Annotated in this window: 65 protein-coding genes, 4 tRNA genes, 1 other RNA gene, 1 pseudogene and 2 riboswitches (1 of these 73 running past the window's edge); of the genes and pseudogenes, 20 read left to right on the top strand and 51 right to left on the bottom strand. The window is 34.2% G+C overall.

The features are described 5' to 3' along the window. The 3 genes in view from gcvPB to gcvT are tightly spaced (at most 35 nt apart) and all read right to left on the bottom strand, a layout consistent with a single transcriptional unit that may run on beyond the window. Nucleotides 1-183, bottom strand: partial view of an aminomethyl-transferring glycine dehydrogenase subunit GcvPB gene (gcvPB, locus tag ACERII_RS19060; RefSeq protein ID WP_373644400.1) — the 5' portion only. It extends 1,284 nt beyond the left edge of the window; only the first 183 of its 1,467 coding nucleotides appear in the window; the start codon lies at nt 181-183; its stop codon lies off the left edge, out of view. Then, nucleotides 180-1,523 carry an aminomethyl-transferring glycine dehydrogenase subunit GcvPA gene (gene gcvPA, locus ACERII_RS19055; protein ID WP_373644399.1) on the bottom strand — a complete coding sequence of 448 codons (1,344 nt, stop codon included), beginning with the start codon at nt 1,521-1,523 and terminating at the stop codon, nt 180-182. Before gcvPA ends, gcvPB begins: the two co-directional genes overlap by 4 nt. Nucleotides 1,524-1,558: 35 nt before the next feature. Continuing rightward, the gene (gene gcvT, locus ACERII_RS19050; protein WP_373644398.1) at nt 1,559-2,656 is read right to left on the bottom strand and encodes a glycine cleavage system aminomethyltransferase GcvT; all 1,098 of its coding nucleotides are present in this window, start codon (nt 2,654-2,656) and stop codon (nt 1,559-1,561) included. A gap of 332 nt (nt 2,657-2,988) precedes the next feature. Further along, nucleotides 2,989-3,084, bottom strand: a riboswitch (glycine riboswitch). A 250-nt stretch (nt 3,085-3,334) separates the two neighbouring features. Here gcvT and ACERII_RS19045 point away from each other — a divergent pair. Both ACERII_RS19045 and ACERII_RS19040 read left to right on the top strand, forming a co-directional pair. Then, on the top strand, nt 3,335-4,975 hold the full coding sequence (locus ACERII_RS19045; protein ID WP_373644397.1) for a DEAD/DEAH box helicase: 1,641 nt from the start codon (nt 3,335-3,337) through the stop codon (nt 4,973-4,975). A gap of 16 nt (nt 4,976-4,991) precedes the next feature. After that, the gene (locus ACERII_RS19040; RefSeq protein WP_373644396.1) at nt 4,992-5,786 is read left to right on the top strand and encodes a YqhG family protein; all 795 of its coding nucleotides are present in this window, start codon (nt 4,992-4,994) and stop codon (nt 5,784-5,786) included. 106 nt (nt 5,787-5,892) lie between these two features. Here ACERII_RS19040 and ACERII_RS19035 read toward each other — a convergent pair whose 3' ends face one another. The 7 genes from ACERII_RS19035 to comGC are packed head-to-tail and all read right to left on the bottom strand — an operon-like array spanning nt 5,893 to nt 8,551. Further along, entirely contained in the window at nt 5,893-6,084 is a 192-nt protein-coding gene (locus ACERII_RS19035) for a YqzE family protein (RefSeq protein ID WP_373644395.1), read from the bottom strand. Nucleotides 6,085-6,143: 59 nt separating this feature from the next. Continuing rightward, nucleotides 6,144-6,647, bottom strand: a complete 504-nt coding sequence (locus ACERII_RS19030; RefSeq protein WP_373644394.1) for a shikimate kinase — start codon at nt 6,645-6,647, stop codon at nt 6,144-6,146. Next, nucleotides 6,644-7,042 carry a competence type IV pilus minor pilin ComGG gene (gene comGG, locus ACERII_RS19025; protein ID WP_373644393.1) on the bottom strand — a complete coding sequence of 133 codons (399 nt, stop codon included), beginning with the start codon at nt 7,040-7,042 and terminating at the stop codon, nt 6,644-6,646. The genes ACERII_RS19030 and comGG overlap by 4 nt, the downstream gene beginning before the upstream one ends. After that, a complete protein-coding gene (locus tag ACERII_RS19020) occupies nt 7,039-7,461 on the bottom strand; it encodes a ComGF family competence protein (protein WP_373644392.1) in 423 nt (140 codons plus the stop codon). Before ACERII_RS19020 ends, comGG begins: the two co-directional genes overlap by 4 nt. Before the next feature lie 7 nt (nt 7,462-7,468). Then, the gene (locus ACERII_RS19015; protein ID WP_373644391.1) at nt 7,469-7,801 is read right to left on the bottom strand and encodes a type II secretion system protein; all 333 of its coding nucleotides are present in this window, start codon (nt 7,799-7,801) and stop codon (nt 7,469-7,471) included. Further along, nucleotides 7,788-8,219 (bottom strand): competence type IV pilus minor pilin ComGD, encoded by a 432-nt coding sequence (comGD, locus tag ACERII_RS19010; RefSeq protein WP_373644390.1) that lies wholly within the window; start codon nt 8,217-8,219, stop codon nt 7,788-7,790. Before comGD ends, ACERII_RS19015 begins: the two co-directional genes overlap by 14 nt. Nucleotides 8,220-8,224: 5 nt before the next feature. After that, the gene (comGC, locus tag ACERII_RS19005; protein WP_373644389.1) at nt 8,225-8,551 is read right to left on the bottom strand and encodes a competence type IV pilus major pilin ComGC; all 327 of its coding nucleotides are present in this window, start codon (nt 8,549-8,551) and stop codon (nt 8,225-8,227) included. A 150-nt stretch (nt 8,552-8,701) separates the two neighbouring features. On the opposite strand from comGC, the gene ACERII_RS19000 reads away from it, so the two are divergent. Continuing rightward, nucleotides 8,702-8,848 (top strand): hypothetical protein, encoded by a 147-nt coding sequence (locus ACERII_RS19000; protein WP_373644388.1) that lies wholly within the window; start codon nt 8,702-8,704, stop codon nt 8,846-8,848. Between the two features lie 60 nt (nt 8,849-8,908). Here the strand turns inward: ACERII_RS19000 and comGB are convergent, their stop codons facing one another. Both comGB and comGA read right to left on the bottom strand, forming a co-directional pair. Continuing rightward, the gene (gene comGB, locus ACERII_RS18995) at nt 8,909-9,931 is read right to left on the bottom strand and encodes a competence type IV pilus assembly protein ComGB (protein WP_373644386.1); all 1,023 of its coding nucleotides are present in this window, start codon (nt 9,929-9,931) and stop codon (nt 8,909-8,911) included. Beyond that, nucleotides 9,928-11,007, bottom strand: coding sequence for a competence type IV pilus ATPase ComGA (gene comGA, locus ACERII_RS18990; RefSeq protein WP_373644384.1), 1,080 nt, complete (start codon nt 11,005-11,007; stop codon nt 9,928-9,930). Before comGA ends, comGB begins: the two co-directional genes overlap by 4 nt. A 146-nt stretch (nt 11,008-11,153) precedes the next feature. On the opposite strand from comGA, the gene ACERII_RS18985 reads away from it, so the two are divergent. Beyond that, nucleotides 11,154-11,228: transfer RNA gene (locus ACERII_RS18985), tRNA-Gln, on the top strand. A 103-nt stretch (nt 11,229-11,331) separates the two neighbouring features. On the opposite strand, the gene ACERII_RS18980 is transcribed toward ACERII_RS18985, so the two are convergent. After that, nucleotides 11,332-11,772: a YtxH domain-containing protein gene (locus ACERII_RS18980; protein ID WP_373644382.1), complete on the bottom strand. Its 441-nt coding sequence runs from the start codon at nt 11,770-11,772 to the stop codon at nt 11,332-11,334. 245 nt (nt 11,773-12,017) lie between these two features. Between ACERII_RS18980 and ACERII_RS18975 the strand changes: the two genes are divergently transcribed. Both ACERII_RS18975 and ACERII_RS18970 read left to right on the top strand, forming a co-directional pair. Next, nucleotides 12,018-12,731: a helix-turn-helix transcriptional regulator gene (locus tag ACERII_RS18975; RefSeq protein ID WP_373644380.1), complete on the top strand. Its 714-nt coding sequence runs from the start codon at nt 12,018-12,020 to the stop codon at nt 12,729-12,731. A gap of 123 nt (nt 12,732-12,854) precedes the next feature. Next, on the top strand, nt 12,855-13,100 hold the full coding sequence (locus ACERII_RS18970; RefSeq protein WP_373644378.1) for a DUF2626 domain-containing protein: 246 nt from the start codon (nt 12,855-12,857) through the stop codon (nt 13,098-13,100). A gap of 64 nt (nt 13,101-13,164) precedes the next feature. Here ACERII_RS18970 and ACERII_RS18965 read toward each other — a convergent pair whose 3' ends face one another. From ACERII_RS18965 to ACERII_RS18955, 3 genes are all read right to left on the bottom strand, one after another. After that, nucleotides 13,165-14,298, bottom strand: coding sequence for an SAM-dependent methyltransferase (locus ACERII_RS18965; RefSeq protein ID WP_373644377.1), 1,134 nt, complete (start codon nt 14,296-14,298; stop codon nt 13,165-13,167). 511 nt (nt 14,299-14,809) lie between these two features. After that, nucleotides 14,810-14,989 carry a hypothetical protein gene (locus ACERII_RS18960; RefSeq protein WP_373644375.1) on the bottom strand — a complete coding sequence of 60 codons (180 nt, stop codon included), beginning with the start codon at nt 14,987-14,989 and terminating at the stop codon, nt 14,810-14,812. Nucleotides 14,990-15,079: 90 nt separating this feature from the next. Beyond that, complete coding sequence (locus tag ACERII_RS18955; protein ID WP_373644373.1) at nt 15,080-15,721, bottom strand: MBL fold metallo-hydrolase; 642 nt, start codon at nt 15,719-15,721, stop codon at nt 15,080-15,082. 214 nt (nt 15,722-15,935) lie between these two features. Between ACERII_RS18955 and ACERII_RS18950 the strand changes: the two genes are divergently transcribed. Further along, on the top strand, nt 15,936-16,118 hold the full coding sequence (locus tag ACERII_RS18950; protein WP_373644372.1) for a DUF2759 domain-containing protein: 183 nt from the start codon (nt 15,936-15,938) through the stop codon (nt 16,116-16,118). A gap of 61 nt (nt 16,119-16,179) precedes the next feature. On the opposite strand, the gene ACERII_RS18945 is transcribed toward ACERII_RS18950, so the two are convergent. The 6 genes and pseudogenes from ACERII_RS18945 to ACERII_RS18920 form a co-directional block, all read right to left on the bottom strand. Next, nucleotides 16,180-16,494 carry an MTH1187 family thiamine-binding protein gene (locus tag ACERII_RS18945; RefSeq protein ID WP_373644431.1) on the bottom strand — a complete coding sequence of 105 codons (315 nt, stop codon included), beginning with the start codon at nt 16,492-16,494 and terminating at the stop codon, nt 16,180-16,182. A gap of 63 nt (nt 16,495-16,557) precedes the next feature. Beyond that, nucleotides 16,558-17,226: pseudogene (locus ACERII_RS18940) on the bottom strand (DUF1385 domain-containing protein); the annotation flags it as partial. 39 nt (nt 17,227-17,265) lie between these two features. Beyond that, nucleotides 17,266-17,859, bottom strand: a complete 594-nt coding sequence (locus ACERII_RS18935) for a hypothetical protein (RefSeq protein ID WP_373644370.1) — start codon at nt 17,857-17,859, stop codon at nt 17,266-17,268. Nucleotides 17,860-17,991: 132 nt separating this feature from the next. Continuing rightward, the gene (locus ACERII_RS18930) at nt 17,992-18,948 is read right to left on the bottom strand and encodes an ROK family glucokinase (protein ID WP_373644368.1); all 957 of its coding nucleotides are present in this window, start codon (nt 18,946-18,948) and stop codon (nt 17,992-17,994) included. 84 nt (nt 18,949-19,032) lie between these two features. After that, on the bottom strand, nt 19,033-19,233 hold the full coding sequence (locus ACERII_RS18925) for a YqgQ family protein (protein WP_373644366.1): 201 nt from the start codon (nt 19,231-19,233) through the stop codon (nt 19,033-19,035). Between the two features lie 36 nt (nt 19,234-19,269). Next, nucleotides 19,270-19,785 carry a hypothetical protein gene (locus ACERII_RS18920; RefSeq protein ID WP_373644364.1) on the bottom strand — a complete coding sequence of 172 codons (516 nt, stop codon included), beginning with the start codon at nt 19,783-19,785 and terminating at the stop codon, nt 19,270-19,272. 146 nt (nt 19,786-19,931) lie between these two features. Between ACERII_RS18920 and ACERII_RS18915 the strand changes: the two genes are divergently transcribed. Further along, nucleotides 19,932-20,333 (top strand): YueI family protein, encoded by a 402-nt coding sequence (locus ACERII_RS18915; RefSeq protein WP_373644363.1) that lies wholly within the window; start codon nt 19,932-19,934, stop codon nt 20,331-20,333. A 732-nt stretch (nt 20,334-21,065) separates the two neighbouring features. Here ACERII_RS18915 and ACERII_RS18910 read toward each other — a convergent pair. Continuing rightward, nucleotides 21,066-22,526, bottom strand: a complete 1,461-nt coding sequence (locus ACERII_RS18910; RefSeq protein WP_373644362.1) for a spore germination protein — start codon at nt 22,524-22,526, stop codon at nt 21,066-21,068. Between the two features lie 135 nt (nt 22,527-22,661). Between ACERII_RS18910 and ACERII_RS18905 the strand changes: the two genes are divergently transcribed. Then, nucleotides 22,662-23,552: a hypothetical protein gene (locus tag ACERII_RS18905; RefSeq protein ID WP_373644360.1), complete on the top strand. Its 891-nt coding sequence runs from the start codon at nt 22,662-22,664 to the stop codon at nt 23,550-23,552. A gap of 10 nt (nt 23,553-23,562) precedes the next feature. Here ACERII_RS18905 and ACERII_RS18900 read toward each other — a convergent pair whose 3' ends face one another. The 7 genes from ACERII_RS18900 to ACERII_RS18870 form a co-directional block, all read right to left on the bottom strand. Continuing rightward, the gene (locus ACERII_RS18900) at nt 23,563-25,140 is read right to left on the bottom strand and encodes a rhomboid family intramembrane serine protease (RefSeq protein WP_373644359.1); all 1,578 of its coding nucleotides are present in this window, start codon (nt 25,138-25,140) and stop codon (nt 23,563-23,565) included. Between the two features lie 43 nt (nt 25,141-25,183). Beyond that, the gene (locus ACERII_RS18895; RefSeq protein ID WP_373644358.1) at nt 25,184-25,918 is read right to left on the bottom strand and encodes an HAD family hydrolase; all 735 of its coding nucleotides are present in this window, start codon (nt 25,916-25,918) and stop codon (nt 25,184-25,186) included. A 62-nt stretch (nt 25,919-25,980) separates the two neighbouring features. Continuing rightward, nucleotides 25,981-26,157, bottom strand: coding sequence for a sodium:proton antiporter (locus ACERII_RS18890; RefSeq protein WP_373644357.1), 177 nt, complete (start codon nt 26,155-26,157; stop codon nt 25,981-25,983). A gap of 209 nt (nt 26,158-26,366) precedes the next feature. Continuing rightward, nucleotides 26,367-27,323, bottom strand: a complete 957-nt coding sequence (locus tag ACERII_RS18885; RefSeq protein WP_373644355.1) for an L-lactate dehydrogenase — start codon at nt 27,321-27,323, stop codon at nt 26,367-26,369. Nucleotides 27,324-27,434: 111 nt separating this feature from the next. Then, on the bottom strand, nt 27,435-27,995 hold the full coding sequence (locus ACERII_RS18880) for a 5-formyltetrahydrofolate cyclo-ligase (protein WP_373644353.1): 561 nt from the start codon (nt 27,993-27,995) through the stop codon (nt 27,435-27,437). Between the two features lie 236 nt (nt 27,996-28,231). Then, nucleotides 28,232-28,381 carry a 50S ribosomal protein L33 gene (gene rpmG, locus ACERII_RS18875; RefSeq protein ID WP_278284595.1) on the bottom strand — a complete coding sequence of 50 codons (150 nt, stop codon included), beginning with the start codon at nt 28,379-28,381 and terminating at the stop codon, nt 28,232-28,234. Nucleotides 28,382-28,471: 90 nt separating this feature from the next. Continuing rightward, a complete protein-coding gene (locus ACERII_RS18870) occupies nt 28,472-29,068 on the bottom strand; it encodes a hypothetical protein (RefSeq protein WP_373644352.1) in 597 nt (198 codons plus the stop codon). 383 nt (nt 29,069-29,451) lie between these two features. Between ACERII_RS18870 and ACERII_RS18865 the strand changes: the two genes are divergently transcribed. Beyond that, a complete protein-coding gene (locus tag ACERII_RS18865) occupies nt 29,452-29,796 on the top strand; it encodes a hypothetical protein (protein ID WP_373644351.1) in 345 nt (114 codons plus the stop codon). An 18-nt stretch (nt 29,797-29,814) separates the two neighbouring features. Continuing rightward, a complete protein-coding gene (locus tag ACERII_RS18860; RefSeq protein WP_373644350.1) occupies nt 29,815-30,354 on the top strand; it encodes a hypothetical protein in 540 nt (179 codons plus the stop codon). Nucleotides 30,355-30,415: 61 nt separating this feature from the next. Here ACERII_RS18860 and ACERII_RS18855 read toward each other — a convergent pair whose 3' ends face one another. From ACERII_RS18855 to ACERII_RS18815, 9 genes are all read right to left on the bottom strand, one after another. Then, nucleotides 30,416-32,491: a peptidoglycan D,D-transpeptidase FtsI family protein gene (locus ACERII_RS18855; RefSeq protein WP_373644349.1), complete on the bottom strand. Its 2,076-nt coding sequence runs from the start codon at nt 32,489-32,491 to the stop codon at nt 30,416-30,418. Between the two features lie 50 nt (nt 32,492-32,541). After that, a non-coding RNA gene (gene ssrS, locus ACERII_RS18850) (6S RNA) lies at nt 32,542-32,727 on the bottom strand. A gap of 120 nt (nt 32,728-32,847) precedes the next feature. Next, nucleotides 32,848-34,086, bottom strand: coding sequence for an MFS transporter (locus tag ACERII_RS18845; protein WP_373644347.1), 1,239 nt, complete (start codon nt 34,084-34,086; stop codon nt 32,848-32,850). 114 nt (nt 34,087-34,200) lie between these two features. Beyond that, nucleotides 34,201-34,806 (bottom strand): superoxide dismutase, encoded by a 606-nt coding sequence (locus ACERII_RS18840; RefSeq protein ID WP_373644346.1) that lies wholly within the window; start codon nt 34,804-34,806, stop codon nt 34,201-34,203. A gap of 195 nt (nt 34,807-35,001) precedes the next feature. Continuing rightward, entirely contained in the window at nt 35,002-35,334 is a 333-nt protein-coding gene (locus tag ACERII_RS18835) for an iron-sulfur cluster biosynthesis family protein (protein ID WP_373644345.1), read from the bottom strand. 117 nt (nt 35,335-35,451) lie between these two features. Beyond that, nucleotides 35,452-35,544, bottom strand: a tRNA-Ser gene (locus ACERII_RS18830). Between the two features lie 12 nt (nt 35,545-35,556). After that, nucleotides 35,557-35,633, bottom strand: a tRNA-Ile gene (locus tag ACERII_RS18825). A 14-nt stretch (nt 35,634-35,647) separates the two neighbouring features. Next, nucleotides 35,648-35,724: transfer RNA gene (locus ACERII_RS18820), tRNA-Met, on the bottom strand. Between the two features lie 376 nt (nt 35,725-36,100). Beyond that, a complete protein-coding gene (locus tag ACERII_RS18815; RefSeq protein WP_373644429.1) occupies nt 36,101-37,732 on the bottom strand; it encodes a Na/Pi cotransporter family protein in 1,632 nt (543 codons plus the stop codon). Nucleotides 37,733-37,989: 257 nt separating this feature from the next. Here ACERII_RS18815 and ACERII_RS18810 point away from each other — a divergent pair, with 257 nt between their 5' ends. From ACERII_RS18810 to ACERII_RS18800, 3 genes are all read left to right on the top strand, one after another. After that, complete coding sequence (locus ACERII_RS18810; protein ID WP_373644343.1) at nt 37,990-38,769, top strand: DUF1189 domain-containing protein; 780 nt, start codon at nt 37,990-37,992, stop codon at nt 38,767-38,769. A 330-nt stretch (nt 38,770-39,099) separates the two neighbouring features. Continuing rightward, entirely contained in the window at nt 39,100-39,432 is a 333-nt protein-coding gene (locus ACERII_RS18805) for a helix-turn-helix domain-containing protein (RefSeq protein WP_373644340.1), read from the top strand. Between the two features lie 338 nt (nt 39,433-39,770). Further along, entirely contained in the window at nt 39,771-39,998 is a 228-nt protein-coding gene (locus ACERII_RS18800; RefSeq protein ID WP_373644338.1) for a helix-turn-helix domain-containing protein, read from the top strand. Nucleotides 39,999-40,370: 372 nt separating this feature from the next. Here ACERII_RS18800 and ACERII_RS18795 read toward each other — a convergent pair whose 3' ends face one another. The 3 genes from ACERII_RS18795 to ACERII_RS18785 all read right to left on the bottom strand — a co-directional run bounded on the left by ACERII_RS18795 (nt 40,371) and on the right by ACERII_RS18785 (nt 42,394). Then, the gene (locus tag ACERII_RS18795) at nt 40,371-40,505 is read right to left on the bottom strand and encodes an anti-repressor SinI family protein (protein ID WP_373644336.1); all 135 of its coding nucleotides are present in this window, start codon (nt 40,503-40,505) and stop codon (nt 40,371-40,373) included. 31 nt (nt 40,506-40,536) lie between these two features. Next, nucleotides 40,537-40,636, bottom strand: a riboswitch (cyclic di-GMP riboswitch). Between the two features lie 490 nt (nt 40,637-41,126). Continuing rightward, nucleotides 41,127-41,756 (bottom strand): NfeD family protein, encoded by a 630-nt coding sequence (locus ACERII_RS18790; RefSeq protein WP_373644335.1) that lies wholly within the window; start codon nt 41,754-41,756, stop codon nt 41,127-41,129. Between the two features lie 98 nt (nt 41,757-41,854). Continuing rightward, complete coding sequence (locus ACERII_RS18785; RefSeq protein ID WP_373644333.1) at nt 41,855-42,394, bottom strand: DUF1002 domain-containing protein; 540 nt, start codon at nt 42,392-42,394, stop codon at nt 41,855-41,857. Nucleotides 42,395-42,546: 152 nt separating this feature from the next. Here ACERII_RS18785 and ACERII_RS18780 point away from each other — a divergent pair, with 152 nt between their 5' ends. Continuing rightward, nucleotides 42,547-42,897, top strand: a complete 351-nt coding sequence (locus tag ACERII_RS18780) for a hypothetical protein (protein ID WP_373644332.1) — start codon at nt 42,547-42,549, stop codon at nt 42,895-42,897. Between the two features lie 97 nt (nt 42,898-42,994). Continuing rightward, on the top strand, nt 42,995-44,092 hold the full coding sequence (ispG, locus tag ACERII_RS18775; RefSeq protein WP_373644331.1) for a flavodoxin-dependent (E)-4-hydroxy-3-methylbut-2-enyl-diphosphate synthase: 1,098 nt from the start codon (nt 42,995-42,997) through the stop codon (nt 44,090-44,092). A 95-nt stretch (nt 44,093-44,187) separates the two neighbouring features. Here the strand turns inward: ispG and ACERII_RS18770 are convergent, their stop codons facing one another. Then, complete coding sequence (locus ACERII_RS18770; protein ID WP_373644329.1) at nt 44,188-44,601, bottom strand: hypothetical protein; 414 nt, start codon at nt 44,599-44,601, stop codon at nt 44,188-44,190. A gap of 103 nt (nt 44,602-44,704) precedes the next feature. On the opposite strand from ACERII_RS18770, the gene ACERII_RS18765 reads away from it, so the two are divergent. Further along, complete coding sequence (locus tag ACERII_RS18765) at nt 44,705-45,277, top strand: 5' nucleotidase, NT5C type (RefSeq protein WP_373644327.1); 573 nt, start codon at nt 44,705-44,707, stop codon at nt 45,275-45,277. A 245-nt stretch (nt 45,278-45,522) separates the two neighbouring features. On the opposite strand, the gene ACERII_RS18760 is transcribed toward ACERII_RS18765, so the two are convergent. From ACERII_RS18760 to ACERII_RS18745, 4 genes are read right to left on the bottom strand one after another with little or no spacing between them, the layout of a single operon-like run. Then, nucleotides 45,523-45,936, bottom strand: coding sequence for a Fur family transcriptional regulator (locus tag ACERII_RS18760; protein WP_373644326.1), 414 nt, complete (start codon nt 45,934-45,936; stop codon nt 45,523-45,525). A gap of 14 nt (nt 45,937-45,950) precedes the next feature. After that, nucleotides 45,951-46,796, bottom strand: coding sequence for a metal ABC transporter permease (locus ACERII_RS18755; protein WP_373644325.1), 846 nt, complete (start codon nt 46,794-46,796; stop codon nt 45,951-45,953). Between the two features lie 15 nt (nt 46,797-46,811). Continuing rightward, nucleotides 46,812-47,639, bottom strand: coding sequence for a metal ABC transporter permease (locus ACERII_RS18750; protein WP_373644324.1), 828 nt, complete (start codon nt 47,637-47,639; stop codon nt 46,812-46,814). Next, the gene (locus ACERII_RS18745; RefSeq protein ID WP_373644323.1) at nt 47,632-48,456 is read right to left on the bottom strand and encodes a metal ABC transporter ATP-binding protein; all 825 of its coding nucleotides are present in this window, start codon (nt 48,454-48,456) and stop codon (nt 47,632-47,634) included. Before ACERII_RS18745 ends, ACERII_RS18750 begins: the two co-directional genes overlap by 8 nt. 292 nt (nt 48,457-48,748) lie before the next feature. On the opposite strand from ACERII_RS18745, the gene ACERII_RS18740 reads away from it, so the two are divergent. Continuing rightward, on the top strand, nt 48,749-50,278 hold the full coding sequence (locus ACERII_RS18740) for a Ppx/GppA phosphatase family protein (RefSeq protein ID WP_373644321.1): 1,530 nt from the start codon (nt 48,749-48,751) through the stop codon (nt 50,276-50,278). A 68-nt stretch (nt 50,279-50,346) separates the two neighbouring features. Beyond that, a complete protein-coding gene (locus ACERII_RS18735) occupies nt 50,347-52,473 on the top strand; it encodes an RNA degradosome polyphosphate kinase (protein ID WP_373644320.1) in 2,127 nt (708 codons plus the stop codon). 423 nt (nt 52,474-52,896) lie between these two features. Here the strand turns inward: ACERII_RS18735 and ACERII_RS18730 are convergent, their stop codons facing one another. From ACERII_RS18730 to ACERII_RS18715, 4 genes are all read right to left on the bottom strand, one after another. After that, nucleotides 52,897-53,622, bottom strand: a complete 726-nt coding sequence (locus tag ACERII_RS18730; RefSeq protein ID WP_373644319.1) for a transglycosylase SLT domain-containing protein — start codon at nt 53,620-53,622, stop codon at nt 52,897-52,899. 118 nt (nt 53,623-53,740) lie between these two features. Next, on the bottom strand, nt 53,741-54,580 hold the full coding sequence (locus ACERII_RS18725) for a metal ABC transporter permease (RefSeq protein WP_373644428.1): 840 nt from the start codon (nt 54,578-54,580) through the stop codon (nt 53,741-53,743). A gap of 14 nt (nt 54,581-54,594) precedes the next feature. Continuing rightward, nucleotides 54,595-55,380 (bottom strand): metal ABC transporter ATP-binding protein, encoded by a 786-nt coding sequence (locus ACERII_RS18720; RefSeq protein WP_373644426.1) that lies wholly within the window; start codon nt 55,378-55,380, stop codon nt 54,595-54,597. A 203-nt stretch (nt 55,381-55,583) separates the two neighbouring features. Then, on the bottom strand, nt 55,584-56,948 hold the full coding sequence (locus ACERII_RS18715; RefSeq protein WP_373644318.1) for a two-component system sensor histidine kinase NtrB: 1,365 nt from the start codon (nt 56,946-56,948) through the stop codon (nt 55,584-55,586). Nucleotides 56,949-57,117: 169 nt separating this feature from the next. Here ACERII_RS18715 and ACERII_RS18710 point away from each other — a divergent pair, with 169 nt between their 5' ends. Beyond that, entirely contained in the window at nt 57,118-57,393 is a 276-nt protein-coding gene (locus ACERII_RS18710) for a DUF2624 family protein (protein WP_373644317.1), read from the top strand. Nucleotides 57,394-57,671: the final 278 nt, after the last annotated feature.

Below are 57,671 nucleotides of genomic sequence, written 5' to 3'. Positions count from 1 at the left end.
ATAGTGACGAACAATTTGCAGTTCTGAAACTTCAGGAAGTTCTGCATCAATTTTACGTTGAAACTGTGATGGAACAAGTTCATTGATATCTATTTCTGGTATATCAAGTTCAGGCAAGCTGTACCCAACTCTTCCTTCTTTACTTATTTCGAAAATTAATGATTGATCTTGTTGTATATTCATTTGACTCCCCCCAATACTGATGCAAACTCATCAATTTCTTCTTTTGTACGTAATTCTGTTACGGCAACTAGCATCATATTTTCTTTATCAGAGTAATCACGAGAAAGATCATAACCACCTAAAATGTTTTTTGCTAATAATTCTTCATTTATTTCTTTAATTGGTCTTGATAGGCGGATTACAAATTCATTAAAAGTCGGTGCGCTATATACCACTTCTACACCATGTTTTCTTAATTCCTCTTTTGCATAGTGTGCTTTTTGAATATTTTGATTAGCAATATCTTTGACACCAGTTTTGCCTAATGCACTCATAGCAATGGATGCACCAAGTGCATTAAGTGCTTGATTAGAACAAATATTACTTGTAGCTTTTTCACGACGAATATGTTGCTCTCTTGCTTGTAACGTTAACACAAATCCACGTTTTCCTGTTTGATCTTTAGTTTGACCAACCAATCTACCTGGAACTTTACGCATTAGCTTGTTAGTTACTGCGAAATATCCACAGTGAGGACCACCTAATTGTGTAGGAATACCAAACGGTTGCACATCTCCAACAACTACATCTGCTCCAAATTTTCCTGGAGGTTGTAATAAGCCTAAGCTAAGTGGGTTAGAGGAAACTACGAATAACCCTTTTCCTTTATGTGCAATAGACTCAATTGCTGATAAATCTTCAATATTTCCAAAAAAGTTAGGATATTGAACAACAACACATGCAGTATCGTCACCATATTGTTCTGAAAGATGATCTAGATCGGTAACACCATCTTTTTCATCAATTTCTACAACAGTAAGGTTTTGCCCCTTTGCATTTGATTTTAACACTGCTCTAGATTCTGGATGTACTGTTTTTGATACAAGAATAGTTTTCTTTTTCGTATGCCCTGCACTCATCATCGCAGCTTCTGCAAGAGCTGTAGGTCCATCATACATAGATGAATTTGCAATATCCATCCCCGTTAATTCACTAATCATCGTTTGAAATTCAAAGATTGCTTGCAACTCACCTTGAGAAATTTCTGGTTGATATGGTGTATACGCAGTATAGAACTCAGAACGTAGTAACATATGATTAACAACAGTAGGAATATAGTGTTCATACACTCCAGCACCTAAAAAGGAAGTAACCTCTTTCAGATTGAGGTTTTTCCCAGCAAGACGTTGCATCTCTTTCACTAATCTTGTTTCGTCTAACGCTTCTTCTATGTTCAGATCTTCTTTAAAACGAACTTCTTTTGGAATATCCGCAAAAAGCTCATCAATATGGTCAATTCCAATTGTATCCATCATTTCTTTTTGATCTTGCTCCGTCATTGGCAAGTAACGAAATTTCACGATAATTCATCCCCTTTTTCTTGTTTTATAGCATGTTAATTGGAACGCTTATAAAATGGTGTAGCTACTACCTTTGCTTTTAAAAGACGCTTACGTACTTGTACCTCTACTTCTGTATCTAATGCAGTGAATTCCTTATTCAATATAGCTAACCCTATATTCTTCTTTAATGTAGGTGATTGAGTTCCAGTAGTAACAAAACCTATTTTTTCCCCATCCTTAAACACTTCATAATCCGTTCTAGGAATCCCTTTATCAATCATTTCAATTCCTACAAGCTTTCGAGATGGTCCACCTTCTTTTTGTTCTTTTAATACTTCTTTCCCTAAGAAGTCTTCTTCTTTATCCGTTTTTACCGCAAAACCAATCGCTGCTTCTATAGGAGTGATGTCTTTCGTTAGTTCTTGCCCATATAGCGGTAAGCGTGCTTCAAATCGAAGGGTATCCCTTGCTCCTAGCCCACAAGGTACAATTCCCTCGTCTTTTCCTGCATTCAATATGGAATTCCATAGAATTATCGCATCATCCGGATTACAATATATCTCAAATCCATCCTCCCCCGTGTATCCTGTTCGGGAAATGAGCACGCTCTTGTCCGCTAACAATACGCCCTCTTTAAACTTAAAGAATGTTATTTCAGATAAATTTGTTGATGTTAGTTTCTGAGTAATCTTCTCGGCTAATGGTCCTTGAACTGCTATCTGTGCATAACTATTTGAAACATTCGTAACTTCTACATTACTAGTAACATGACTTTTTAACCATTCAAAGTCTTTTCCTATATTAGAGGCGTTAACAACAAGTAAATAATCCTCTTGCCCACGTTTATACAAAACCAGATCATCTACTGTTCCACCATTTTCATAACACATCGCTGAATATTGACAAGCATTATCTTTCACTTTAGCGACATTATTTGTAAGGACTTTTTGAAGGAAAGCTAATGCATCTTTTCCTTTTACCTCAATCTCCCCCATATGAGATACATCAAATAATCCCGCTTTCGTACGGACAGCTTCATGCTCTTCTTTAATACTTGAAAATTGAACAGGAAGGTCCCATCCCCCAAAATCAATCGTTTTTCCATTATACTGTGCATAAACATCGTATAAAGGCGTTTTATAACCTGACAATTGTTCCACCTCCATAATAATAAGAACCAATAAAATGATAAAAGATGACAAATAGACAAGCGTATTCGAACCCGTGAATTACTCCTTTTACACAAAAATAGGCAAAAAAGACAGAGACATGCCTACAATGTAGTATAAGCATGTCTCTGTCTTTCTTACCTGAGAGTTTTTCCTTTTTTTATGTAGGCTAAATTTGATGATAGCAACTAATGATTGTATCGCGTGTCGCGATTTTCTAGTTTACTAAGATTAAACAGTACCTATTATCTCGTCTAGCCATAAAAAAGGTTGCCCCTTGGGTGGCCCGAGTAAACGAGCTCTTTCCAGAGGTGCGTCAAATAAGAGTCTTTTTGCCTGAGAGATTCATGGAATTCCACTTGCTCCTTCGGCGTCGTTCTATATAGAACGATCTCTCCCCTTAAAATCATTCGCAATATTAAGTAGTCCTTACATGTTTGTTAACAAATACGTCCATACTAAAAAAGATTATCATCCTCTATTTTACATGTTACCACTTTTCTTTTTTTCCTGGCAATACACTTTTTCTTTTTTCAAAGTTTCTGTTACTAAAAGGAACTCTTTTTAACGAAATTATATTGCATTCTTTCTTTTAGATTAACGAAAATATGACTACACTACAAGGATAAGGGCTTTTACTTCTGAAAGGAGGAAGTGGGAATGATACCTAGTATAAAGTTTGATGAGGACTGGACAGATCAATTTCTAGACTCTATTGAAAACAACCGAGGACTAGGGAATTGGTCAAAGTACAACATGGCTTTAACTGCAGGAAAAAAGAAGTTGATCGAAAATTTCCATGGACTAGTGGCAACAAAGCATCTACCCGACTTAACAATTTACCCTCACCAGTATGAAACTGCGCAAACAGTTATTGAAAAGATGAATGGTAAGGCTGTTTTAGCAGATGAAGTGGGTTTAGGAAAAACAATAGAAGCTGGACTAATATTAAAAGAATATATGATACGTGGTCTTGTAAAAAAAGTACTAATTTTAGTTCCGGCTTCTCTCGTTACCCAATGGTGCAGAGAATTAAATGAAAAATTCTTTATACCGGCAATAGAGCAACGAAAACGTCCTGCATGGGAGCATGTGGATATCACTGTAACATCAATTGATACAGCAAAACGAGAGCCACACGCTTCTGTTATTCAAGATATTGATTACGACTTTATCATCGTGGATGAAGCTCATAAATTAAAAAACAAAAACACAAAAAATTATCAATTTGTTCGAAGTTTAAAGAAGAAATTTTGTCTTCTTTTAACTGCTACCCCTGTACAAAACCGATTAAGTGAAGTGTTCCATTTAATTTCTTTATTAAAACCAGGATATTTGGGCGATGAATCTAGCTTCGAAGAAAAATACAAAAATGAAGAAGACCATGAACAGTTGAATGAATTGATTCAAAAGGTGATGATTCGAAATAGAAGATCTGATTCCGGTATGAATTGGCCAAAACGGAAAGTGGAAACAGTACCAATTACATTTACTCCTGAAGAAAGACAATTATATGATGCTGTAAGTGAATTAAAGAACATATACAGTAGAAACAGCGGAGACGCTGGACAAGGGATTTCCTTTACAACATTAACCTTACAACGAGAAGTTTGCTCCAGTAGAGAAGCGGCCTTCATGACATTAAAAAACCTAATGGAGCAGTACCAAAGTTATCCCAGCATTATGAATGACTTGCAATCTATTGCAGAAAAGATTAATGCTGTAACTACCAATTCAAAAGCAGAGAAGGTATTGTCTCTAATTCAGCAATCCGATGAAAAAGTAATCATATTTACGGAGTATCGAGCTACACAACTTTTTTTACAATGGTATCTAGCACAGCATGGAATTCGATCGGTACCTTTCAGAGGAGGATTTAAAAGAAGCAAAAAGGATTGGATGAAGCAGCTCTTTAAGGATCAGGCACAAGTTCTTATAGCTACAGAAGCTGGTGGCGAGGGGATTAATTTACAGTTCTGTCACCGGATGATCAATTACGATTTGCCATGGAATCCTATGAGGATTGAACAGAGAATAGGACGAATTCATCGACTTGGGCAAGATAAAGACGTAGAAATATATAACTTCGCAGTACAAAGTACAATTGAAGATCACATCTTACAATTATTGTATAAGAAGATTGGTCTTTTTGAAGGGGTTATTGGAAAACTAGACGATATTCTCGAGAAATTTGCAGATAACCAACTTGAAGAACATGTATCAAATATTCTTCTTCACTCAGAATCTGAAGGAGAAATAAGAGTAAAAATGGACAATTTATCATCCATCATTGCCCGTTAGAAAGGATGTATATTCAATGAATCAAACGGAGATTCACGATTATATAAAGCATTTTTTTATTGAAAATGAAAGTGAAATTCTTGAAGAATCAGATGGTCACTTACACATACAGTTATCAATTGACATGGATAAAGCATTAATGAATCGTCCGTTCTACTGGCACTATCTTGAAAAAATAAACGGTATACCTAACCCAATGAGACTAACCTTAATTACAAACACAAATAGTGCTCCTGAAGATGTAAAGGGAGAGCTTATTCACTTTGGCTCTCCTCGTCTTCATCAAATTTTCCAGACTTCCAAAGAGTTAGGTAGCAAATCGCTACTATACGAATCAATTCAGACCACGGGTGCAACAGAACCACTTAGACCTTGGCTTCTTCTTAACGGTTCCGTGTCATATCGGTGTGACCATAAAAAAGATCAATTCTTTTCTATTGGCTTAAGCCTCATTACAGGAGAAATGATTCGTGATATGCATGATAAAATTTCTCATCGAAACTTCGTGGAAAAAATACCAAATTACTGTTTTACAGTAAGTCCCATTATTAAACCTAAATCTGGTATAGAACGAATGAAAGCACACTTAATGAATGAGATAGAAAAAGAGGATCATACGTGGGCATTGGAAGCAATGAATCGTTTAAAGAAGGATGAACAGTTATTATCTGCTTTCTATGATGATGAAGATGAAAAACCAGAATCATATTATCAAGAAAGGGAAGCTATAAAATCACAATATGAACCAAAAGTTGAGATTTCTATTATTAACGGTGGTTTATTTTATATTCACAACCACCCTTTGCGATAGATTCGTATGAGGGTGGTTACAAAGGTTGGAAGGCCTTCCTATATAGAAAATAGGTACGTAAACTGGATAAATCCAATACGTACCTACCATTGTTGTATGACTTCTACTATTTATAAGATTTTTTCCACTTACTAACTGACTGAGATATAGCAAAAGGAATTAACCCAAACATACTTTGGGATTTCGGGATTTTACTATTTTTCCGTTCTTTCCTTTTTGCAATCTTCTCATCTCGTGGTTGATCAACATAGGATACAAACTGTTGAGTTACATATTTAATGTAATCATTGGTTTTCAACCTAATCACACTCTCTTCAAAATAGTCTCTTTACTATCTTTTCCAAATACTAATAAATCTTATACATCCATTTTTTCTTGTAGCTCCCTTACTGTCTGTTGAATGGACTTAGTTTCAGTATCTATTGTGAATTTAGCCTGTTCATATTTAGGTAATCTTAAATTAAAGCGTTTCTTTAAACCTTCTAATCCTTCTTGTGTGATTGGCCGATTGGAATCATGTTTTATTCGTTCATAAATTGTATCAAAATCAGCTTTTAAATAAATAATGACTCCATTACGATTCATTACATCAAAATTACGTTGATTTTCAATAATTCCTCCACCAGTAGCGATAAGCACTTTCTCCATTTTACTACATTCTTTCAATGCAGTAGTTTCCCATTCTCGAAAAACCTGTTCTCCGAAAGTTTTAAATATTTGAGGAATTTCCATTCCATGCTTTGCTTTTATAAATTCATCAAGATCTATAAAAGTGTAACCTTGCAGTACTGAAAATGCTTTACCAATCGTTGTCTTTCCTGAACCCATGAAACCAATCAAATAAATAATATCCTTTTTCATTTTATATGTGCTCCCTCAACCCAATTTGATATTTCACCAGTGTGATTATTATAAGTAAACTTTGCGCCTCGATATTGTCCTTCATTTGTTTTTACATAAAGAAAGATAGTATTTTCTATTGTAGAGTTAGAGACAATTTGGTAATTCACAGTTCCTGTTTGTAAATCTATGTTCCCTGCAACTAGATTTCCGCGATCATGTTCTTTTAATAATAACACCTCTTGCATAGCAGTCATTAGTAAATGATTATGATTATTCCAATCCTGCTCCATTTCAAGAAAAGACTTTTCCATTCTATAAATGGAAACATAATGCATAAAGGTTGAAGACAAAAGAAACATGATAAATATGGTAATTAATAAGGCATATCCTTTCGATTGTTTTACAATGTTCATCTTATTTCCCCCACAAATTTAGGATGAAATAAATAATCCTCATAAACATATCCATCTATGCCTTCTAATGTTATCAACAAACCTGAAACTGTTTGTTTCCATTTTATTCGTTTAACATGCTGTAAAAAAACTTCGTGACCTGTTCTATTAACCCTTCTTCTTACTTTATCTTCATATAATTCATATTGTACGGTAGCATTATCAGAAGGTCTACTAAAGTAGAGAATTGTCTCATTTGTATTAATCCAATATGCTGTTGAATTACGAAAATCCAATTGTAATTGTAAGAGAAAGAGCACTTTTTCCTCGTATATTATTTTCTTTTCTTCCCCTTGTCTCCAAACGGAATATACATTGGGAATCATAGAAATGATCAGAAAGAAAATGGATATACTAATCAAACATTCTATAAGTGTCATACCGGACTCACTTCTTTTGTTTATATAAACATCTTTCATATTCTCTTCTATTTTCTCCTTCCCAAGAAATACATAAGCCATCTAAGTTTGGGGTCTCCGATACGTTAATGGAATAAGTTACTCCATGTTTCACATGAACCTCTTTTAAAAAAGGCACTTTCTCCACGTAAGTTCGATACATTACTAGTTGAATTATTTCTTCAGCCAATCGTTCTTCTCTAATACTCTGACGTTCTTCCTGTACTTTTACAATAGCTGGAATAATGATAGAAACTGTCGCTGAAAATATAACAAGAGAAATCATTATTTCAATGAAAGAAAAACCACTATCTTTTTTCAATATAAAATCGCCCTCTCACAAATTGAAAAATGAGTTCATACCTATCCTCCTTATAATAAAAAAATATTGAGCCAGAGTTTGAAAGTGTGCCTACAGGTAAAAAACGCAAATCATTTAATCCTAACGTTCCTTTCTCTACTATCATTCCTTTCGGAAATTGCCTTTCTTCTAAAGGTGTTATCCCTTGTACAATTGTGTATTTGGAAGTATCGTTTGAAAAGAGAAAACGCAATGTTAGACTTTCTGATATAGCCTTCATTTGAGTTGAATACAAGTCCTTTTCCAATTGTTCAAAAAAGTAATTTACATCATTATTATTTATAGATCTAGTAAAATTAGGAATAGATATCAGGAGGATAATTGACAAAAGGAAAAGAACTACGAGGATCTCCAATAATGTATAGCCATGATCTTTCATTCGAATCATCTTTTTTTCGACAAGTCCGCTAACGTTAGTTTCGTACTACTATTTGGGCAGATAATTGTATCGACATACTCTTCAGTTACTAAGACTTCCAAATCAGTAACTTTTATGTTCTTTTCTATCTCATAGGAAATTAATTGAGCTCGAATTAGGTCTTTCGTTGCTTCGCACCCCTTATTATTAGCAAGATCCTGATTTTTTGATAAATTTGGTACTGCAATTAAAAGTAGGGTAGAAATGATAACCAACACTATCATCATTTCAATTAATGTGAAGCCTGACTCATTTCTTCTCCATTTGGTTAGAAATTTCTTTATCATATTCATTAAAATAAACCCCTTTCATATTATGAAAATTAGAAGATGTGATTATAAATTAACGATAATTTATATCATTTTAATACTATTTACGCTATAATAAATAATAAATATTACTTACATTCAATTACTCAAAACAACTGTATTGGGGGGAAGTTATTGCTTAATCAACAGCTCTATACGGAATTAACAAAAGAATTCAAGGATGGGTTAGGCAGAACACTCACTTTAAAAGAATTGAATTTATTAAAATGGGTAAGCGAAAGTAGTTTAAAAGATGAAATTACAAGAGTCGGAAATGAGTGAAAAATATTTTTAAACATGACCTCCTTAGTTCTCACTAGGGAGGGTTTTTTAATCCTTTTCTTACCAGCTATCTACTATATTAAATATTGGCATCATCATGGACAAGAATAACACCATCACAATAAAACCTATTATTCCATATATAAGAGGCTGCATGACAATTAAAACTCGTTCTGAACGTTCATATAATTTCCTCATCAAAAAGTTTCCGTATCTTTCCAACTCATCACCTACACTACCTTTTGCTTCTCCTAGACGAATCATTGCCGGTAATTGTGTTTCATACATCCCACGATTAAGTACACTTTCTGAGAAAGGAGTACCTTGCCTTAGTTCTTGTAATAAAACGGAAGACTCACTTTGGATAAATGCTACTTTCGAGTTCTTCTCTAATAGTTTCAATGATTCAAATAAAGACAGTCCACTTTTTAGAATTGGGGATAATTGAGAAACAAAATGGTACGTGTATACGGTTTTCATAATATCTTTGATTATTGGTATTTTAAGCAAAATATTCCTTTTGTTATGAATGGACGTTTTTTTCAGACAAGCCGCTATAAGAAAACATACCAATAGAAAGTATAATAAAAAAGGAAATTGGAAGAATGTAACGGTAGAAATTACCAACTGAGTAATCCACGGTAGGTGCTGATTGTTCGACTGAAAAAAGGCTTGAAATTGAGGGAATACACCTTCAGCTAAAATTGATACCAATACGAGCAAAAGAATTATTAAAAAAACAGGGTACTGTAATAGTTTTTTACCTTTACTTACTAAATCATATTTATTTTTTAGGATGCCCGCTCCCTTCTTGATCCCTTCTTGCAAATTACCATAATTTTCCGAGAAAAACATAGAACTTACTACTTCACGCGTATAACCAGCATGTAACAATTGGCTAGAAAAATCATTTCCATCTAATAATGATTCGTAGACGTGAATAGACCACTCTTTCTTTTTTCCAGTTTGGTATGTTGCTAACAAAGTAAGTGCTTCAGACAAACTAAACCCTTCCTGTAAAAGCCCATCTAACTGAAGAAGCCAATCGCTTCGTTCTAAATCGTTACGAAATATTTTTTTCATTTAATTTTACCACCCCATTCAGGAATGCTATGTTCATCTTCAGGAATAAACCCTAATGCTATTCCTTTACAAACTAGATTATCTAAAGTGGTAATTTTCAACTTTCCTCCCTCGTGATTTCCATCGTGATCTAAACAAGCTATTGCATCTCTCAAATTATTGTCTGTCAAGATTTCATATATTGCTCCCCTCCTTCTTGTGCGTTCTCTTTTACAAAATTTACTACAACTGCTTCCACAATATGGACAAACTATATTAACTAATTGTTGAGCCACAATTCCCGTTACTGTATCCTTCAAATCCATAACACTTATCCCTAATTCATGTAACCTTCTTAAAGCACTAATAGAGTTTTTACTATGAAGAGTGGAAAAAACGAGATGTCCTGTTAAAGCAGACCTTATAGCCATTTTAGCTGTTTCTGCATCTCTTATTTCTCCAATCATAATAATGTCTGGATCGTGTCGAAGGAGACTACGAAGACCGCTGGCATAAGTTACACCAGCTCGTTCATTTATTTCCATTTGTAAAAAATCCCCATGCTTCTGTTCTACTGGATCTTCCAATGTAATTATATTCCGTCTCCAAGCATAAAAGCTCGAGTGGAGGAGAGAGTATAATGTTGTTGTCTTACCAGTTCCTGTAGGGCCACATATAATTATTAACCCATTTGAAGCACGTATCATATTAAGTAATTTTATTGCTTGTTTAGGAAATAAAGAAAGTTGATGTAAAGATTGATGATTTTCATAGGGGAATAAACGAATCACAAGGGTTTCATATGCTGTTGAAGGAAAAGTTGAAAGCCGAATGGAGTACGTTTTATTTACAAGCGAAATATCAATGGACGTATTTTGAGGACGCCTACGCTCACCAACATCCATTTTAGAGATGAACTTTAGATGATTAATGAGTTTTACGATAAACGATATTGGAAGTTTTTCCATTTCAACTAAGTTACCATCAATACGAAAACGGATAACTGCATTTCTTTCCATTGGTACAAAGTGAATATCTGAGGCACGAAACTTTACAGCTGTTGTTAAAATTTCTTTTATTTTCTTTTCTACATCCATTCCATATACCACCACCATTTTTTAAAATTATATTGTGAATCAAATAACAAATTCGACATGTTTTTAAGGAATCCTTTTTTTCAAAAAAAAAAAAATGTATATTTTTTTTTTTTCGTGCAATCATATATACTGTTCCATTAATTCAATGGGATGTAGCCAAGTGGTAAGGCAACGGACTTTGACTTCGTTATGCGTAGGTTCGAATCCTGCCATCCCAGCCAATACATACCGAGTAAACCAAAATAGTTCCAAAACAATACGGTTTACTCCAACTAAAAAAAGTGTGACAATGTGTCACACTTTTTTAATACGCTAATTTACCATTTAATTTTTTACTTCCTCTAGATCATCTTTCAATTTTTCTTTTGTATCTTCTATTTCATTTACTACTTCCTCCGCCAATTGCTTTCCTTCTTCTTTTTGGTTCTCCACAATTTCTTTTATGTCATTTGATAATTCTTCACTTATGCTTGTTACTTTTTCCGTCACGGTTTGGGTCTTGTCCGCTACTTTATCCCATTGATCTTTCGCTACTTGTGTCCATTGTGCTGACTTTTCTTTAGCTAATTGGCTATATTCATTCCCTTTTTCCATTGCTGTATTTGTAAATTCTACTGTTTTGTCTTTTGCTGTAGAAGCTTTCTCATTTAAATCAGATCGTAGTTCTTTCCCAGACTTAGGAGCTAATAACATTGCAGCAGAAGCACCTAAAATTCCTCCAATAACTGTACCAATTAAAAAATCCTTCGTATCCATTTTACTCATGTGAAACATCCTCTCTTAAATCATTAGTAATTACTCTTTCTTTTCCACTAATCCTTTACTTTTAAACATCTACTTTTCCACTATAACATAAAAATTATTCTAAATGTTCCAAAAAATACCTAAGATCCTTTCGTGAACATTTTATGACTTTCTCATATAAAACAGTTTAATAAATTGAAAATGCATTTATTTCTATTTTTACCTATACTATAATAAGAAATAGTTAATGATAGGAGTGGATCGTGATGGAACAACAGACTTTAAAGATTACCGGTGTATTATCAGACCCTACACGCTTTTCAATTTATCAGTATGTTTCACGTCAACATCGTGATGTAACAGTTCAAGAAATAGCAGATACATTTAAAATACATGCTAACGTTGCTCGTCTTCATCTAACAAAATTAGAAGATGTTAACATGCTAGTATCCGATACAAAAAAAACAGGGAAAGGTGGAAGACCAAGTCGTTTCTATCATCTATCAGAAGAAGTAGTAAGTCTCCAATTCCCATATCGTGATTATCAGAGACTTTCCGAGATTGCCATTGAAACGTTAGCATCTCTCGGGAAAGCTGGTGAAGAGGCATTAGTGGAAACTGGAAGACGATTTGGTCTAGAGTCAGCAAAGTCATACTTAGGGTCGCTTGATCAAAATATACAACAAATGGACCCAAAAGAAAAAGTTACATTTATTGAGAAAATAGCTTTAAACCAAGGGCTAAATCCTGAAATTCACTATGATGATGATAAAAATGAGATCGTTTTCCGCATCTATAATTGCACATTTAAAGAAATAGCTAAGAATACCTTTGCAGTTTGTAAAATGCACCACGCAATGATAAATGGAATTTTCGAGTTGTTTTTTGGTGAAATTAAGCTAAAGGAAGAGTCGAGAATGTTTCAAAAAAATGAAATGGCTTGTACGTATACAACAATTGTTCTACCTAAAAATGAATAAGTTTCAACTTTCTCACATGTAAAAAAGTTTCTATTTTACATTAAGCTGTATTCGTTTTATAATAAAGTGTACTATTTTAGACATATTATATAAAGGTACAGCTACATAAAGGAGGGAAGCGTCTTGGATCGTATGTTCCGTGTTATTAGCTTCTGGACTGGGATTTTTGCAGTTTTGTTTATGGTTGGGAATATGAATGAAATGGCGATACTGTTCTTCGGACAAACAGGTGCTTTTTTAGCACTTAGTTATTTAAAACTATCTGAAAGAGCATACGTGTATATTTTCGGTGCCTACTTAACATTATTTTTCGTAGGTTTCACTGTATACTCTACATTCTTCTTAGTTCCTGGCATCGGAGGACATTAATCTTCTGATCAAATAATAAGCCCCTGATACATTAGTATTCAGGGGCTTATTGTATATAAAAATCTTATTCATTGATCTGATAAGGATCATCTTTAAACATGCTATAATTATCTTTTTTCTCCAGGTTTATGCTTTGAATACTTACATGAAACGTACTACTAATCCCCCCTGGATACACGAGAGACTGTATTGCACGATTTTGTTTATACGACTCTGAAAACGGATTTAGATTTTGGTTTTCTTGTAAAAAACTAAATAACCCAGCTTTTAAAAGAAACTGGTCTTGTGTACTGTGAAAAACTTCTTCAAATCCATTTTTCTTCATAAGTAGTTGATAAGCATCCCATTGAATATGGTGTGTTAAATCCATTTCCCCTGGAAAATCTAATGGATTGTGAATCATCTGGTGCTTGTAATATCCTCTTAAGGAACCTTCTCGTCTTTCATTCTGTAATAGTTCCTCATTCGAGTATCCATAGTCAACGGAGACAATCATACCTTTTGTCATCCAATTAGCTATTAAGGATATCCACTTTTTCATATGTAAACAAACTTCCATACGATGATTGTTCGGTAACATTGGACCATACTCTTCCAACCAGTGCTGAAGTTCTTCATTTTGACAAGGACTATACACCTCGGACAATTCTCCTTGCGAGTTAATATCTACCATGACTTCACACAATGTATCTTCTTTTTTCTCGACAACATGGACAGGCAACGCATCAAAGAACTCATTTGAAAAAACTATTCCCTCAAAAGTCGACCATTGTTCCTTCGCTTCTTCTAAATTACGAAAAACTGAAAATTTTCCTGAAAAGTCAGCTAATTTTCCCTCTAAAATACTCTGATGATATGTACTTGCTTCTATAATTAGATATGTGCATTCCTTATAGAGATCTTTTTCTGTGTCTCGTAAATAAGATAGAACCTCAAACGCAAATCGTCCATCTCCAGCACCCCATTCGCAAATAGTTGGAGTTAAGTTCTCTTTTTTTATTATATCCACAAAAAATTTTGCAAATGTCTTTTGAAAAACAGGGTGTACATGATTACTTGTATAAAAATCACCATCTTTCCCTAGTTTTGTATTCGAATTCATATAATACCCAATATCTTCATCATATAAAGCTATTGTAATATAGTCTGAGTAACTTAAAGGCTTTTTTTTCAGACTTATTTTCTGTTTTATATCCACTTATAAAACTCTCCCTTAATACAACAGTTTTAGTATATAAATTGCAGGAACTAAAAAAACGATACGCATTAAACACTGTTGACATAGTGTTAATGTCCAATTATAATAAATATGTCAGTAGAACAATGATCTTCGGGAGTTCCCCCTCCCCCCTCAAAGTTCATTGATACTTGATTAACTCCCCAAACGACCTTCTATGTTCCCCATAGAAGGTCATTTTTTTTATTTTCCATACATCTCTTTGTACCACCCTGAAAATACGCGAGTTAGTGCTAGTAAAACCTATCTAGTATTACTAACTTGTTAGTTTATACTTCCATTCGCTCCAGTCCATGCCTTTCCTGCAGGGAGTTGCCGAGCCACCTTCACGACTACGTCGCTATGTTGTCTCGCCTCTATTCTACTTCCCATTGAAGTTCGTGGACTTGTGCTCATTCCATAGAAAATGAGTGGTACTAAAAACTTCATAACGTATTTTTATCCACCATGATGAAAATCACTTACATAAGGTCTAAGTATATATGTCCTCTTCTTCTTCGTCTAAAAATGAAAATGGTTTATCGTCTACATCATCCATACTCTTAAGTTGTTTTGCCCAGAGAATGATCATTACTCCTGAACTTACTATACTAATAGTCAATAACATTAAAACAACTGTCTCCATTGACAATCCAATAATTGTAATATCCATTGAAGATAGCCCTCCTTTATTTCCATTTCTATCCTTAATGTATACGAAAATAAAGAAATCAATACAGTTATTACGATACTATTTTAGGTATCACCAACCAAATCCATTAATAAACGGATTTATTTCCTTTTCTTGTCCAATGGTTGTAACAGGCCCATGTCCATTAGCTACTATTGTTTCGTCTGGTAACGAGAGCATTTTATTATGAATTGTATTCATTAATGTTTCATGGTCTCCTCCTGGAAGATCTGTTCTCCCAACACCACCGTGAAACAGTACGTCTCCAGAAAATATAATTTTTTCTTCAGGAATATAAAAAGAGACACTGCCTGGTGAATGTCCAGGTGTTTCATATATTTGAAATTCAAATGATTCAATTTTTAGAGGAGCTTCCGACGTAAGTAAACGGTCAGGTTTATCTATTATTATTTTTTCAATCCCAGAAAATAATCCAGAGCCATTTAGGTTAGGATCACTCAGCCAGTCCGCTTCATTCTGGTGGATATATACAGGCGCTTCAAATTCCTTTCTTATATCATCTACAGCTCCTATATGATCAAAATGAGCATGAGTTAAAAGAATACCTTTTATTTTTATCCCATCCCTATGTAACAGTTGAATTAATTTTTCACTATCTCCTCCTGGATCAATCATTACTCCAGTTCCATTTTCTTGAAAAAGAATGTAACCGTTCGTTTGTAACGGACCTAATGCTATTTGCTTCCACTTCACTTGCATACCCTCCTTTAGTTGTACATATATTTTACAATGGTATGAAGAAACCTTGCAACTTCTCTCTTCAAGAGATTTCATCACTGTTTTACTCGACAAACAGGAAAAAAAGCAGTAAAATATAAAATGTATTTTATGGTTATACTACTTAGAAGAAAAACTATTAGAGTTTAAAGAAAAATTAGTTATTACATATTATAAGGAGGCTCTCACAATGGAGTTAGCAATTATTTTTCTACTAATCACAATCTTATCAGCAATTGGTTTAGTTCGTGAATTAAAACGTAAAAACTTTTTTGCTGTAGGATACGCAGCATTAACAATCGCTGTTTTTGGATGGTTTTCTATTATGACTTTGTATTCTATTATATTCCCAAACTCGGGCGGTACTGTATAAACATGATATTCAAAAAGGTGGCTGTGTTTTTCTTAATAAACAAGCCACCTTTTCTTATGTCTTATTTCATCGAATTCATCTTCGATTGAACAGAGTTTCTTTTATCCTCCATAGTAACTATTTTATCTCTTCTATCATCAATTCGAACATTTGTAGCAACTCTATTAATGCCCAGTTTGAAGGGAACCTCATGAATTTCTTTTATTATCTCTAACAAAACCGATAACTCCCCCTCAATGATAGTACTCATAGGGGTAAGCTCATATTTAATTTCTTTCTCAGTATCTTCTAATACTCGATGTATTTCTGCTACTACACTCGAAACACTAGTTGTATTAGTTCCAATAGGAATTACTGTCACATCTGCGATTGCCATTGTTACTCTCTCCTTCATCGTTAAGACTTTCTTAGGGAATTCTTTTAATGCTAACTTACGATAAGCTCTTATTGCCGTCATAATATGATGATCATCTGGTTCAGCAGTGGTAACATTCCGTTGTAACCAATAGCTTCCCTTTAATATGAACCTCTGTAGAAACGATACTTTCGAACGATTTATCCAATACGAAGTAAAAGGCCATAGTACAACGGCTACCACTGCGGCAATATCTATCCCTTTTATTATTGTAAATTTACTAAATAGTAAGAAGCAAGGAAATAGCAAGAAAACAATTACAAAGTAAAGTAAGATGCTATTTGTAGAACAATGTCTATTAGTAATTTCAGCTTCCTTGATTTTATTTTTATTTCTTATCGATATGGTGCCCTTATAGCTAAATACTTTGTGTTCCGCACCATGATATTTTTTTAATTCCTTAGGAAACCAAAAATGTGTACCAATCAGAAAAAAAATAAGAGTAAACAAGGGAATTCCAACCCAAGTAGTATTAAATAGAAACTGAAAGATTCTAGGAACTAAGGTTAACAGAATAATAAGACTTAATGTAAAATGGTACCATAACGGCATTGAAAAAAAAGCCTGTTTCCCTACCTTGAAAAGAGTAGGAACCGTTACTTTTTGTAGGACTGTAAATTGTTTTCCTTTATCGTTAGAACAATTAGCTAAGTGCTCTTTCCCAATAAACAAAATACCTTTTTGATAGGACATACCTCTTACCATCTATATTAATCCTCAATTCCCCATTTATTATGGTAATCTTATTGATCTTTCTAAAATCCAAAAGTAATTATCTAATCCCTGTTCCTTGAGGGAGTCTACAATGGAATTTCCAGGAGAATACTTGGAAAACTCCTCCCACGTATGATAGTACTTCACCTCAATAAATACTGCTCTTTCACTGATATTTTCCAGTATTATAAATGCTTCACCTTTTGGTCCAAGCATTACATTATCTTTGATTGTATTAGGAAAGTTAAATGCAATTCCTTCGTTTGTTTTATATGCTTCTCCTGTCTCGTACACAACATCTGATGATTGATATAACGTTAAAACGCCTTCATTACTAAAAATTTCAATAGGCTCCATTGACTCGTTTAGAAGTATAAATTCGAGAATATCCTCTCCAACGATACCATCTGTAGGAAAATCCTCCCACTGCCATTTAACAGTTGCAATTAGGTTATTCATACTATCTAATTCCGTATCTATCTCTAGCAATGTATGGGAATCCAATTCTTCATTTAATACAGAATGACTTTGATTTATCGTATAGTAACCAAATAGAAAAAGTCCTAACATTACAGAGAAAGGTAATAATAACACTAATAAATTTTGTTTCACGAAACGTACACCTCATTTATTGAACAAGTACTATATTTTTTATAGAATATGAACCTACTTATTCAGTAGAAAAAGTGTGCCCATAAAAGGTTTATACCTTTTAGACACACTAAACAGTTAATGTATAATTAATTATTTATGTTTAGCTAACCATGCTGCTCCATAAACTCCTGCATCATTACCTAATGTAGCTGTGCGAATGACTGTTTCTTTAGCAATTTTTGGGATGGCATATTTGTTAAAATATTCTTTTATACTATTTATTAGAGAATCGCCAGCTTTTGAAACACCACCACCAATAACAATTGTTTCTGGGTTTAATGCATTCGCTAAGTTGCCGAGTGCAAAGCCTAGATATTTCGCTGATTGGTTAACAACATTTACTGCAAGGGCATCTTTTTCTTGTGCAGCATCGAAAACATCTTTCGAAGTTAATGTACCATTTTGATTGTATATTTCTTGTAAAGTACTTGAAGAATACTCTGATAGTAACTCAGTTGCTAGACGGGCAATCCCCGTAGCAGACGCCACCGTCTCTAAACAACCTTTCTTTCCGCAATTACACGGAGCACCATTCTCAGTTACAGATGTTATATGGCCGATTTCACCCGCCATACCACTTTCTCCATGAATAATCTCTCCACCTGCGATAATGCCACCACCTACACCTGTACCTAAGGTTACACAAAGCAGGTTCTTTGCTCCGTGACCGGCACCCTGCCACATCTCCCCGACGGCTGCTAAATTAGCATCATTATCAACAAAGGTAGGAATATTAATTGCTTTTTCCATTTCATCTTTTAAATGAAAATTTTTCCATCCAATATTTACTGCCTCAAAAATAATTCCTTTTCCTACATCAATAAATCCTGGTGCGCCAATTCCAATCCCCTGTACAGAGTCTTTCTCTATTTGTAAGGCTATTAATTTATCCTCCACCGAATGGGCAATATCACTTACGATGAATGTACCACCTTCACTCGTATTTGTAGGTATTTCCCATTTCGTTTTCATAACACCATGTATATCAATAATTGATAATTTGACAGTTGTACCGCCAATGTCTACTCCAACTAATAGTTTGTCCATATGTATCTACCTCTTTTTCATCCATTTCAAAATCCAACATCTATTGTATCATGCGTTAATGTAGTTATACTATGATTAAAATGACTACTTTTCGTCATTTTCTGCTTTTCGTCTTTCTTGGATTAGTAAAAGTATACCATCGCGATATATCTTATCCTCAATAAGCCCCATTCTATAAAGTTCTTTAAGCTCATCTTCCATTATCTCAATATCCCCTAATTTTTGCCCAGTATAAATAAAAGTACCAAATTTTTTAAACAATTGTTGTAACTCATATAAATTCACTTCTTATTTCACCTACTTTTACTATCATATACTCTATTATATCAGTTTAAATAATCCAAGAAATACAAATAACAATAAAGGTAAATATATTAATACAGATGCACTGCGATACATCGTTTTCACTTTTTGCATCATAATAGTTCCAAAAAATATTGCTCCTGCAAATAAAGGAAGAATGATCAAAAGGAGCCAAGCAGAAAAACCAACGGATGCAAAATCAATTCCAATAATAAAAAAGAATACAGCTAATAAAGCCCAATGTATCCAACCTCGGAACGGGAAATATCCGTATGAAGGATGAAATATACGAAAGAAAAATACAGCTAGGCCAATACAGAAAGAAATTATCACTAATTTAGTAAAAAATATAGGTAACCAACTAAAAAATGCAGCCCCTATCAACACACCAAACCAAAGAAAACCAAAGCAAAGTGCAGCAATAAGAATTAAAAATAAGGGTATTGAAAACCATACTTTTACTGAAATTAAAGCTCCAACTGCAAGACCCGCAATCCCGATAAATAATAGAAATAAAATAAATGAAAAGAACATACTACTTCCTCCCTTCTATAATACTGTATGTTGGGATAAGCTAAATAGGACAAGATTTTTAATTGTAATTAGAGGGGACTACTTGCTATACTTACAACATCATTATTAAGCCTATAGAAATAGAGAATTCGAAAAGAGGGAAAACAATGTCACAAAAGAAATTAGAAGAAGTGTTGCAACGAGGAATTTATGGCACTCCAGAAATTCTTCCAGAGGAACGGAAACTCTTTTTAGGTACTATATCAGAAAGAATTTATTTAGCTTTAACAAACTCTCAAGTTATTAAGCGTGGTCTATATGAGGAAGCTGCTCAACTTATGAAAGAATATAAAAGTAATATTCATTTATTTGTAAATGGATATTTAAACTATCCAACATATTCAAATTATGTTCAATTAGCAAACCAAAACTCTGTGCCTTTTACCATCGTTAGTGATGGACACGAAACTCCAATTGGAATCGTTTTGGCCTCTACAAAAGCTCTTGATACACCAAAAGAGTTTTTTATTAAAGATCAATCATATTTTAATGATATCCCTAATGACTAGGCAGCTATAGGTCTAACCTGAAAATACGTGTTCTCAATTAGTGGTTAACTTATATAGTATTGCTAACTTTGTAGGTAATTATTCCATTCGCTACAGTCCACTCCTTTCCTGTGGGGAGCTGGCAAGCCTCCTCGATCGCAAGCGCTCTGCGGGGTCTCGCCTCTGCTCTGCTTCCCACCGGAGTTCGTGGTCCTCCGCTCATTCCATATAAAGTTAATAGTACTAATATACTTCATAACGTATTTTCATCCTTCATGGTGCAAATTTCACTTGCATGGAAGTCTACCCTGAAAATACTTGATCACAACTGGACCCAAAATCTTATTTGAATACTAACTTTGCGGGCTAATATTCCATTCGCTACTGCCCACTCTCTTTTCACCCAAGGGCACAAGTGCGACATCCGTTCATACTTCACGGTGTCTTCTATGCTGTGGGGAGTTGCCGAGCCTCTACTCTGCTTCCCACTGGAGTTCCTGGGCATTCGCTCGTTGCATATATAGTTGAAGGTACTAAACAACTACTAGTCAGCATGTTTTCATTTGCCATGGTTATAATTACACTTACACATATAAATTAAACAATAACTAGATCTCAACATATGCTAGTTCCTATTTTTTCACTATTGGAAAACAACAGAATTCCATGAGCTATATGGCAAAAAGCACCCTATTTTCTAGCGTGCTTTTTTGTCTACACTTATTTTAACAACAATTAGCCAGATAAGAGATATTATCGATCAGGGTCCACTGGGTGTATTGCTCTTGGTCTACGATTCTTTAATGGCATAGGTGCACGGAATACTACGTCACGTAATCCTTTCCCATTAAACGGAAGAAACGGCCAAAAATACGGAGTGTCATAAGCTTTCATAGTAGAAAGTAATATTATTAAAAGAAGAGTTCCAACCATATAACCAGGAACATGGAAGATGGAGACAGCCAGTAATAGTGCTACCCTAATTAATCTATTTGCTAAACTCATTTCATAACTAGGGGTAGCGAACGAACCTACTGCCGAAACCGCTAAATACAAAACAACCTCATGAGAGAATAACCCAACTTGAATAGCAACTTCCCCAATTAATAAAGCTGCAACCAAACCTAATGCAGTTGCCAATGCAGATGGGGTATGGATTGCGGCCATTCTTAACATTTCAATACCAACCTCTGCTAAAATGAATTGACCAATTAAAGGAACTTGTCCCATTTCATTTGGACCTATATAGGATAATCCGAGAGGAAGCATGTCTTCATTCATAGCAAATAGATACCATAAAGGTAATAGAAATACGGAAGACCATACAGCTGCAAATCGCACCATTCTTAATGCAGTTCCTATGATCGGCTTTTGGCGGTACTCCTCTGCATGCTGTAAATGGTGCCAAAAAGTTGTAGGGGTAATGATAACACTTGGCGATCCATCCACTATGATAAGTACGTGTCCTTCTAACACATGTGAGGATGCAACGTCCGGTCTTTCGGTATATCGTACTAATGGATAGGGGTTTTTGTGTTGACCAAATATAAATTCCTCGAGAGTCTTATCTCCCATTGGTAATCCATCAGTATCAACCTTTTTTAAGGCTTCCATTATATAATTCACCAATCCAGGGTCTGCTACATCATCTAAATATGTAACGCATACATCTGTGTAAGAGCGTCTACCAATTCGTACATACTCATTTCTTAATGATTTATCGCGAACTCTCCGCCGAATTAACCCAGCATTGAAGACAAAAGTTTCAACGAATCCATCTTTTGAACCCCTAATCACTTGTTCTGTATCAGGTTCTTCAGGACCACGCACAGGGTATTCGCGAGAGTCAATGAGGATTATCTCATCATACCCATCAATGCAAAGGGCTGTCTGACCAGATAACACTTGAATAATTATTTCTTCTAAATCTTTTTCCCTAGCTAACTCAATGTAAGGAATCTTTGTTTTTAATAGTTTTTCTACTACGTTTCCTTCAGCCTTTTCTTTATCAAATTGTATAAGTTCTCGTTGAATCTGAGTTAATGCTTGATCCTTTGCAAATGCATCGACTGCGAATAAAGCCATGTCTAATCCAGAGTATTCTAGCTCTAAAAAAACTAAATCAAAACTCTTATCAATTGCAAGTTCTTGTTTTAAATAGGATATATTTGTTTTAAGATCTTTAGAAGCAGGTCTTTTTACTACTTTAGTCATTTCCATCGCTCCTTTACTTTTTCATTGTTTGCATTTCCTCATGAAACATGCGTAAAAGATTTTTCTATGCATACCTTCTCTCTTCTACTCATATAACGTAGTAGACAGGCTGTTGTATTCAAAGGAGAGAGATGAATGAAACAAAAATTAAATAAAAAAACTTACTTTATCGTAGGTGCACTGCTTACTGCATTAGCATTTTTATTTTTACCTATATTTTCATTATCTGAAACAAGCGAAACAATAATATATTTTCCTGAAGACTCAAACATTACATTTCCAGAAAAATCTACCGAAATTCAGTTACGAGAATTAAAAGATGAAAATGAATATTTATTAGAATGGCAATTCTATTCTACATCTAGTGAATCTGTTTACCTAAGGCAAGATATTTCCTTACTATTCGAAAACGGAATACTAGTTGATAAGCGTAGTGAAAGTAAACAAAATAATAATAAAATCACGGGAAAATCGAGCTTTTACGGGGAAGATAGTGGAAAACATGTAGCAATTTCACTTCACTATGCAGAAGTTCATTATCCTGAAGAATTAATTAAGAGTAAACGAACGATGAGCCAAGATACCCTATATATTATTGACTCACCACTATCACCAATTTTAACATTCAGAGAACCAAAAACAACAATGGAGAAGAGAAGTAAGAATTTACTTGACTCCATTATTGAGCAACAATTAATGTATAAATGGGAAGAATTACTAGAAGAGTTTCAAATAAATCGATCTACCTACTTTGAAATACCTTTTGACAAGTTAGCAAAGTATGAATCACAACCATTTCCATCTTTTACACAAGAAAAGACAAATGAAGTTCTAGGTAAATTGTGGGAAGGATTATATCGATATTACATTTTAGGAGTGAACACATTTACAGATAAAGACTATGATCCAATTGGGAATACATTACCTCTCATCCTTCTCCATGAAAATGGAGGGCATTTACTTGTCTTGTATGAAACAGATGATGGAACGAAACAACAATTACTTCAACACATTAAAAAGGACTAAACATGGCTGTTCAGTCCTTTTTTAACAATTCATTTATTTGTCGCATAATTTGAAGGTATTTATCATCATTCGGACTTTCTGCAAGTGCTCGTTGAATGTGCTCATATGCATCTTCATATTGCATTAATTCCAAATAAACTAACGATAAATTATAATGCGCATCCTGCAAGTCTGGCTCTCGTTCTAATACTTTCAATAGGTTTTCCCTTGCATCTTCATATTCTCCAAGTTGTGCTTGGATATAGGATAAAGTGAAATACGTTTCCGTTAAAATAGGCTCAGCAGATATTAGGTTTCCAGAAACTATCCTCTCAAAATAAGGCTTCCCTTCCTCATATTCATCATTTTGGACATGTTCCTGTCCTAGTTGATAAAATACAGCATAGGTCTGGATGGATTCTTCTTGAGAATAAGCATAAGATAAAAGACCAAAAAAACTAATAATTGTAAAAACAATTACTATTATCTTCATTTTTATAATTTTATGTTTTGGAAGACCTACAATGGCTGACGCAACAAACCCACCAACTAGTCCACCAATATGGGCTCCATTATCAACCATTGGAACTAGAAAACCAAATGCTAAATTTATAGCCAGTATGACAAGTACATTCATCCCCATCGTACGGAAAAACAATCTACGGTGTATCAAACCAAAATATAATAATGCTCCGAAACATCCAAATATAGCACCACTGGCCCCTGCAGAAACTTGTTCATTAAATGCGAAGCTTGCAACGGAACCAAGAAATCCCGCAAGAAAGTATATGAAAATAAAACGAAAGGTACCAAATATTCTTTCCACTGCACTACCAAGAAAATATAAGGCTAGAGAATTCATCATTAGATGAAGGAAACCTATGTGAAGAAACATGGAACTAAAAAAACGCCACCATTCCCCCTCATGAATGTAAGGGTTAAATTTTGCTCCAAATTCAATTAGGGTAGCAACATCTTGAGAAGATCCATAGTACTCTACTATGGTAAACATAATCATAATTAGTGCTAGTAATAGGTATGTAAAGATAGGCTTTCCAAACATAAAGATTTTCCGCTCTTGTTCATGGCGCATTTCTGAGGCGTTTTGTACAGAATATCGTAAGGAACGAATATAATTACCTTCGTCCTCCAGTGATGGTAAAGGTAAGAAGGAAGGCATATCTTTTAGATTCCATTCCGTAGCTAAAGGAAAAAAAATACTTTGTATCTTATCATAAGGAATTAGTATTGTTCGTTGTTGGTGTTTTCCCCCTGCAGTGAAAGGCAATGGCTGATTGATAAATTCTTTATAACTATCCACAGGTTCATAAGGAGAAAGAATAACATTTATTACGTTTGCCGAACGTAATCCTACACGTTTTCTAATAAGTTTCGCCTGTTCGTATGTATTTTTTATATCAACCTTTACATCACGGCTCCAATCAAAATCCTTTTGGGCAAGTCGAATAATTTGGAATGGTTCTTTTCGGTCATCTTCCATCCAGACTTCTTCACCATTTTTATGAATATAAATTACTCTCATACCCTCATGGTTTATTAGGTGGTTAACAATTTCCCAATAACGAATTATTACATCCAATTTATTCATGGAGCAACCCTCCAATTCCTCTTAACCGAGTAAAAATCCCACTCTATTTATCAAAGTTTGCAAAAAATAACCGAACTTCTTCTAATGTATGAAATTCCTTAACAGGTTGATGATTTGTCTTTCGCTCTTCTTTTCTTGTATTTAAGAAAATGGAATCCCATCCAGCTTCCATCGGTCCAACTACATCATGCAGCCATGAATCACCTATATACAGTAGTTCAGCAGCTTTTATGTTTAATCTTTCCTCGGCATACTTAAATATTTCTACCTGCGGTTTTGCAAAACCTATGTCTTCTGAAATAAAAATATTTTCTCTCTGAATCCATGGAATCACACCTAAATGGTTTATTTTATTTTTTTGAATAGTACTTTTCCCATTTGTTAAGACTGCTATGTTCCGTTTCAACTTTTTTAGCAGATCAAGCAAAGGAAATAAACTAGGGAATGGCTCACTAAAATTATCTATGGATTTATCATAATAAGAATGAAACATAGAAGCAGCACCATCTTCACATGGTAAATGTAACTTTTTCATCGTTTCATTAAACCGTATCGTTCTATATTCCTCTTTCGACAACTTCTTATTTTCATACAACCCCCAATATTTATCACAATTACGTTTGAATACAGAAAAAAAATATTCAAAAGAAACGTTAGATTTCACGCTCCATTCTTTACACAAGTATAAATCATAACAAGCCTCTATTGCACGTTTAAACGCCTGCTCATGACTAAACAATGTATTATCTAAATCAAAACATATTCCTTCCCATTTCAAGTATCTCACCCCCATTTATGCGAAGTTACTATGAATAAAAAAATCCCGAAAATTTCTCGGGATTAACGTAGCATTTGATACATCATTTTCTCTCGAACTGCAGGGATGCGCATAACTAATGCTACTGAAAGACGGCGTAACCATCTTTTTGATAAAAATGCATTGATAATGCGGTATCTATTACGTAAGATACTTCTAACTCCAAAAAATATACCAAGCAAGAATAATATTCGTTGCATGTGAATCCCTCCTATCGTCTTGAAGACACTCAAAAATTCGCTTTTATCTTTGTATGAGTACCCTCTAATTGAAAAAGTTCCTTTATCTTTTTCAATGCCTTCCTGTTATTAGGGTGGATCAAAAATCAAATATTATCCTTGTGTAGAAAAAGTTCCATTAACACTATTTGACATTAGCTAGACTTCAGTTAGAATGTTGATGCCTTCTACTAAGGCTTAAAAACAGGAGCCATTGCCTCTTTTAATACTTTTGCAGAATGATGTAGTTGTTTCATTTCTTCTTCGTTTAAATCAATCTCCATTACTCGTTCAATACCATTTTGACTAACAATTGCAGGTACACCTATATAAAGGTCATCTAACCCAAATTCTCCCTTAAGCAGTGTAGAAACAGTTAATATGGAATGTTCATTTCGTAAAATTGCTCTTGTTAATCGTTTTAATCCCATTGCAATTGCATAGTGTGTTGCACCTTTACGCTCAATAATATGGTAAGCTGCATCACGTACATTAATAAAGATCTCATCCAAATCTTCTTTTTTTGTATCAGGCTTATTATGCTCAATATAACGATCAATAAGCTCGGAACCAATTCTTGTTTGGCTCCAAACAGGTAGTTCTGTATCTCCATGTTCACCCATAATATACCCGTGAATGTTACGTACATCCAAATCAAAATATTGACTCAGTAAAAACCGAAACCGAGCTGTATCAAGAATCGTACCAGACCCTATAACTCGTTCCATTGGTAATCCTGAAAATTTCCAAGTTGCATAAGATAAAATATCCACAGGATTTGTAGCTACAATAAATATCCCTTTAAATTCATTTTCCATCACAGAGCCTACAATGCCTTTAAAAATATTCACATTCTTCTCAATTAAATCTAATCTAGTTTCACCAGGTTTTTGATTAGCACCAGCTGTAATTACAACAAGATCAGCATCTTTACAATCGGAATAATCGCCTGCCCAAATCTTCATAGGTGAACCAAAAGGGAGTCCGTGATTTAAGTCCATCGCATCCCCTTCTGCTTTTTCCTTACTCAAGTCTAGTAATACCATTTCATCTGCTACATTCTGATTTATTAATGAAAATGCATAACTTGATCCCACAAAGCCTGTACCAATGATCACGACACGCGTCGTTTTGCTTCCATATACCATAATTGCATTTCACCTTTCTTTAACCGATATTTTAAGACTTATATTAACAGGAGGAACAAAAGTGTGTTTGGATCCATCTAAGCTGTAATATTCCCAAATAAATAATTACTATCATAGTATCATCAGATCAGTATCTTTAATAATAATTTGCACAGGTATATCATGATTCTCATTAGGAACAACCTCTACGAACTGAAAATCGTAGCATAACGAACAGGTTTTCATACTCTTACCGTGTAAAAACCTATCATAATATCCTCCACCATGCCCTATTCTATACCCCCTTCTATCAAATACTATGCCAGGAACTAGTAGTAAGTCCATATCCTCCGGATGATATTTTTCTGTTTTATTAGGGATCGGTTCTTTTAAACCATAATAACTTTCCTCCAACTGATGAAAGGATGTGATCCGATAAAAAAGGAGTTTACGCTCCTTAGGAATACATTTAGGTACAACAACAGTTTTACCTTCCTCCCAAGCGTGGTTAATAATAGTATATGTATCTATTTCATGTTCCATAGAAATTGTTACACCAACGACTTTTGCAGCCTGCCAAGCAGGTAACGAAAATAACCTTTGTTGAATAACATTATCTCTTTCTTTTTTTTCAGCCAACGATATACACTCTAATTTCTTTTTTACTTTTTCCCTTAAATGTTTTTTATTCAATTTGTATCACCCTATAATATGTAATAAAAAAAGCGCAAGGCGCCCTCTCAGGACCGAAATGCAAATGTTCTGGACGATAAAAAGTGCTTTTTACTTTTTAATCGGCCAGGTTATTTGACACGAGGTCCTGGCGCCTGGAGCTAGACAACTTTCTAAGTCCAAAAATGTTATACTTTCTTTTAAAAAAGAAAAAGAGTAACAAAAACTATTAAAGTTTTTTGTTACTCTCGTTGTTATTACTTTGTTTCACGGTGCAACGTATGACGTCCTAATCTTGGGCTATATTTTTTAAGCTCAAGTCGGTCAGGGTTTTGACGTTTATTTTTAGTCGTAATATAGTTGCGATCGCCTGTTTCTGTGCAAGCTAACGTTACTTGTACACGCATATTTTCTCCCTCCAAATCTCTAAACTAACTCATACCTTAAAATAATAGCAAAAAATGAGGCTAGAATCAAGAGAAAGAAAATTCCGATTATTAATTAGATAATCTTTGGTTCAATAATAAGTCACGATATTGAGAATGTAACTCCTCTAACTCTTGTAGATTAGAACTTTGAAATTCCCATTCATATATATAACTAGACGAAGACGGATTAATATTTAATTCAAGCTCTATTGCCCATCCATTACTCTCTTTTATTAATGGTTGAAATTGCAATGGAATACCATCAAGCCATTTTTGAAGATCAACCTTATCTGTGCAACATATAAAATTGGAACTATACTCTGTTACTCCCCCATACAAGCGGTACCCTTTGCCATCGAATATTATTAAAGCTTCCTTCGAAGGGGAATAATAAACAACTGGTTTTTCACTATTACTAGTAAGATCATAATTTATTAGTAGAGAAATACTCACTGATTCATCTTTTTTATTATGAAAGACTAGTTTATTTAGCTTTTTACCTTCTACTTTCATCGGTAACTGTATCCATTTCCAGCTAATGTTATTATTTTCTCCTTCTCTATAATGATGAAAGTCAAAAGGATTAAGAACATCTATCATCACATTACTTGATTTTAAAGCATATTTTTTTTTATACTCAACGGATAATTTTGGTAATACAGACAATACAATCCCTCCTCGTATTTAAAACTTGTCTCCTTCTTATTTTTGAATATCGATCGTTGTAATGTTTTTATTTATATATTTATCTTACCTAGAGACAGCCACTCCAACAAGAAGGTATTTTTGTCAGTATCTGTCATACTTGTCCAACATTCTGCTATTGTTAGGAAAGTTTTTATAAAAAAATAAAAAAAATGTGTATTAATATTGACCAGTTGTTTTTTTCTACAATATTCTAGGTAATTTTTGTTATTTTTCTAATTGCATCCTTTATATAGCGCCTTTTTACGACAAACAGGTCCTAAGACATCTAGTTAGATATTTTCTTTTATGATATAACTAAGTAGTTGTACTTTTTTATGAAACTTTAAACGGAGGAAAATAGTATGCAATCAACAATAATTGGATTATTAATACTGTCCATTTTACTTTTTGTTTTGTCCATCTTCCAAAAGGATCGAGGAAAAGAAGTTGAAAAACAGATGGAAAACTTGTCTATTCAACTTATGCAGGAGATGTATCAAATAAAGAAAAAAGTATCCTTACTAGAGGAAGAATTAATGGTTAATTCAACTAACTCTTTAGAAAATATGTCGTTAAGTCATGGGACCAAATTAACAAGAGACGATGTTTTGGCTATGTACGAGGAAGGAAATACAATCCAAGATATCGCAGCATTAACGAATTATAGTGAAGTGGAAATTGATGAACTACTTTCACAAAAAGTATAAGGAAGGCAGGAATATATTGTGTCAATAAAACATCAATTACGTGGTACAGCAGTGGGAATTTTCATTGCCACCTCCACTTTTGCTGCAACGTTTTATATGGGGAATAGTAATAATGGAGAAATTACACCTGAACAAGCAATTACGTACTTAGAAGAAGATCAATTCATTGTTCTTTCCGCAGATGAGTATCATAACATACAAACGGAACTTGCTGAACTACAGGAAGAATTGCAAAGCATTACTATGCAACAAGAGGAAGAAGTAGAATCTACAGTAGAGAAAGACTTCACGGAAGAATCTAATACAGTAGAGCAACAAGATACAGAAGTAGCAAAAGAAGAGTTTACCATTGAAGGCGTATTGATAGTAAGTGAGGGAATGACTACTAGAGACATCGCTGAACAGCTGGAAAGACTACAAATAATAGAAGATGCTCGTGAGTTTGAAAGGTATATTTTAGAACTAGGAATAGACCGTAGACTAAGAATGGGTGAATACAACCTAACAAGTAATATGAGTCATGATGAAGTTATCTCTGTCATAGCAGCCCCTAACTAACTTATAAAACGGTATAGATAAGAATAAATCCCGTAGAACCTTCTACGGGATTTTTGTACCTTTATTCGTTTGTATCCTCTTCTTCCTCCTCTTCATCATCTATAGTAATCTCCATGTATTCCTCGCCAGGTTTTAATGGACCACGACGTTTTTCTTTCAATTCAAAGTAAGCATCCAGAACTCTTTTAGAGATAGCCAGTGAGACTCCCCCCTCATCTACATGCATACCGTGAACGACTACGGAAAAAGCCACTTCTGGGTTATCATAAGGAGCATAACCTACAAACGTTTGATTGTGAGCATCTCGTCGATTAACTCTAACCTGCGCAGTTCCCGTTTTTCCAGCGGGATTATAAGATGCTTGCAAAGCTCTACCAGTGCCACGATTTCCGTAAACAACTCTATGAAAACCATTACGTATTGTATTCATATGACTTTCATCAACGTCTACCTTATTTAAAATTTCCGGCACCATTTGCTGAGATATAGGACCTAGTTCACGTTTATCCGGTAACGGTTCTCTTATTTCTTTCACTACACGAGGAGCAATACGATAACCATCGTTGGCTATCGTCGAAACATACTGTGCCAATTGAAGTGGTGTATACGTATCATATTGTCCATAAGATAACATCAAAAGAAGCCCTGCAACAGACGATTCACCACCAAGACCACTCGATTCATTTGGAAGATCAATGCCTGTATTTACTCCTAGTCCAAATTGATGGTAATAGGAGCGTAAAGTTTCGTAACCAGCTTGAAAGTTGCCCCAATTTCTACCTGAGACACCTGGAATGTAATTTATTAACCGCATAGCCACTTCTACCATATAAATATTCGAAGATTGCTCTAAAGCAGATAATGCATCTACATAACCTAAAGGTCGATGGGAACGAATCATAGGTGTATTAGGTATATTGGTAATAGGTCTATCAAAAATCCTTGTATTAGCTGTTACTACGCCTGTATCAAGACCGGCTAAAACAGTTGCACCTTTAATCGTTGACCCTGGTTCGAATGCTTTTGTAAATGTGCCCTCGAAATCATTTTTCGTTTGTCGATTCTCCTGATCTAGGTAACCTACTAATGATAAAACCTCTCCAGTGTGTGGTTCCATCATAACAACATAAGCGTTTGGGTCTGCAATGTATCTAGATTCAACTTTACTTACCTCTTCTTTGACTATTTGCTCTATGCGCTGTTGTAGTTCCATATCAAATGTAAGTACAAGATCATTCCCGCGACTACCTTCATGAATTTCGGGGTTTCTTAACAAGTTCCCTCTACTATCCACCGCGTTTTCTTGTCGACCTTTTCTACCCGTTAGAACAGCTTCATACTGTCTTTCTATATAACTGGTACCTACTTCTTCATTTCTTTCATATCCATTTGCTAAGAAGTGATCGATATCGTCTCGAGGTATCGACCCTACACTTCCGAACACATTTCTTAACGTTTCATCATATACATACACACGTTTTGAATCATCTATAATCTCAACACCAGGTAAGTTCTCCAGATTTTCCATTATCTGTGCTGCTTCTTCGTATGTTATTCCAACCTTCACCTTATGTGGCAAGTTATTGTAACCAAGATTAAATTCTCTCCACAATAGAAACACTTCTTCTACTTCTTGTGTAAAAAATTCTTTTAATTCTCTCTCAGTTATTCTATCAATACGTTTTTGGTGAACATCACGATCATTCAATTCTAATTCATTCGCTTCTTCTAAAGTTAGCTTCGCAACAAAATCTTCACTATTCATTATGCCCCAATATTCTTTTCGATCACGATCTACACTATACCTAGGCTCTTCAATTGTAATATACTTATTTAATTTTTCAGCAGTTTCTATCATCTCATTTTGAGGAGTATTTCTATTCGTATAAGTTACAGTAAATAAAAGTTCATTATCTACTAGTATATTCCCAAATCGATCATACATAAGTCCTCTTGGCGCTTCAATTGGAATACTAAAGTTTATTGTTCGATCTAACTGTTCTTGAAACTCTTCTCCTTGGACTATTTGAACAATCCCTAGACGTAAAATTAATGCAGAAAAAAGTAAAAACACAAGAAAAAACAATATGTTTAGACGGATGGGTAAATGATTACGTTTCATTTTTTTTTCAGACATCGCACTGTTCCTTTCATAAGAATAGACACCTCTCACTAAGGTGTCTAACATGTTTGCCCGCAGATGCGGTTATCTTCCAGATTTCACGAACCCGCCTAAAAGCAGGTGGGTGCTCGCAAAAGTATTTTCATCTTCCTTACATAAAGGCATGATGTACATACTCTTATATAAAGCTCCCGAGTGAATTGGTGTTCGGTTCGACTTAAACTCGAAGTTCACCAACACCGCAGGCGATTCATTTCTTAAATTTACTAGTATTATATCATAATCGAACATATTTTCAATGAAAGTTCTAGAAAAAGTCTGTGAGTGCTAAGTGATGACAGAAAATTTTTACGCCAATACCATTAAATTTATTAGACATTTTCCCGATGTCTAATTGTAGATAAGTCAATCTTACGAATACACCAGTAAATGATAGTATGTCCTAACCCTAATATCGCTAAAGCAATTGGGATCCCTTTATCCTCACCTAGGAAGGAAATGAATGCTATTAGCGTTAAGATTGAGGTGATTCGACCACTATTAATAAAAAGTTCTCTTATTACAATATATTCTACTCTCATTTCTGCAGCTTTCCATGCACTACCTATAACGTCATAAGATAGGGAAGCATATGGAACAAGTAATAGAGGATAAGCAATGGAGATAGTTATTCCGTACAGAATCAACTTCGTAAAGGTAACATCGAACACGATAATAAAAATTGCTGCATATAGAATTAATCCTGCAACAAGGATCGATCTTTTTCGATATTGAGGTTTTATAAACCTGCCTACAAAGTAATAACAAACGAAGGATACAGCAGATGCTATTAGTCCGTACGTACCTATTGCAAGCTCGCTGCCTGTGGATACATAAACCCATACAACAATAACAAAAACAAAGCTTCCTTCACGAAGTCCTTGGAAAAAGTTAGCTCTCGTGATTCTTTTCCAATTCAAGTTATCTTTCCTTACCTTAAAAACATCTATTAGGTGGTATTGCCCTTTCGCAGACCGTCTGTTCAAAAAGAAACTCAAAATAACAGCTGTTACAAATAATCCTAAGGAAATAGCGAATATTACACGATAGCCTATTAGCTTTTCCATATTTGTAATAAGAAATCCCGCACTTATTGGACCAATCATTCCAGCGAATGAATTGAGTAACCCTAAGAATCCATTAAAGAAATCCCGAGTTTCAGGTTCCGTAATTTCAAACGTTAATACATTAAACGAAAGCCAATAAAAACCGGCACCAATTCCTAATAAACCTCCTAACAAAATGAGAAAATCCCCTGCATTTTCCCCCAAAAATAAGACAGTAAAGAAAAAGATTGATAAGAAAGTAACGCCCAATCTAAGAACGATTACCCGATCAATCTTCTTTGCCCATCTACCAGCTAAAAGAAAGGTTATTGGCTGCATTACAACTACCGATAAATTGTAATGAGCTAAATCAATAAACTCACCAGACTGTTTCCATAAGTATACATTTACGAAAGTGTTTGATAAGGCAATACTGAGTGCATACAAGCCCCCAATTATAAGGAGGACATTTAGATCCTTGTTTAACTCAATATCACCAACCATTTTTTGAACCCACTTCTTCATTAGCAGACTCTCCTTTTGCAGTGACACAACTTATTGTGCGCCATTAACAAAAGGATATTCACCGGGCTGTACTATAAAAAAACTGGCCACCCAATGGATAGCCAGTAATCTTTCTTATTTTGCTGCTGCAAAACGCTTCGCTACTTCGTCCCAATTTACAACATTAAAGAATGCGTCAACATAATCAGGGCGTAAGTTTTGATACTTTAAGTAGTAAGCATGCTCCCACACATCAACACCTAGGATAGCAGTCTTTCCTTCCATAATAGGTGTGTCTTGGTTTGGTGTGCTTGTTACTGATAGCTTGCCACTATCTACTACAAGCCAAGACCAACCAGATCCAAAACGAGTTAATGCAGCATTTTTGAATTCCTCTTTGAATTTATCAAAGCTTCCAAATGCTTCATCAATAGCACTAGCTAATTCACCAGTAGGAGCTCCCCCACCGTTTGGAACCATGATTTCCCAGAATAACGTGTGGTTATAATGCCCGCCACCGTTATTACGAACTGCTCCTCGTATGCTTTCTGGAAGTGCATCAAGGTTCGTTAGTAATTCTTCTAAACTTTTCCCTTGGAAGTCTGTTCCTTCAAGTGCATCATTTAGTTTTGTTACATATGTGTTGTGATGTTTCCCGTGATGAATTTTCATAGTTGTTTCATCAATGTGTGGTTCAAGTGCGTTGTGTGCATATGGTAGTTCTGGTAGTGTAAAAGCCATTTGTATCTCCTCCTTGTAATAGTTAAATATGTAAATATATGATATAAGCGCTTGATTGAGCGCTATTACCATCCATTTGGAAACTACCTTAAACATATTGCTAAAAGTAGTAATCTTTTCAAGATTTACATTATCAGAATTACCCTTCGGTTTCAAATAATAAACCTCAAAAATCAAATAAAAAATATAGTACTTTTAGATTTTAGTAATAAATTTCATTCTTGAATTGAAGATTTGGTTGTCACTCTTTAAACGGTAGCTATTACTTGCGTCCACAAAATCAACAACCATTCTCTCATCATAAACCCATTCATATTGTTTTTCATACCAAATTGGTATTGTATCAATATTTGTGGTCCCTTGAACAAATCTCTCCGTTGGTTCGATTATCTCAACCAAATGAATCACTCCACTTACAACACATCCACATCCATCATAATCGTACATTAGTGCTAAGTTATTCCTTTTTAACGTACTACTTTGTTTTAGCAACATAGTATATGCTTTTTCTGTTATTTCAATATACATACAACTCTTCCTTTCTGGTCTTTCAAAGGGTATTACCATTATTATAAATAAGATGAAATAAAAAAACGATCTATATGCTTGTAAAGAACAAACACATAGATCGTTATGTACGGAATATGGCGGAGGAAGAGGGATTCGAACCCCCGCGGGCTTTAACACCCCTGTCGGTTTTCAAGACCGATCCCTTCAGCCGGACTTGGGTATTCCTCCGCGTATTGAGTTTGGTGGACCCTGTAGGACTCGAACCTACGACCAACCGGTTATGAGCCGGTTGCTCTAACCAACTGAGCTAAGGGTCCAACATGGTATTATATGGTAGCGGCGGAGGGGATCGAACCCCCGACCTCACGGGTATGAACCGTACGCTCTAGCCAGCTGAGCTACACCGCCATATATATCTAAATTAATCAGCGACAAAGACTATAATAGCATGTATTATTAAAATAAGTCAATATAGTAACTAGAAAAATATACAATATTTTTATGATTTTATATATGAACATAATAAATAAGAAAGAGGCTGAGACAAAAGTGTTTCCATCGCTGAGAAATCCGAACGAAATGATACTTGCGTATAGTATTCTCTAAGGAAATATACTTCGCGTTCCGCGGGCGGCTGGTGAGCCGTCGAGTGCTGAAGCACTCCTGGGGTCTCACCCTTGCCTTTTGATCCCGCCGGAGTCATCGTATATTTCCTCCACTAAGGATACCTATCGTTCGTGTTCTCAGATTTACACTTTCGTTATGGCCCCAGCCTCTACCATTTCTATTCTTCTCCAATTACCGCTTCTGCAATATTTAACGCATGATCTCCAATACGTTCTAAATTACTAATCATATCTACAAAAATGATACCTGCAGATGCTTCACATTTCCCTTCATTCAAACGAATAATGTGTTTCTTACGTAATTGTCGCTCCATTTTATCAATCTTCTCTTCTTTTAAAATCACAGCTCTCGCTTCTCCTATATCGTTATTCTCTAAAGCTCGAATTGCTTGTCTTAAAGCATCAATCGTTAAATCAAACATTTCATTTAAGTCATCTAATGCTAGTCCTGATACTTTCACTTTGTTTGTAATCTGATATTCTGCTAGCTCAATGATGTTCTCCATATGATCTCCTACACGCTCAATATCACGAACAGTATCCATTAGCATAGAGTGTGTTGCAGAATCATGTGCCGATAACGAATTAGCAGAAATTTTTATAAGATAATCTGTAATTTTTCTATCTAAATTATTTATTGCATCTTCAAATTGGTATGTTAATTCAGCGTGTCGTTTTTGTTTATTTTTAACAAATTTAGATGTTTCTACAAGTCCTTGTTCAGAAAGCTCAGCCATTCGTAATGTTTCTTTCTTTGCTTGTCCCAACGCAATTGCTGATGATTGTTGAATAAGTGCTGGATCTAAGTGCTGTGCTTTATATTCTATGACTGTCTCGTTTCCAGGTATGATTTTTGTAACAATTAGGGCTAGCAATCCAATAAAAGGTAGTTGAATCAAGACATTAGAGAAGTTAAAAATCCCATGAGCAACAGCAATAGTCATTTCCGGATTTAAATTCCAAATCTTTTCTAACCAAGCGATAAAAGGAATATACAAATCCAATATTATTAGAACAATGATTGTTCCAATTACGTTAAAGATAACATGTGTTAATGCAGCTCGTTTTGCAGCAATGGATGCACCTAACGCAGCTAAAACTGCTGTAATGGTTGTACCAATATTGTCACCAAAAAGAACTGGAAGTGCAGCACTTAATTCCATTGCCTCTTGTGAATACAGTTGCTGTAAAAGACCTATAGAAGCTGATGAGCTTTGAACAGCAACAGTAAAAATGGTACCAATTAATACCCCTAAGAATGGATTTTCACTCATTGAAACGGTTAGTTCTGCAAACACCTCTAACTCCCTCAATGGCTTAAGCCCGTTCCCCATCAAACTAAGTCCGTAAAACAATGCACCAAACCCGAAGAAAACTTGTCCAATGTTATTGGCTCTTTTGTTTTTTATAAAGAAGATAAGAAATGTTCCCACCGCAATAATTGGTAAAGCATAGTCTGAAATTTTAAGACCGATGATAAATGCTGTGATCGTCGTTCCAATATTTGCTCCCATAATTACACCGATTGATTGACGTAATGTCATAAAACCAGCATTAACAAGTCCAATTGCTAAAACCGTTGTACCTGTAGATGTTTGCAAGAGAACTGTTACAATAATACCTGCTAATACACCCATAACAGGATTACTTGTAAATTTATCTAATATTTCACGAAGTCTGTCTCCAGCTGTTTTTTGAAGACCATCCCCCATATATTTAATTCCAAATAAAAATATTGCTAATCCACCAAAAAACATAAATAGAATATCTCTCAATTCCAAAAAACTCATCCCCTTGTTTTCAACATTATTCATGTTAGTTCGTCACTTACCCAATACTAAATCTCGAATGTTAATTGTTTGTTAATGAATTGTAAAGATTTTGTTAAGTTTTTTATTTAACATTCATAATCCTACATGTTTTCGACAAAAAATCAAATAGTTATTTAATATATTTTGTTAAAAAGATCATAAAAAATATGTTATCTTAGACATAAAGCTTTTCCTCATCATATATATTGAAGGATAAATTCAAAGGAGCCAATAATATGAACATATTTCAACAATTACTAAAAAGCTTGTACTCGCCCTCTACGATATCTACTTTTAGGTACCAAAAGATTGGCAAAACAATTCTTTATGTATTCACTCTCATGCTTATTGTTTCAATTCCACCTTCCTTTATGTTAGGTTCTGGGATAAACTCATTTTTCGTAAAAACGGAATTTCATCTTACAGAAACATTCCCTGATTTTGAGATTGTCAATGGTGTACTTCATGCAGAAAATAGTGACCCCATCATTATTAATGAAGATGAGGATGTTATTATATTCGACCCTTCTGGTAATGTCACTGCAAACGACATTAGCGAGTATGAATCTGCTTTTGCAATCTTGGAACGAGAAGCTATTTTCATTTCTGGTGGAATACAAGAATCTTTTCATTATCAGGAGTTTGGTCTGAACTTCACTAAATCTGAACTAGTATCTTTAGTTGATAGCGTCAGTGGTATTCTTCCACTCCTTATTGGTCTTTTATCCGTCTTTATGTACTTGTATTTAACTGCTTCCAAATTCGTTGGTATTTTCGCTCTTTCTGTTTTAGCTATTATTTTGAATAAAAAGAGGAAAACAAATTTAAGCTATAAACAAAATTGGACTTTATCTGCCTATATTGTTACTTTGCCGACGATTTTATTCGCTATTTTCGACATATTATATCTACAAATCCCTATTGCATTCACCATTTACTGGGGAATTGCTTTTGTTATTTTATTTAACGTATTTAAAGGAATACCAGCTCGTTCGTCATCAATGGATTCTAACTAATGTATAAAAATGTATTAAAAAACTGACTGGCAACTTATTAACTGTAATCTTTACGCGCTCTCCAAGCAATGTGCATAGTAGCTTCTGGAGAGCACATGTATTTGTTTTCAATGCAATGAATAAAAGAAAAACTAATTATTTTCCTCTTTACTAAGATTTGTGCTATTTACTGAACAAAAATGTGCTATATTTATATATATATACATTTTTCTAAAATTAGATATACAACGGACATTCTTACCTTACATAGTACGAATATAAGAAATATAATATAGAATGCATATAGGGTATGTTACAATACAAAGTGAAACCGTTAAAGGAGAAGAGATAATGATAGGAGAACGAGTAAAAAAATATCGTAAAGAATCTGGTATGACATTAACTGAATTAGCCGAAAGAGCTGGAGTAGCCAAATCCTATTTAAGTGCACTAGAAAGGAATATTCAAACAAACCCTTCTGTACAATTCTTAGAAAAGGTCGCAGTTGTTTTAAATATATCTATTGATCATTTAATAAAAGATAATGTAACTGATACCTCTTTAACAGAAGATCTTGATACTGAGTGGAAAGTTCTCGTACAAGAAGCAATGGATTCAGGAGTATCTAAAGAAGAATTTCGTGATTTTCTAGAATATAACAAATGGAAACTAAAGCAAAAATAAAAGATCTCTCAAGCTGAGGTCTTTTTATTTTTCTTACTTGATTAATGCCACCATCTCTTATTTGAATAATCATAACACTCCCTAACCTCTTATTAACTAACCTCTAAAAACTCACGTCTTTTATAACATAAGCATTTTTTCCAGTTTCTTTCACCAGTTCCATATTAGAAGTATTATAAAAAAATCTTATTTTTGTTCATTTTTTCTATTTAATGAACAAAAAACATCCATTATATCGTATTTACTCATGATTTCTTTTTTTTTCATTCTTTATAAAATACTTAATGTGCGATATAATGAACAAGGGTGTAATATAAAGATATGGAAGGAGGCGTGTGATGATTGGAGATATTATTCGAAGACGGAGAAAAGAAAAAGGAATTTCATTATCGGAGTTATCAAGAATGACAGGAGTTTCAAAATCTTATTTAAGTTATATTGAACGTGGAATGAAAAAAAACCCATCGATAGATGTTATTAAAAGAATCTTTCATTCATTAAATTTACCAATAACAATTCTATCCTCTTTTGATGAAAAATCATCCTCTATAGAGGATTATCAGTAAGATCAAAAATCGTATAATTCTATGTGTGAATTTTTATATCCTTTTATCTACATGCGCCAAATTAAGCATCCATACATATTGCTTATTATTACAAGGTTACTAGTCATAACTTACGCTTTTTAACTTTGGCTCTGTTAAACTTAGATGTTGATTTTACTACAGGTTGCTCGCTTTCCTAGGGCGAACCGCAAGCCTCCTCGGTCGTTACCTCCCTGCGGGGTCTCGCCTTTTCCGCTTTTCACACAGGAGTCTCGCACCTTCCGTAAAAATCAACATTGTATAGATATATCAACATTATCCTTTAACACAGCCTTAACTTTAATACTAATGTAAAAAACACCTTTAACAAGTAATGTTAAAAGTGTTTTTTACTTAACCAATGTTTTTAGCTGCCTTTTTGTTATGTAAAAACTCACGAATTTCTGTCGAACTAAGACCTAAACGAATGGCTTCCTTCACCAACATTACCCATTCCTCATCCAGTACCTTTTCCAGCTGTCTACCCATCCTCTTCCAGCCCCCTTCTACACGTTCCTTACTAGGCAACCCAGCCACCATAGACTTCTTACTTACGCACTTTAGTCCTTAGACCTGTGGTTTTGCGTCTTTATTTTTCAATAAATTTGCCATTATCTAGAAGAGGATGTGTCATAAAATGGTTAATACTAATATTATTAATTTACATTATATACGGAAATTTACATATGATTTGTGGAATCTTGTCAAACTAATAAAAATAAGTACATTTACCCATTTTTTCATTTTTTTACGATTAAAAACGACATTATTTTTTGTTTTCTCATTTGATGTTAGTTAGATCTTGATTATTATTGTTTGATTAATTACTGTTTCCCGTCAAATTTCGATAGTCCTTCACCCTACAAGCCTACATTTCATATTATTTTACATAGTAATGCCTAACTTGAAAATATTCGTATCAGAATAACTATGTAATACTATCTTTGTTGCTTTGAATTCCATTCGCTTCTGCCCACTCCCTTCCTGTTGGAACTAGCGTTCATTACAAGTAAAATCTTTCCATGACACAACTAGTTATCCACAGGTCATAAAAGTATAGTTTCCTGCTTAACAATAAAAAAACGTTCGAAATCGAACGTTTCTCTATTGTTATGACTCAGGAACTACGACAATCCTCGTACCGTCAACAGAAATTATTTTTACTTTTTTATTTGCTTCTAACCACAAATTATCAGTTGTTGCACTATATAATTTACCATCCACTTCTACTGTACCTGTGGGCCTAAAAGGTGTTTTTGTCATTCCTGTTTTTCCAATCAGCTCTTTATACTCAACGTTCATTGAATTATAGCCAAGCTCACTAGTTAGTTTTTCTTTCAACGTCATTTTTGACCACATATTTCGTGGAGTGAAGACTTTAGTAAATAAGTACGAAGCAGGTGCAGCTATTACTAAAGCCATTCCTACTAATACTCCATAGGTAATACTTGGAGCTGGTAAAGCTAATCCTAACACCATTAACAGCATTCCTACAATAGCGATCGTACCATCTGTTGTTACTTTCCCGTCAAATATTATTAAAATCAAACCAACGGCATAAAGTAAAACAACCCATAAACTAGCAGTTGCGGTTAAATGGTAGGAAAAGTACATCGCCATAATTACTACACCTAAAATTCCAAATAAACCCTTTACCCTAACCATAATTTCTCCAAAAATAAATAAAGTTGCAATAAAAACAACTAAAAAGCCAATGGAGGCATTTTCCAATATTTCCATTATTATTCCCCCCTCCAAGTAATTAATATTACTAATATAATATCAAATTTTTCCTGTTATGAATATGTACGTTTACAGTTATAAAAAGTTTCATTTTTTTACGGTGTTAATAAATTTCTCAATAATTCAATAAATGCAACCAGAACATCTAGAATAGAATGGATAAAGTTTTGCCCTTCATCACTAGAAATAAATTCATTTACATTATCATGAATTTCCTCTATATGTGATCTAAACTCTCCCCAATCTATATCCATATTCTCTAATCCTGATATGATAGATTCTAAATCATTGACATCTTCGTCTGTTGTAGACAAACCTAACTCCCTTGTTTTTTGTTCGATTATATTTTTCAACTCTTCTTTTGGATCTATCTCCTCTTTAGAAATAGTATCACTTATATCCGATAATAATTCAGTAAGGTCATCTACCTCTAATTTTCCACTTATTTCTGAAGAATTTATTATTTCTTCTAAATTAGAAATTTGATTTTCGTATGTCGTTCTAGACTCGATATTTTTCGCCGCTCCTACATCCATCTGAGAATTACTAAAGAAGAAAAAAATTGCGAAGATTAGGTATCCAAAAGAAATGAATCTTATCTTATCCATTTTATAAAAATTACTTTTTAATGTCATTTTTAGTCACACTCCTCATTACTATCTTTTCTTTACACTTTCCATCCATTTTAAACATAAGCCTTTCTAACGAATTTATTATTTTTATGGAATATATTTATTGGACAAGCATATTATTTTATAAACGTAAATTAAAAGGAGATGGAGAGTATATGCGCCCTATTCTTATTCTTAGTTTTATTATCTTTTTGGGTATTAGCGCTTATTATGACCTAACAGAGGGAACTATTCCTCAATCCCTTCAATATACAGAGGATAACAACGTTGAAAGTAACGGTTTAGAAACTGGCTCAAATGAAGCTATGAGCATACCCTATCAGGAAGTCATTGTGGAAGCAGGGCATACAGTTTATGGAATAGTGCAAGCTCTTCATGAGAAACAAGGCTTACGTTTTGCACCGCCAAAAGTTGTAGATGATTTTGAGGCTTTAAATCCTAACGTAAAGGCACATGAAATTATTATTGGACATACGTATCGTTTTCCACTTTATGATAACGAATAATTCTTAGCTCTTGCCACAACAGTAAAGTCGTTGTTACAATGAACAAGGATATCCAAACTTAAAATAACGATTTTATCACATAAAGGGGCGATACAGTGTGACCCAAATTATTCATAGAAAAAATACAAGACCAGTAAAAGTAGGTCCTATAACAATAGGTGGAAGTGATGAAGTTGTCATTCAAAGCATGACGATGACGAAAACTCATGATGTAGAAGCGACAGTAGCTGAGATAAAGAGACTTGAAGAAGCTGGGTGTCAAGTAGTACGGGTTGCTTGTCCTGATATGAGAGCTGCTGAAGCTATTCCTCAAATTAAGAAACAAATTAACATTCCATTAGTAGCTGATATACACTTTGACTATCGACTTGCTCTAAAAGCGATTGAAGGTGGAATCGATAAAATTAGAATTAATCCTGGTAATATAGGTAGAAGAGAAAAAGTAGAAGCTGTCGTAAATGCTGCAAAAGCAAAAGGAATTCCTATACGTATAGGAGTTAACGCTGGTTCATTAGAAAAGAAAATATTAGACAAATACGGTTACCCAACAGCTGAGGGGATGCTAGAAAGCGCCCTACATCATATCAAAATTCTAGAAGAGCTAGACTTTTATGACATTATAGTATCTATGAAAGCATCAGATGTACGACTAGCAATAGCTGCTTATGAATTAGCTGCTAAAACATTTGATTATCCATTACATTTAGGAATTACTGAATCCGGAACCTTGTTTTCTGGAACGATAAAAAGTTCCGCTGGGTTAGGAATATTATTAAACCAAGGAATAGGTAGTACCGTTCGTATCTCACTTAGTGCGGATCCTGTAGAAGAAATTAAGGTTGCTAAAGAATTACTTAAATCATTCGGTCTTGCTGCCAATGCTGCAACCCTTATTTCATGCCCTACTTGTGGTAGAATCGAGATTGATTTAATCAGTATTGCTAATGAAGTGGAAGAATATATTCAAAAAATTAACGCTCCGCTCAAAATTTCTGTTTTAGGTTGTGCTGTAAATGGCCCTGGGGAAGCCAAAGAAGCTGACATCGGTATTGCTGGAGCACGAGGAGAAGGCTTATTATTCCGTAAAGGGAAAGTAATAAGGAAAGTACCCGAGGCAGATATGGTGGAAGAATTAAAGAAAGAAATTGATAAGCTTGCGAAAGAACACGAAGAAAAACAAAAGCTTAATATGTAATGTAAAAAGAAGGTGCCTTTAGACACCTTCTTTTCTTTACACCATTTTTTATGATGTGACTTTTTCTGCACCTCTTTACACGCACGGCATTTTAGTTAGGTGACGAACGGTGCAAAAAATACACTCATGATAATGGAGAATGCGCTAATCACTATTGCAGTATAACCAAGACCCTTTTGATCGCGGTTAACAGCCATAAAACCAAGAATAAGCCCTGCTGCGCCAAATAGCACAGGTAAAAACAACAACGAGACAATGGATAATGCTAACGCAAAGGTTGCAATACCTCTTCCTCCTGTCGCCTCCGTATCAGCGTCACGAGTATCTTCTACATCATCGTCGATCACTTCTCTTCGCCCCATTAAACCTGCAGGTGGGGCATACTCTGCAGCAGTTTCTTCACGATAATCATCGTCGTTTCTTTCCGGTTCAATTCTTGTTTCATTATCATGTTCGTCTTTCACAACATGAAAATCCCTTGGGTATTTATTGTTATCAAATTGGGACATTCCTATTTCCCTCCTTTGCCATTGCGTGTACAATTAGTATGCCAAGGTGAAATCAGATTATCGATGACAAAGATTTCAAATCGAAACAAAGAAGGTGACTTTCATGAGAAAACGACGACTGGGAATTGATATAGATGGTACTGTAACAGACCCTGGAACATTTATTCCATATTTAAACAATCACTTCAACCAAAATTTAACGCTTAACGACCTTACACAATATGAGCTTTCCACTATATTAAACATTACAAAAGAAGACTTTTGGAACTGGATGAAAGAACATGAACCCACAATATATAAAAATGCTGAGCTTGCTATTGATGCTAAAAGCATTCTAACAAATTGGAAAAAAGATCACGAACTTTATTACATCAGTGCTCGACCAAAACATGTTCATAATCTTACAATCGAATGGTTTCTAAAATTACAATTGCCTTATGACCACATAGAGCTTTTAGGAAAACATCATAAATTAGAAGCTGTCAAAGAACATAACATTGAGGTATTCTTCGAAGATAAGCATGATAATGCATGCGATATAGCGGAAGAATGTGACATCCCTGTTATTTTATTAGACACTCCATATAATCGTGACCCAGTCCATAAACTTGTCTATCGAGCATACAACTGGAAAGAAGCAAAAGCAATAACAGAAAACATCTTTAATGAAAAGTAATAAAAAAAGCGCAAGGCGCCCTCTCAGGACCGAAATGCAAATGTTCTGGACGAACGAAAAGCTTAATCCGCTTGCATATCTGCGAAGAAAATTGTTCTTTCAGTTGAAAAGTGCTTTCTACTTTTCTAACTGGAAGGTTATTTTTGACAGCAGATAGCGGATGGAGCTAGACAACTTTCTAAGTCCAAAATAAAAAGGGGGAAGAAAAAGTGTAAAACACCTTTTCTAACACCCTTTTATATTTTCTATGTATGACATTTTTCACAATATCCATACACTTCAAACTTGTGACCCACGATTTTAAATCCAGGATCTCTTTCTATAAATGTATCCATAGGACATGCATGGATATGTTGTGTAATTCCACAGTCTAAACATATCAAATGATGATGATGACTTTCTGTCGAGCATGTAAACCTAAACTTCTTTTCTCCATCAAGTTCTGTTGTTTCCAAAATACCAAGTTCTGCAAACAAAGATAGATTTCGGTATATGGTATCAAAACTTAACCCTGTATATTTATCTTGCATATTCTCTAATACATCTTTTGCCGCTAAATATCTATCCTCTGTTGAAAAAAGAGAAAGCATATCTTCACGTTTGTCCGTATGTTTATATCCTTTCTCCTTTAAGATCTGCATTGCTTCCTCTAAGCGCATTTAATCTCCTCCATTTATATCTTACTCCTTAAAGATGCCGTTATCTTTTTTATCCCACTTGTAATAAGTAGTATAAAAACACCCGTTACAACAATCATACCACCAGTTGCAATATCCAAATAATACGAGAGAATTATCCCTATAATCATTGCTAATTCACCAAAGAGAATTCCTAAAAAAATGACTTGTTTAAAACTCTTTGCTAATTGAATACTAGCCGCTACCGGCAGAGTAACCATTGCTCCTACTAATAATATACCAACAACTTTCATGGACATAGAAATAACAATTGCTATTAACAAAGAGAAAAAGAAATTAAAACGCGTCACCGACACCCCGGTAACTTTCGCAAATTCCTGATCAAAGGATATAGATAATAACTCCTTATAAAATCCACCAATCATTAATAAAGCAATAAGTCCTGTAATGATAATAAACAGTAAGTCAGATAAAGAAACAGTAATGATACTCCCAAAAAGATAATTATACCATTGATTATAACTACCTGAGGTTAAACTCATTAGAATTGCACTGAGACCTATTCCTGAAGATAGAATAATCGGAATAGCTAATTCCTGAAAATGTTTATATATTTGTCTTAACTTTTCCACTAACAAAGAACCAATTAAAGAGAAAAACAGACCAGCATACAAAGGATTCAAAAAAGAAAATAATGCTATTGATTGACTTAAAAACATACCAGCAGTAATGCCTGTTAACGTAATATGCGATAAAGCCTCTGAGATTATTGTAATTCTTCGCACTAATAAAAAGGCCCCAATTAACGGACATATACATCCAATTATTAATCCTGCTATTATACCTCTTTCTAGAAATGTTAATTGCTGCAGTAACTCCATACTCTCACCCGATCATTATCTCTTATTTGTTAATAATATAGAAAATAGTAATATTAGTACATTCAGTAAAACAATTGTACCCCCTGGAAATAAATCTAAATGAAATGAGCTTACTAATCCGATAATCACTGATAATTCTCCAAAAATGATTGCATAAAAGAACATTTGTTTGAATCCTTTAGCCCATCTCATCGCAGCAGCAACAGGTAATGTCATTAAAGATGATACTAACAAAATACCAACGATTCTCATTGATGCAGCAATAACTAATGCTACCATAACAATAAAAATAAAATGTAATATCTTCTTTGGAATTCCAGAAACGGTAGCTTGATCTTCATCAAAACTTAGGTAAAACCATTCTTTATAAAAAAGAAAAAATAATATAAGGACAAGAATCGTAATAACAGAAATTAACTGAAAATCGGAGTAGCGAATTACAACAACACTTCCGAATAAATAGCTAAATAAATCCGTATTAAATCCATCTGCAAGAGAAATAAACACAACACCAATTCCAATTCCTGCAGAAAGTATAATTGGAATGGCTAGTTCTTTATAATAACGATATACATTTCTTAAGCGTTCTATAAATATTGCACCACCAACAGAAAATATCATACCCATATAGATTGGATTGAGGTTAGCAAATAAGATAAAATGTTTACCTAATAAGAGACTAAATGCTATTCCTGATAAAGTAATATGAGACAATGCATCGGAGATAAGAGAAAGTCTTCTTACAACAAGAAAAACACCTAGTAACGGCGCAATCAAACCTACCATTATCGCTGTATATAAAGAATACGTTAGAAAAGAGTATTCAAAAAATACGCTAATCATGGTGAGTACTCCCTTTTAAATTATCATGGTCATGAGCGTGATCGTGGTCATGATCATGGTTATGAGTAATTATTCTTACATCATGACCATACATCGAGGAAATCATATCATCCTGTTTTTCTTCAAATTCTTTAGTACCACCATGGAAATGAAGACATTTATTCAAACAAGCTACGTCCGTTATATATTCTGTCATAGCACCTATATCGTGAGTAACGAGAACTAAGGTCATGTTTCTTTCTACATTGAGTTTTTTTAACATAGTATAGAAATTTTGAACTGACTTTGCATCAACACCAACAGTAGGTTCATCTAATATGAGTAATTTAGGGTCACTAACCAAAGCTCTTGCAATAAATACTCGTTGCTGTTGACCGCCTGATAACTCTCCAATATTTTGTCTAAGGTAGTCTTCCATACCTACTTGTCGAATAGCATCAATTACTTTATCTTTATGTTTTCTTGTTAAAAAACGAAAAAGGCCAATTTTTCCGAAAAGGCCCATCGAAACAACCTCAAATACAGTTGCGGGAAAACCACTATTAAAGCTATTTGCTTTTTGTGAAACAAAGCCCACTTCACTCCAACGATCAAATTTATTCACATCTTCACCAAACAATTTTATCGTACCTTTATTTGGCTTATGTAAACCGAGGATGCATTTAATTAGGGTTGATTTACCCGATCCGTTTGGACCCATTAACCCTAGAAACGAACCTTGTGGAATTTTTAATTGTATATCTTCCAATACATTACGTTGACCATAAGAGAAAGAGACAAGTTCCACCTCGATGGCATATTTATTTTTGTTATTCATCAAGACACCCTTTCCACAATAAAAAACAACATAAGAACGATTACGATTTAATATCACATCGTAGTATACATGAACCGTACAATTTTGTAAACTAAAGGGTTTATGCAGGATATGTTAGGCTATTTATAGAATATGGTTACTGCATGTGTGGTTAGAATATAACAGTCCTATTAAATAGTAGGTCTGTATAGATATTCCCAATAACATACGATCCTTCTATATAATCTTCTCTGATGAATCGGATATTTTTAATACGAAAATGGACCATAAAAGCGAAAAAGGGTGTGTAATCATGAAACCACAGCAAATAGGAATTATCGATATGGGATCTAACTCTATACGATTTGTAATTTATGATATTAATGAAGTGGGATGCATAAAGCAAATTCAAAATTTAAAAGTCGTAGCCAGATTAAGTTCTTATATAGATGAAAAAGGAAATATGACAAGTGAAGGAATAGAAACAATTTTACATACGTTAGAGCGTTTCTCTATTGTTGCCTCTAATTATGAATTATCAATAGTTCGGGGTGTAGCGACAGCAGCAATTCGTAATGCAAATAATCAGGATGAAATTTTACAGGCCATTCGTGAACAAGATGCATTCCAAATTCAAGTGCTTTCTGACAAAGAAGAAGCCTATTATGGATATTTAGCTGTTACTAATTCAACAGATATTATTAATGGAATAACGATAGATATTGGTGGTGGGAGTACAGAAGTTACGTTGTTTGAAAATAGAGAGTTATTTTCTTATCACAGTTTTCCCTTTGGCGCTATTACATTAAAAAAGTTTATACATAATGACCCTCCAACACGAGAGGAACTTAACACACTAAGGGAGTATGTCAGAAAGGAATATGAAACACTCTCGTGGACGAAAAATAGAGGACTACCAGTAATAGGAATAGGTGGTAGTGCAAGAAATATAGCGTCCATACATCAACGACAACAATTATACCCTTTATCGGGGCTTCACCAATACGAAATGGAAAAAACTGATATTCACTTTGTCAATCGAAGCCTTATTACTATGTCTTTAAAAGAAAGGCAGCAATTAGAAGGTTTATCAAAAGATCGAGCCGATATCATTATTCCTGCTGCAATCGCGATAGAGGAACTCTTGAATATAGCGAGTGCTTCTTCCTTTATCGTGAGTAATAAAGGGCTTCGTGACGGATTATTTTCTGAGTTATATTTAAAACCCATCGGAATTCGTCACTACCCAAATGTAGCGGAAGAGAGCTTTTACCAGCTTAGTCAAGACTATTCGTTAGATCTAAATTTCCAAAAGAAAATTGCGATCCTTGCCACATTCCTAGCTAAAGAATTGATAAACAATATCGATTTTTCATTAAAAGATAGAGATATAAAGCTTCTACAATGGAGTGCACGTATCTATTTCATTGGAGGAGCTATCCATCCAGAGTCTAAAAGTCAGCACACGTTTTATTTACTCACAAACCAAACTATAGACGGATTAAACCACAAAGAAAGGCTCGCGATTGCATGTATTGCTTCCTTTAAATCAAAATCACAATTAAAGCAATATTTATCGCCTTTTCAACAACTTATTTCCGATGAAGATAGAAATAAGTTTGAAGTTTTAGGTGCTATATTAAAACTCTGTTATGCACTTAATTATACTAATAGGAATGTAATCGAATCATTAAGAGTAAAGAAACTGAATACAGAGAAATGCATCATAGAATTAACACACTCTGATGATGTTTATTTTGAGGAGTTCCAAGCAAATAAAAATAAACGACACTTAGAAAAAGCTTTAGGTATACAATTTGAACTCACATTTATACCTGTATAAGGGTAAACTTATCTCTTTAGACAATTTCACCAACCTTTTTTTAGAGACTTATGTTTACGGAGGATACCATGATAGAAGAAGTTAAAAACAAATTACTTGATAAAGCAACAAATTTCAATAATCGTGAACTCAGTTGGCTGGCCTTTAATAAACGCGTACTTCAAGAAGCGATTGATGATAAAAATCCTATCTTAGAAAGACTCAAATTTACTTCTATATTTAGTTCTAATTTAGATGAATTCTTCATGGTACGAGTTGGTGGATTGAAAGATCAAGTAAAAGCTGGTTTTCATCAACCTGATAATAAATCAGGGTTAACACCAAGGGAACAATTAAAAAAAATCAGTGAATATAATCACCATTTAGTTAAACTGCAAGATGAATTATTTACTGATTCCATAAAACCGCACCTTGGAAATGAAGGCATAGAGATATTATCCATGGATGAAGTAACTCATGATCATTATGCCTTCTTAAGCAAACATTTTGATAATTACATATTACCTGTTCTAACACCGATGGCCATTGATGCATATCAACCTTTTCCCATGCTCTTAAATAAAAGTTTAAACTTAGGAGTACTGTTAGAAGGTCAGAATAATCAAGAGTTAATAGATGGTGATAAAAGGTTAGCTATCGTTCAGGTGCCCTCTGTTCTTGACCGGTTACTTACTCTCCCATCGGTTCATCCAAAGGATCAATGTTTCATCATGTTAGAAGAAGTTATCAGTCATTTTATTCAACGACTTTTTCAAGGTAATACCGTACTCTCGGTGGCACCATTTAGAATAACTAGAAACGCTGATTTAACCATACACGAGGAAGGTGCAAGAGATTTACTAAAGGTTATTGAAAAAGAATTAAAAAAACGAAAATGGGGTGCTGCTGTTCGCCTCGAAATGAAGAGAAACAACATGAATGAGCAAATTCTTACTTACCTCATGCATGTATTAGAACTAGATAAGAACGATTTGTATTATGTAAACGGACTAATTGATTATACAATTTTAACTACGTTTTATAATAAGTTAAAAAATAAATATGAAGACTTTATTCATCCACCTTATATCTCGCAACTTCCCCAGGACTTGATTGGAGAAGAAGATATATTTCAAGCAATTTTAAAAAAGGATATATTTCTACATCATCCTTATGAATCTTTTCAGCCGATCGTTGATATGTTAATGAAAGCATCAGAAGATCCTAATGTATTGGCAATTAAACAGACCCTCTATCGCGTTAGTGGGGAGTCACCTATTATTAAAGCATTAGCAAACGCTGCTGAAAATGGAAAACAAGTAACAGTACTAGTGGAATTAAAAGCACGGTTTGACGAAGAAAATAATATACAATGGGCTAAAAAACTTGAAAAGTCTGGTGTTCATGTTATTTACGGAATAACTGGATTGAAAACACACAGTAAAATTACATTAATAATACGACAACATGAAGGCAAAATTCAGCGATTTGTTCATCTGGGAACAGGAAATTATAATGATACAACAGCGAAACTTTACACAGACATGGGGATATTAACAGCAAAACCGTCCTTTGGCATCGACGCCACTAACTTTTTCAACCACTTAAGTGGATTTACAGATAAACCTAAATGGAATGAAATATCCACAGCACCATTTGAAATGAGAACTAAATTTATCAATTTAATGGAACAAGAAATAGAAAATGAAAAGCAACATGGGAATGGTAGAATTATTGCAAAGATGAATTCATTGTCTGATAAACCGATAATTTTAAAGCTTTATGAGGCTAGTTGTGCTGGTGTAAAAATAGACCTTATTGTTAGAGGGATATGCTGCTTAAAACCTGGAATACCTGGAGTAAGTGAAAACATTACAGTTAGAAGCATTGTAGATCATTTTTTAGAACATAGCCGAATTTTCTATTTTTATCAAAATGGTGAAGAAAAGATATACCTCTCTTCAGCAGATTGGATGACCCGTAATATGGAAAAAAGGATAGAAATTCTATTTCCAATTCATCAAGAATCCATTAAAGAGAGAATTAAAAACATTCTATATACAACTCTAAAGGATAATGTAAAAGCAAGAATACAACAATCAGATGGCGAGTACTTATATGTGGATATAAAGGAAAATGAACAACCCATTCAGAGCCAGGAAATGTTTTACCAACAAGCGCAATCTTATATGAAAAAAAATCCATTAGATGATTAAAAAAAGCGCAAGGCGCCCTCTCAGGACCGAAATGCAAATGTTCTGGACGATAAAAAGTGCTTTTTACTTTTTAATCGGCCAGGTTATTTGACACGAGGTCCTGGCGCCTGGAGCTAGACACCTTTCTAAGTTCAAAAATTTTATACTTTCTTACCTTTTAAGAAAAGCGCAAGGCGCCCTCTCAGGACCGAAATGCAAATGTTCTGGACGAACGAAAAGCTTAATCCGCTTGCATATCTGCGAAGAAAATTGTTCTTTCAGTTGAAAAGTGCTTTCTACTTTTCTAACTGGAAGGTTATTTTTGACAGCAGATAGCGGATGTAGCTAGACATCTTTCTAAGTTCAAAAATTTTATAAATTCTTATCTTTTAAAAAGAATGTAAGTTCCAAAAAGGTTATTCCCTCTTTTGGAACTTACGAAGATTAATTGTTTAATACAAGTTCATGTCCTTTCGCATTCGATATAATTTCAAGGGCATACCAACTTTCCGCGTTCCCATTTTCTTCGATGTATTCTTCTAATCCGTATATTCCTCGATGATATGCAGTCAACGCGTGATTCCAATCCTCATATAGCTTGTACAAAAAATCTAAATAAACGATGCAAAGTTGAATCGAAAAATATGGATCAAACAGAAATTGCAAGTCATATTCCAAATCTGCCATCCCCGCTATCCAAGGACCTGTATTTTCCATAAATTGAGCTAACCCATACGCTTGTCCATACACAGTTTGTGGACCAACGAGATATGGATCAAAAGTTCCACCCGTCTCTACTTTCAACAATTCATATACAAGAAACGGATCAATCCCTTTCCTCTTGGCTTCGATTGTTAAGAATCTACCCCAATTTTCTTGAAAACGTCCATCGCTGTCTTCGGAAAACACTTTTGAAAATTCACTTGCTCTTCCCCATAAATCAAAGGATAAGTAGTAATTATAACCTAAGTGTTTTATGTCATTAAATAAATTGTCCATTTCAACAATAAACTGCATTTCTTCTTTTATCGGTTCCTTTTCTATTTGTAGGTCAGTGGCTTCTGGAATATCATTACTTCTTTCATAATTTATGAAAATATAAAGAACAAGCAAACTTGAAATTAATATAAATAAGTTCCGAAAGGACCACCCTCGTAATTTAGAACGCATATTCCCCCTCCTTTCATATGGATTGAAATATAGCATGTTGAAAATAAAAAAGGTATTGTTAATGTATTAACAATACCAAAAATCACTATATTACTTAGTTCTATAGGTTCTATACCCGTTATGCAGGAGTCCGAAACATTCGAACGACAATACCCTGTTTCGGAGAGAAGAAGAATGCTAATAAAAATAATATAGAAGCGGCTAACACGATAGAAGCACCTGATGCTACATCATAAATAACAGAAAAATATAATCCTGTAATAGCTGATATTGTTCCAATTAGGGCAGACAACATGAGCATTACTGGAAATCTATCAGTTAATAAATAAGCAGTAGCTCCAGGTGTAATTAACATGGCAACAACCAAAATAATACCCACTGTTTGTAGAGACGCTACCGTTACTAGTGACAATAAGAGCATTAGCATGTAGTGAATAAACTTAACAGGTAAACCAGAAGCCTTTGCCATCGTTTCATCAAATGTACTTAATAGTAATGGTCGATAAAAAATAACAATGGCTAAAAGTACAAAAATTCCTATTCCTACTGTAATTAACAAGTCATTTCTTGAAACAGCTAACACATTACCAAATAAGATGTGCCATAAATCAAATCTCGTTCCCTTAAGGCTCGTAATCATTACTACCCCTAAGGCGAACATCGCAGTAAACATAATACCAATCGCTGAATCTTCTTTGATCCTACTGTTTTGTGAAATATAACCTATAGCCAAAGCCGTTAATACACCAGTTACAACAGCACCTAAGAAAAAACTTGCACCAATCATATAAGAAATGACTACCCCAGGTAGAACTGCATGGGAAATAGCATCCCCCATCAATGCCATGCCTCTTAGAATAATAAAGCACCCAATTACACCACAAATTATTCCAACCAATATAGAAGCAACTAATGCTTGTTGTAAGTATGGGTAAAGTGTTAGTTGATCAATGAACATAGAAATTTGACTAATCAAGGGTTCACCACCACCAATTCATTTCCTTGAGAAACAAGTGCTGCACTTCCTTGATAAGCTTTCTTTAAATTTTCTGCACTATATACTTCTTCCACTGATCCAGCATCAATTAATTCTTGATTTAGTAGGACTAACTGATCAAAGTATTTTTCTACTTTACTCAAATCATGATGTATAACAAAAATTGTTTTCCCTAAATCTCTTAATTGATGAAGTAAATCGACAATAATTTCTTCTGATTTAACATCTATTCCTACAAAAGGTTCATCTAGAAAGAACATATCTGATTTTTGAGCAAGCGCTCGAGCAATAAATACACGTTGCTGCTGCCCTCCAGAAAGTTCTCCTATTTGCCTATGAGAAAATTGCTCCATACCAACTTTTTTCAATGATTCTTTCGCTATTTCCTTATCGTATTTACTCATTTTTTTGTACCACGGGATATGAGGATATCTTCCCATTAACACCACATCCTCAACGCGAACTGGGAAGTCCCAATCTATACTATTTCTTTGAGGTACATATGCAATATTTTTTCTAAGTTCTTTTACATGTTTACCAAAAAAAGAAACAGATCCAGTACTCTTTTCTAAACCTAACATCGCCTTCATCAATGTGGATTTACCAGCTCCATTTGGACCTATTACACCTACAATACTGCCTTCTTGAACAGAAAAGCTTATATTTTTTAATGCAATATTACCATGATAATGAACAGATAAATGATTAACATCAATTGAACTATTATTTCCCACTCTACTTTCCTCCTGTTCATATAGCATTACCTTTATATAAATTACACAAGTTAAATTAATATATGTCGTACATGCAACGAATGTGAATAGTAACGAAAATCTTTCCCTTAACATAAAATGTTGCACTAAGTAAACTTTCTGATAAATCGATTATAAGTCCTGATTGGTTTTTTTTCAATAGACAAATAAAAAAAAGCATACCTTAATGTAGGCATACTTCTCAATTATTTTTATCCCTTTGGATTTTTTTTATCAGAAAGTGGTAACTTAATGATAACCTTTGTACCTATATTTGGCTTACTCTCAACTATAAATTCCCCATTATGATCCTCAATTATTTGCTTACATAAGGGAATTCCTATGCCTGTACCTTTTTCCTTCGTTGTAAAAAATGGCTGATCAATTTTCTCCATAATGTCATCTGGGATGCCTGGACCTTGATCCGTCAGTTCAATTCGAAAACACGAATCCTTTACAAAAGTTGTTAAATCAAAGGTTCTCTTTGTTGGTTGGCCATGATAAGCCTCAACCGAGTTTCTAAGTATGTTAATCAACACTTGTTTCATCATTTGTACATTAACAAAAATGGTTGAATTCATCGGTTGAATAGAATACGTAAAAAAAATATCGTGAAGTAAACATTCAGATCGAAATATCATCAAAATACTTTCCATCATCTCGTCTGGTTTTACATACCGCTTCTCAATTTCCTTTCGTGATATGGATAAAAAGTCTTCAATAATTTTATTCATCCGTTCTATTTCGGAAAAAATAGTATCATAGTATTTGCTTAAATTATTCGAAAGTCTTGATAACTGAAGAAACCCTTTTATAACAGAAAGAGGATTCCTTAATTCATGTGCAACTCCTGCTGCAATTTGTGATACAGCCTGCAATTGCTGTTGATACGTAATTAGTTTTTCAAACTTTTCTGTGATTCTTTCATCTTTTATAAGTATATAGATTGTATTATTTGTATCAATCCCTTGTAAAACAAGGCGTATATCTTTCCTTTTATATGTTACTACCTCTTTTATTCCTGCACTTCTCATATTATGAAATAAACATGAGATTTCATGATACATTGGGTGGTTTATATTATCAGATAAAGGTAATTTATCTGTAAATAAATCAAATTGAAGCTCTTGAAAAAGTATTCTCAGCTCTTTATTTGTGGATAAAATTAATCCGCTATGTGATATACATATTGCTGGAATAGGTAATCTATTCAAAAGGTCTTGTCCTGCTTCATTTAAAAAGTCTTTAGACTCCTTACCCATTACTACAATAAACTCGTCAAACACAGAACCTGACAAGACTAACGACTTATAGTTATATGGCCCAAAACAAAACATGAATTCCTCTCTTTCATCCCCTTTTTCTATAATCTTATCAAGAAATGAGAGAAATCGATGCCTTTCCCCTTGTGTAAAGCAATATAAGAAATCTTTTTCTATGTAATTTTTTAAGGATTCATCACGTATGTATGTTGTAACTAAGTTTTTCGCTTTATCAAACACAAACGTCCACTCATTTGAGAGTTCAACTATTGTTTTTAATAAATGATATTCTTGCAAATTATCTTTATTTAACATGTGAACGCTCCCCTTGTAAAACAAAGTCCTTCTCCTTCTTAGTATACATGAATTTGGAACATTTTGCTGTAATATCCATAATCATATAGAAGAGTGGAAAAAATTCCATGCGTTTTCAATACTTAAATAATCATGATCTGAACTCTATGAAAAAAAGGAGGCCATACTTTTGAATCCCTTGGTTCGACAAATGGTTAATCAAAAAATAAGAAATCTTGATGTAAAAGAATTAATACGCTTTGCTCGGGAATATCAGATAAGTCTTACCGTAAAGCAAGCGAAGCAAGTACTTGTGATTCTTCAAGAACAACCCTTTGATATCGGTAATAAAAAGCTAGTCTTACAAGTAAACAATAAATTAAAAAAATTAGAACCATCCTTATATAAAAAAGCACGGAAACTTTTAGAACCGTATGAGTCATATCTAGATTATTCTCTTGATTAAAAATATATGGAAACTCAGAAACAATTTATGTTATAAGAAAAATCAAGTCGATCCAATTCAGCCTTAGAACTGCCTACGTCCTGTGGGAAACGGCGCAATGTCGACATTCTGTCTCTTGGCGAAATGCAAATGTTCTTGTCGATAATTACCACCTTTCGCTGTTAATCGGGGAGGCTATTTGGCACGAGGTGATAGTGTCTGGAGCTAGATAACTTTCTAAGTCAAAAACATTTTCCTTAAACTGTATGAAAAAAAGGTATGTGAAAGATCAATTGATC

The organism is Evansella sp. AB-rgal1 (assembly GCF_041820985.1).
GTDB lineage: Bacteria > Bacillota > Bacilli > Bacillales > Salisediminibacteriaceae > Evansella.
Note: the sequence above shows the minus strand (reverse complement) of the source record. Positions and strands in the feature narration are given on the sequence as shown.

Coding starts and splice junctions, on each gene's coding strand:
- ACERII_RS19045 (WP_373644397.1), top strand. CDS start 3,335: ATGATACCTAGTATAAAGTTTGATGAGGACTGGACAGATCAATTTCTA.
- ACERII_RS19040 (WP_373644396.1), top strand. CDS start 4,992: ATGAATCAAACGGAGATTCACGATTATATAAAGCATTTTTTTATTGAA.
- ACERII_RS19030 (WP_373644394.1), bottom strand. CDS start 6,647: ATGAAAAAGGATATTATTTATTTGATTGGTTTCATGGGTTCAGGAAAG.
- comGG (WP_373644393.1), bottom strand. CDS start 7,042: ATGAACATTGTAAAACAATCGAAAGGATATGCCTTATTAATTACCATA.
- ACERII_RS19020 (WP_373644392.1), bottom strand. CDS start 7,461: ATGACACTTATAGAATGTTTGATTAGTATATCCATTTTCTTTCTGATC.
- comGD (WP_373644390.1), bottom strand. CDS start 8,219: ATGAAAGATCATGGCTATACATTATTGGAGATCCTCGTAGTTCTTTTC.
- comGC (WP_373644389.1), bottom strand. CDS start 8,551: ATGAATATGATAAAGAAATTTCTAACCAAATGGAGAAGAAATGAGTCA.
- comGB (WP_373644386.1), bottom strand. CDS start 9,931: ATGAAAAAAATATTTCGTAACGATTTAGAACGAAGCGATTGGCTTCTT.
- comGA (WP_373644384.1), bottom strand. CDS start 11,007: ATGGATGTAGAAAAGAAAATAAAAGAAATTTTAACAACAGCTGTAAAG.
- ACERII_RS18980 (WP_373644382.1), bottom strand. CDS start 11,772: ATGAGTAAAATGGATACGAAGGATTTTTTAATTGGTACAGTTATTGGA.
- ACERII_RS18975 (WP_373644380.1), top strand. CDS start 12,018: ATGGAACAACAGACTTTAAAGATTACCGGTGTATTATCAGACCCTACA.
- ACERII_RS18960 (WP_373644375.1), bottom strand. CDS start 14,989: ATGGATATTACAATTATTGGATTGTCAATGGAGACAGTTGTTTTAATG.
- ACERII_RS18950 (WP_373644372.1), top strand. CDS start 15,936: ATGGAGTTAGCAATTATTTTTCTACTAATCACAATCTTATCAGCAATT.
- ACERII_RS18945 (WP_373644431.1), bottom strand. CDS start 16,494: ATGGCAATCGCAGATGTGACAGTAATTCCTATTGGAACTAATACAACT.
- ACERII_RS18930 (WP_373644368.1), bottom strand. CDS start 18,948: ATGGACAAACTATTAGTTGGAGTAGACATTGGCGGTACAACTGTCAAA.
- ACERII_RS18920 (WP_373644364.1), bottom strand. CDS start 19,785: ATGTTCTTTTCATTTATTTTATTTCTATTATTTATCGGGATTGCGGGT.
- ACERII_RS18915 (WP_373644363.1), top strand. CDS start 19,932: ATGTCACAAAAGAAATTAGAAGAAGTGTTGCAACGAGGAATTTATGGC.
- ACERII_RS18910 (WP_373644362.1), bottom strand. CDS start 22,526: ATGACTAAAGTAGTAAAAAGACCTGCTTCTAAAGATCTTAAAACAAAT.
- ACERII_RS18905 (WP_373644360.1), top strand. CDS start 22,662: ATGAAACAAAAATTAAATAAAAAAACTTACTTTATCGTAGGTGCACTG.
- ACERII_RS18900 (WP_373644359.1), bottom strand. CDS start 25,140: ATGAATAAATTGGATGTAATAATTCGTTATTGGGAAATTGTTAACCAC.
- ACERII_RS18890 (WP_373644357.1), bottom strand. CDS start 26,157: ATGCAACGAATATTATTCTTGCTTGGTATATTTTTTGGAGTTAGAAGT.
- ACERII_RS18885 (WP_373644355.1), bottom strand. CDS start 27,323: ATGGTATATGGAAGCAAAACGACGCGTGTCGTGATCATTGGTACAGGC.
- rpmG (WP_278284595.1), bottom strand. CDS start 28,381: ATGCGTGTACAAGTAACGTTAGCTTGCACAGAAACAGGCGATCGCAAC.
- ACERII_RS18865 (WP_373644351.1), top strand. CDS start 29,452: ATGCAATCAACAATAATTGGATTATTAATACTGTCCATTTTACTTTTT.
- ACERII_RS18855 (WP_373644349.1), bottom strand. CDS start 32,491: ATGTCTGAAAAAAAAATGAAACGTAATCATTTACCCATCCGTCTAAAC.
- ACERII_RS18845 (WP_373644347.1), bottom strand. CDS start 34,086: ATGAAGAAGTGGGTTCAAAAAATGGTTGGTGATATTGAGTTAAACAAG.
- ACERII_RS18840 (WP_373644346.1), bottom strand. CDS start 34,806: ATGGCTTTTACACTACCAGAACTACCATATGCACACAACGCACTTGAA.
- ACERII_RS18835 (WP_373644345.1), bottom strand. CDS start 35,334: ATGTATATTGAAATAACAGAAAAAGCATATACTATGTTGCTAAAACAA.
- ACERII_RS18815 (WP_373644429.1), bottom strand. CDS start 37,732: ATGAGTTTTTTGGAATTGAGAGATATTCTATTTATGTTTTTTGGTGGA.
- ACERII_RS18810 (WP_373644343.1), top strand. CDS start 37,990: ATGAACATATTTCAACAATTACTAAAAAGCTTGTACTCGCCCTCTACG.
- ACERII_RS18805 (WP_373644340.1), top strand. CDS start 39,100: ATGATAGGAGAACGAGTAAAAAAATATCGTAAAGAATCTGGTATGACA.
- ACERII_RS18800 (WP_373644338.1), top strand. CDS start 39,771: ATGATTGGAGATATTATTCGAAGACGGAGAAAAGAAAAAGGAATTTCA.
- ACERII_RS18795 (WP_373644336.1), bottom strand. CDS start 40,505: ATGGGTAGACAGCTGGAAAAGGTACTGGATGAGGAATGGGTAATGTTG.
- ACERII_RS18790 (WP_373644335.1), bottom strand. CDS start 41,756: ATGGAAATATTGGAAAATGCCTCCATTGGCTTTTTAGTTGTTTTTATT.
- ACERII_RS18785 (WP_373644333.1), bottom strand. CDS start 42,394: ATGACATTAAAAAGTAATTTTTATAAAATGGATAAGATAAGATTCATT.
- ACERII_RS18780 (WP_373644332.1), top strand. CDS start 42,547: ATGCGCCCTATTCTTATTCTTAGTTTTATTATCTTTTTGGGTATTAGC.
- ACERII_RS18770 (WP_373644329.1), bottom strand. CDS start 44,601: ATGTCCCAATTTGATAACAATAAATACCCAAGGGATTTTCATGTTGTG.
- ACERII_RS18765 (WP_373644327.1), top strand. CDS start 44,705: ATGAGAAAACGACGACTGGGAATTGATATAGATGGTACTGTAACAGAC.
- ACERII_RS18760 (WP_373644326.1), bottom strand. CDS start 45,936: ATGCGCTTAGAGGAAGCAATGCAGATCTTAAAGGAGAAAGGATATAAA.
- ACERII_RS18755 (WP_373644325.1), bottom strand. CDS start 46,796: ATGGAGTTACTGCAGCAATTAACATTTCTAGAAAGAGGTATAATAGCA.
- ACERII_RS18750 (WP_373644324.1), bottom strand. CDS start 47,639: ATGATTAGCGTATTTTTTGAATACTCTTTTCTAACGTATTCTTTATAT.
- ACERII_RS18745 (WP_373644323.1), bottom strand. CDS start 48,456: ATGAATAACAAAAATAAATATGCCATCGAGGTGGAACTTGTCTCTTTC.
- ACERII_RS18740 (WP_373644321.1), top strand. CDS start 48,749: ATGAAACCACAGCAAATAGGAATTATCGATATGGGATCTAACTCTATA.
- ACERII_RS18735 (WP_373644320.1), top strand. CDS start 50,347: ATGATAGAAGAAGTTAAAAACAAATTACTTGATAAAGCAACAAATTTC.
- ACERII_RS18730 (WP_373644319.1), bottom strand. CDS start 53,622: ATGCGTTCTAAATTACGAGGGTGGTCCTTTCGGAACTTATTTATATTA.
- ACERII_RS18725 (WP_373644428.1), bottom strand. CDS start 54,580: ATGTTCATTGATCAACTAACACTTTACCCATACTTACAACAAGCATTA.
- ACERII_RS18720 (WP_373644426.1), bottom strand. CDS start 55,380: ATGCTATATGAACAGGAGGAAAGTAGAGTGGGAAATAATAGTTCAATT.
- ACERII_RS18715 (WP_373644318.1), bottom strand. CDS start 56,948: ATGTTAAATAAAGATAATTTGCAAGAATATCATTTATTAAAAACAATA.